Source organism: Erythrobacter sp. SN021 (assembly GCF_021864455.1).
The window spans coordinates 285,777-341,442 of the sequence record NZ_JAKKUW010000001.1 but is presented as its reverse complement, the minus strand read 5'-3'; the positions used below and the strand labels follow the sequence as shown (position 1 = coordinate 341,442).

Sequence of the window (55,666 nt, the reverse complement as noted above, 5' to 3'; positions counted from 1 at the left end):
ACGTCTGCTGACGGTAATTACCGGAGCCGCGCTCCTCGCCGCTGCGGTGTTCAGCGCCCACCTTTTCGACCGCGCAACCGGTGACGTAGCAGGACGCGCCTTTGGCGATCTCTATCGCGCCGATGCTTTCGGCAGCTTCGCCAAGGTTCTGATCTATCTTGCGACCGCGGCTGTTCTCGTCGTGACACCGCGTTTCTTCGCGCAAGTCGGCGGGTATCGCGGCGAATACCCTGTGCTGATGCTTTTCAACGCGGTCGGCATGGGCATGATGGTGTCGGCCAGCGATCTGATGACGCTCTATATCGGCCTCGAAATGTCGAGCCTGTCGAGCTACATCCTCGCAAGCTTCCTGCGCCAGGATGACCGCTCCGCCGAAGCAGGGCTCAAATACTTCGTTCTCGGCGCGCTGGCTTCGGGCATCATCCTTTACGGCGTGAGCCTGATTTACGGCTTTACCGGCACGACCAATTACGAAGGAATCCGCGCCGCTTTCGACACCGATTTTTCGACCGGTGCGCTATTCGGCGTGGTTTTCGTGCTGGCGGGGCTGGCTTTCAAGGTGAGTGCCGTGCCGTTCCACATGTGGACGCCGGACGTGTACGAAGGCGCTCCGACACCCGTCACCGCTTTCTTCGCCAGTGCCCCGAAAGTCGCGGCAATGGGGATGTTGCTGCGAATGGCGATGGATCCCTTCGCGGGTGAAGTCGATAGCTGGCGGCAAATCGTGATCTTCGCCGCGCTGGCCTCGATCGTGGTCGGTGCGCTGGGCGCGATCGGCCAGCAGAACCTGAAACGCCTGCTTGCCTATTCGTCGATCAACAATGTCGGCTTTATCCTGATCGGTCTGGCAGCGGCCACTCCGGCGGGCGTGGCCGGTGCGTTGACTTATCTCACCATCTATGTGGCGATGGTGGTCGGCAGCTTCACGGCCCTGCTCATGCTGCGCGATCCGACGGGCAACAATCTGGAAACCTTCGCAGACATTTCCGGCCTGTCGACCAGGCGTCCCGCACTTGCCTGGTCACTGCTGGCCCTGATGTTCAGCCTTGCCGGCATTCCGCCGCTATTCGGCTTTTGGGGCAAGTTCGTGGTGTTCCAGGCCGCGGTGCAAGCCGATCTCGTCGCGCTGGCCGCCATCGGTATCGCAGCCAGCGTGATTGGCGCCTTCTACTACCTCAAGTTCATCAAGGTGATGTTCTTCGACGAGCCGGTGCGCGAAGTCGAAGCGAGCAGCCCGATGGGACACTGGGCGGTGTTGGCCATCTGTGTCGCGATCATTTCGCCGCTCGGCTACCTGCTGACCATCCCGCTGGGTGAGTGGACGGCGCAGGCGGCGGCGTCCTTCGTCGCCGCGATGTGATCCGCTTCGTTACCGAGACCGGTTCCACCAATTCCGATCTCGCCGCGCAATTACGCGCGGGCGAAACGGTGGCCGAGGGACAGTGGCTGGTTGCCGACCGGCAGCTATCGGGGCGAGGGCGGCAGGGCCGTACCTGGTTCGATGGCGGGGGCAACTTCATGGGCTCCACCGCGGTTCATATCGCCCCGCGCGATCCCAATCCCGCAACCCTTGCGCTGGTGGCGGGCGTCGCGGCCTACGAGGCGGTCTCGAAGGTACTCGCCGACCCCAGCCAGTTGCGCCTTAAATGGCCTAACGATCTCATGCTCGGCAAGGCGAAGCTTGCCGGCATCCTGCTCGAACGGGAAGGCGATGCGATCATTGTCGGCATGGGAGTGAACCTGGCGGCGGCACCCGAATTGCCCGATCGCAAGACAATCGCGCTGTCTGCGCTGGGACCGGTGCCCGACCGCGACCTTTTCGCCCATTCGCTGGCCCGGGAATTCGATCGCGAGCTGGAGCGCTGGCGGACCTATGGGCTCGACCCGCTCGTGCGCCGCTGGGTTGCGGTCGCACATCCTGCCGGAACATCGCTGGTCGTCCAGCCACCGGGCGAAGACCGGATAGAAGGAAGCTTCGCCGGTCTGACGGCCGATGGCGCGCTCTCGTTGCGCTTGGCCGATGGCTCCACCCGTGCCATCCATGCGGGCGATGTAATGCTCGCGAATGAGGAGAGTTGAGCCATGTTGCTGGCAGCCGATGTGGGGAATACCAATGTCGTCTTCGCGCTGATCGACGGGCGCGAAATCAAGGCGCGCTGGCGCATCGCCACCGACCCGCGCAGGACCGGCGACGAATACGCGGTATGGCTGTTGCAGCTCGCCGAATTCCAGGGCTTCGACAAGGGCGATATCACCCAAATGATAATCGGTTCGGTTGTGCCGCGGGCGATCCACAACCTTACCGTCCTGTCGGAAAAGTACCTCGGCATAACGCCGCTGATCGCGGGACAAGGTAGCGCCCAGTGGGGTTTCGAACTCGATATCGAACAGCCCAGTTCGCTGGGCGCCGACCGGGCGCTCAACACACTTGCGGCCCATGCGAAATACGATGGCGACCTGGTCGTGGTCGATTTCGGAACAGCGACCACTTTCGACGCGGTCGACTTCACCGGAGCATATAAGGGCGGGATCATCGCACCGGGTATCAACCTCTCGCTCGATGCGCTGGTCGGCAATACCGCCAAGCTGCCGCGCATAGCGATCGAGCGACCCGACAATGACAGCGTGATCGGCCGCAATACCGAAGACCAGATGCTGATTGGCGTATTCTGGGGTTATGTGGGACTTATCGAAGGATTGATTTCCCGAATGAAGCACGAAATTGGCCGACCGGCAAAGGTGGTGGCGACCGGCGGATTGGCGATTCTGTTCGATGAAAACACCGCGCTTTTCGACGTGGTCGATACCGATCTAACGCTTGAAGGGCTTGCCATTCTTGCGGAGCGCGCAGCTTGAAGAAGGACTTCACTCCCGAAGACGAAGTGCTCTTCCTCGCGCTCGGAGGCTCGGGCGAGATCGGCATGAACGTCAACCTCTACGGATGCCAGGGTCGGTGGCTGATGGTCGATCTCGGCATGACGTTTTCGGGCGATCAATATCCTGGCGTCGATCTCGTCTTCGCCGATCTCGAATTCATCGAAGACCGCGCCGACAAGCTCGATGCGATCGTGCTGACCCACGCGCATGAAGACCATATCGGTGCGGTGCCCTATTTCGCGGCCGATCTCGATGTGCCGATCTATGCGACACCGTTCACTGCCGAGCTTGTCCGGCGGAAACTGCAGGAAGCCGGGCTGGTCGACCAGGTCGAGGTGCATGTCATTTCCGACGATCATGGCAGCTTTGCCATCGGTCCGTTCGAGATTACCTATATCCCGCTCGCCCACTCGATCGCGGAGGGCAATGCGCTGCTGATCGATACGCCGCATGGGCGCATCTTTCATACGGGCGACTGGAAGCTCGATGAAGACCCGATTATCGGCGAGCCGACCACCGAAGAAGAGCTGACCGAAATCGGCGATGAGGGCGTGCTTGCGCTGGTCTGTGACAGCACCAATGTCTTCAATCCCGCACCCAGCGGCTCGGAAGGGGCGGTGCACAAGGGGCTGCTCGAAGAGGTGCAGCGCCACGCTGGCAAGCGTGTGCTGGTCACAACCTTCGCCAGCAATGTCGCGCGTTTGCAGACATTGGGCGATGTCGCGCGCGAAACCGGACGGCGGATATGTGTCGCCGGGCGGTCGCTCGATCGGATCATCGAAGTTTCGCAGGATAATGGCTATCTGCTGGACTTCCCCGAGCCGCTCGACTTCGACACCGCGATGGGCCTGCCGCGCGGCGAATTGCTGATCCTGGCCACGGGCGGGCAGGGCGAGCCGCGCGCGGCGCTTGCCCGGATTGCCGACGAGAACCACCCGCTCGAACTCGTAAGCGGCGATGTCGTTCTGTTCTCGAGCCGCCAGATCCCCGGCAACGAGATTTCGATCGGGGCGGTGCAGAACAAGCTGGCCGCGCGCGGAATCACCATGGTCACCGATCGCCAGAGCATGATCCACGTATCCGGCCATCCGGGACGCCCCGAACTGGAAGCGCTCTATGGGTGGCTGCGACCGGACCTCCTCGTTCCCGTTCACGGGGAAATGCGCCATATGCAGGAGCAGGGCAGGCTGGGTAAGGCCAATGGCATTCCCGATCAGGTCGTGCAGCAGAACGGCGATATCGTCCGCCTCGCGCCGGGCGCACCGGGCAAGGTGGCCGAAGTGCGGGCAGGCAGGCTCGTCCTCGATGGCGACATCATCGTTCCCGCCGATGGCGAGGCGATCGCCATGCGCCGCCGGATCATGCGCGAAGGCGTGGTCATCGTTGCGCTGGACGGCGATCTCAATCCGCGTCTCGACAGCATCGGCCTGCCGCTGGACGAGGATTACGGGGATTTTCTCGCGGAAGCGGCGGACGATATTCGTGCCGCGATAGCGAAGCTGCGCGGGCGCGACCGGCGCGACGAGGCGAGCATCCACGAGGCCGCGCGCCTCGCCGCCCGCCGCGCGGCCCAGCGCTGGTCGGGCAAACGCCCGCAGGTTCGCGTCATTCTGCCCAATCTGTAGGAGCCTGACCCATGGAATGGACCAGCATTCTCGCGATCTATTTCCTGTTCTTCGTCTTCAGCGCCTTCGTGCTGCTTCCTTTCGGCGTGCGCACGCATGACGAGGCGGGTATCGAGATGATCCCCGGCCAGGCCGACAGCGCACCGGTGGAATTCCGGGGCGGACGGCTGTTGTTGCGCGCGGCCTTGCTCGCCGCTCTCGTCACGGCGGTCTATGTGGCCAACTACATCAATGGCTGGATAACCGTCGAGGATCTGATCCTGTGGGGGCCGGATGCGGGGTGATTATTGCCGCAGGCGTTCGAGCGCCTGCGCCAGTACGACATAGAGCTTACCCATATCGCTGCTGAGCAGGGTTACGCTCACTGCATTGCCATCGCGTGTCGACAGCATGGTGCGCAGCATGGATTCGAAATCATGGATGTAGCGGCTCACATGCTCGCGAAAATCCTGATCGGTATCGTAGAGTTCCGCGATTTCGCGCGCTTCGGTATTGTCGACCAGACGCACTGCGCGGCGAGTGAATATGCCGCGATCCCCCCGCAAATAGCTGGCCCAGGCGGTGTCGGTAACTTCGGTCGAAAGCACCTTCGCGATGTCGATTGCGTTGGAATTCAGGCTTTCCGTGATCAGCGCGACACGGCGCGAGAAGTCGTTATCGACGTCTTCGCTCGCGCGTTCGCGTGCGTGCGCGATGCGGCTTTCGAGATTGCCGGTAAGCTCGTTGACCTTGGCGAGCTGATCGCGGAGCTGGCGCATGGATTCGCGGCCCGCCTCGGCCGAGCGCGCAGTGGCTTCGCCCAAGGCGCCAATCGCCTCTTCGGTATGTTCGCGCAATGCCCTGTCGATTGCTTCCGCGCTCTGTTCCCCGACCTTATCCGCGATGCGGGCAATGCGTGTCGCCTGTTCGTTTTCGATCGCTGAAAGGGCGGTGCGGGCACTTTCTTCCAACTGTGCGATCGCAGCGCGCAATTCGCCGTGTACCCGCTCGGATAGCGTGGCGCTCTCGTCGCCCAATGCAGCGACAGCGGAGCGCAAGCGTTCGATACTGTCGATCTGAGCCACGGCGGTTTCGCCGAAGCCGGCCTGGAATTCGTCGACCGCGCCCATCGCTTCGCGGCTGCGCAGCTCCGCGGTATCCATGCTCGCGGTCAGCGCTTCGCCTGCCGTTTTCGCCTGGTCGAGCAGATTCTTCACCTCCTCGGCGCGCTCTTCGATATTCGCCAGACGATCCTCGCTCGCCGCCATTGCCACGGGAAGTTCGTCCCGACTGTGCTTGGCGCTCGCCTGTATCAGCTCGAGCAGGCGCACGCTGGCGTCGGTCAGGGCGGAGACTGCCTCATCGGTTCCCGAAAGCGCTTCCCGGCTTTCCGCCAGCTTGGCGTCGAGCGTGGCAATCCCGGATGAGAGTTCCTCGCGGGCTTCGCGCCCTTGCTCGCTTACGGTGGAGAACGTCTCTCCGAGTGCGGCAATGCGGTCGGCAAGTTCTTCGCCTTCGGCGGCCATCAGCGACAATTGTTCCGCCTGGGCGGCTCGGCGTTCGGCGATCACTTCATCGAGCTCGGCCAGGCGCTGGCTCATGTTGCTGCGCGCCTGGTCCTCTGCCTGCGATAGCTCGGCCTGACGCCGGGAGGTTTCCTCGGTGAACAGGCGGTTGCGCTCGGCAATGCGCGCGTCGACCGTCTCTGCCTCGGCGAACAGATCCTTCAGCTTGGCATTGGCCGCGGCAATCGCCGAATCGTCGATCCGCGTAATCTCGGCGATGGCGTCGCGCAGTCGCTCCTGCATCGCTTCGACTTGCGCATTCCAAGCTGTCAAAGCGTGCGCTTCTCCATCGCGGATCGAGCCCGCCGTTTGGGCGGTTTCGTCTTTTAGACTGACGAGGCGCTCGCGCAGGCTTTCCATGGCCGCATCCCGTTCGCGGGCGGCGTCGGCATCGGTTTCGGCCAACTCGCTGCGGAGCCGCTCGAACCGCGAACGGATCGAGGCGAGGGCCTCGACCTCGCGGCTGTCCAGCTCCCCGCGGAATGCTTCGCTGTTCGCGCGCAATTCGGCGAAACGCTGTTCTGCGATCGTGCCGAGCTGTTCGGCGCGGTCCGATAATTCTTCAAGGGCGGCGTCGACGCGTTTCCGCAACGAGCCCACCTGTCGTTCGCTTGCCATCCCGAATTCGTTGAGCCGCTCGAACCCGGCGATCAGCTCGTCCAGTTGGCGCTGCGCCTCGCGGCCTGCCCCACCGATCTGGTTCGAGACGTCCTTGGCCGAAGTCGAGATGACGGGCAAATTGTCACGCAGCCGATCCATATTCTCCAAGGCGGTGACACTTACGCGCGCAATGGCTTCGACCTGCTCTCCATTGTCGCTGATCAGCGATTGCAGGCGATCGGCATGCTCGGACAGGCGATCTGTCGCCATGCGGCCCAGGTAATCGAGTTCGTTCGTCTGCGTGGCCAGGAATTCGCGCGCCAGGCTGAGTTCGCGATTGACCGTGACGAGCCGGGTTTCCAGTTCCGCCGATTTGGCCGACAGGTCCTGAGCAACATCGGAAAAGCGTTTCGATTCGCGCGTCGAATTGCGCATGGCCAGAAGCCATAGCGACACAATGAGCAGCACCGGTACAGCCCATTGGGTGACGATTTCCGTCCATCGGGACGGGGTGGGGCCGACCAGTATTTCCGACTGGTGAGCCCAGCCGTAAAATGCCGTCCAACCGAGCGTCGCCGCTATGGCGAGAGTGGGAACAACCCACGCGCGCGCTCTGCCAGGGTCCTCGTCCGCCCACCAATCCTCGTCGCCAACCTCGTCATTCTCGAGCGAGGTTTCCTCGGTAACGCCCTCGGACCTAACGGCTTCCGGGGAACTTTCTTCGGTCGTCTCGTCGACGGCCTGGATTAGCGGACGCTTTGTCATGATTACGAAATCTATCACCAAAGCGACCGGGCTTAAACCACAATTAACCGCGTCGAGGGCATGGGGTATCGATGGCCTACCATTCTGCCGAATTCGACGCCGCTCTGGCAACGGCGGCGGGCGACGATCCTTCGCTGCAGGGCGAGCTGCGCGCGGCTTTCGCAGGCAGCGTGGTTCGGCAGTTGGATTTGCTGCGCCGTGCCCGCTGCGATGCCAATTGGGAAGTCGCTGCGGACAAGCTGCACGCTATCGCCGCAAGCTTTCATACCGTGGAGCTGATGAATTTGGCCGACGAGGCGCGTTTGGCGGCTCCCGGGGAGCCTACTGTTCTGCGCCGCATCGATGCTTTTGCCGAGGCTCTCGCCTGAGGGTAAATTGGCCGCGCGACTTGGCTTGTGGTGGAAGACCGCCCTAGAAGACGGGTTCGTCCGAAACGTCGCAACCGGAGTGAAGCGTGCGCGTCGCCCTGCTGTCCGTGCTCGATGGCCAATCAGAACCGCGCAAGACACGAGCGCCCTTCCGCATGCTCGCCGGTGCGCGCCTCGTGGAGCGGCAGCTCGATATCGCGCTGGCTGCGGGATGCGAGGTCATAGCCTGTCTGGCCGACACGGTGGGGCGCGAAGTGATCGAGCTGCAACACCGGGCCGAAGCAGGGGGGGCGCGCTTCATCGCACTGCGCGAACCGCGTAAGCTGTCCGGAATGGTCGCGGCAAGCGACGAATTGCTGGTCCTGGCGCCAGGCGTTTTGCCCCATGAGGATGCGGTCCTGCGGCATCTGGCCAAGCCGGGCGTGCTCGTTTTCCCCGCGGATCCCGCAGTCGATCGAGGGTACGAGAGGATCGATGCGCATTTCGCGTGGGCGGGAGCTCTGCTGGTTCGAGGCAATGCCGTCGAGCATCTGGCGCAGCTACCCGACGATGTGGACACTCCTTCCGCGCTTCTGCGGATCGCCTTGCAATCGGGTGTGCGCACGCATCCACTTGAAATGCGCCTGCTCGACGAGAATGTCTGGCTGCGCGATCCCTCTCCCGAAGAGCTGGCGGAACGAGAGCGGAGCTGGGTGGCCGGTCACGCCGATGTCGCGCCATTCACGGCACCCGGCCTTGCCATCGCGGAGCGTATGGGCGCCCGCCTCGCGCGCGATACGCCGGGAGAGCGCCTGCCGCGCTTTCTGGCGCTGGGCACCGTCGCTGCAAGCCTGCTCGCTTTGTCTCTAGGCCTGGCAGGGTGGGTATCTTCGGCCTTCGCCCTGGCCGCATTGGCGGTAACGTTGTTCGCGATGGAGGGAGTCGTTCGGCGAGTCACCACTGCCGGACAGGTCCGTCCGCGCGTTCCGATGATCGTGCAAATTCTTACTGTCCTGATCGATCCCCTGCTCGTCCTGCTCATCGCTCTCGCTTCCCCCGAAGACACCCAATGGCTGCGTCTCTTCGTGCCCGCGATTCTGGTCGGTCTGTTGCATCTCGGGGAACGGGTGAGTGCACTGCGCTGGCGACGTAGCTACGCCGATCGGGTACTGCTGGTTTCGATATTGCTTCCCGCAGTCCTGCTCGGCATCGTTCAGCCCGTCGTCGGGGCTTTGGCGCTCGCGATTTTGATATCGATTTTCGTGACTTCTGACCCCAGGAACTAACGCTCGCTTAACCATGCCGCTGCTAGTTTCACACTATGCCGATGCCTGATGCAGCATCCCCCGGGGTCGCCGACGACCAGGAGCCCCTGCGCGATGCGCTCGTGCGGGGCAACACCGCGCTTGCGCGGATCGGGCCGATACTCACGCACCTGATCGCCACTCCGGATCACTCGCTGTTCAGCGACGAGATCATCGCTCGAGTCCGCGGCATGTGTCATAGCCTTGCCTGGCAGGCTCTGCGTGCCCAGGCCGAGGCGGCCGGGCAAGTGGGTAGCGAGACCTTCGCCGAACGCCATGGCGAAGACCTCGCCGAGCATTTTTTCAGTAGTCCGTCCTTGCTCGCGCATTGCCATGCGCTTGCGCTCGAATGGCAACTCACGGAAAAACTGGAGGTGCAATACGGGATCGATCCGGTTCTCTCGCCACTGGTTCAGGAACTGATCGCCGCGCCCGATAGCGGGCTCGCCAGCGCTGCCATGGCCTTGCTGACCGCGCAGGCGCGCTTCGCCCAGGCGCAGCGCCGGATGGAACTGCCTCTGGCGGAATTGCCCGGCGACCTGTTCCATGATCTGCTGATGGGGTGGCGCGCCTATGGTGGACAGTTACGCTCCGACGCCATGATTCGAGCGGAGGCGAAGCTGCGCAATGCCTTCGACGAGGGGGCGGGCCGGTTGGCGCTGCTGGCGCGGGTCGTGGCGGGTATGGGCAATACCGCGTTGAGGGCACTGGATATCGATCAGGCGGGCACCGCGTTGTATCTGACTGCGCTCGCCATGCGATCGGGGCAGTCGCGGACCGCAGCCGTCCTGGCCACCAATCACCAGCAGACAGCCCGCCTGGCACTGGGATTGCGGGCAGCAGGCCTCGATAGCGCCGACGTCGAGCGCCAGGTGTTGCGCCTTGTGCCCAAAGCGTTCCCCCCTCGGGAAATCGCCGGTATCGCCGCCGAGGAGGCACGTCGCCTGCTCGCCGAATCAGCACTTCCGGGAACGGCATGACCATGGCGAGCGTAGGAACCCGATACGTCGCCCATGCCAGGGCCGATACCGATGGAAATTTGGTACAGGCCGATGACGTTCTCGCCCAGCTTCACCAGGCTTGCGGCGGGAAAATCGGCTCGCGGATTGCGATCCCCGAACTGCTCGCCTTGGTCGAAAAGGCTTTGCGTTTCGGGCTTAAGCTGGCTCGGCAATTCGAAGCCACCGACGGCGAAAACCGGGTTACCGCCTGGGTGGAGATCGCCCCTGTCGCGGATGACGCGGGAGAGGTGGCAGGCTGTACGATCGATGTCGTGAGCTGGCATAGCGAGGAATTGCCGCCCGAAAACGAAATCGAGGCGGCGCGGCGCCGGGTGGAGATCAATCGGCATCTCGCGGATTGCACCGCGCGGCTCGATTCGAACCAGCGGCTTTTGTCTATCGAGACCCAGGCTCCCGACCTTGCCGATTTCGCCGAACATGCGCTGGCCGCGGCAGGAAAACCGTGGACCGACCTGGTCCGCCTGCCGGGCAATACGCATCAGCAGCCGCTCCACTGGCGTCTGCTCGACGGTGCCACGTGCGAGATCGACGGATCGAACCGGAAGTGGACGGCCCATCTCGAACCATTGGGTCAGCCGCAACCGGGCAGCGCCGGTTTCGTTCTTTATCTGACCGCAGAGCGCCCGCTTGCGGAGAGTAGTGGCGATGGAGAACCAGACGGGGAAGACGCGCCATCCTTCGGGAGGGATCTCACGCCCGTTCTGCGGCAGCCGATCAATCGTATCATCGCCAATGCCGAAACGATCCGCACCAAGCTCGCCGGGCCTCTCGCCGATGAATACAGTTCCTACGCCGCCGATATCGCGACCGCAGCGCAGCACCTGCTTGCCCTGATAGACGACCTGTCGGATTTGGAGGTTGTGGAATCGGAGGATTTCACGACCGCGCCCGACCGTATCGAACTGGCCGACGTTGCCCGCCGGGCTTGTGGCATATTGGGCGTTCGCGCTCGCGAGAAAGGAATCACACTGGTCGCACCGCCCGAGGGCGAAAGCCAGTTGGCGATCGCCGAATTCCGGCGTGTGCTGCAGATTCTGCTCAACCTTGTCGGCAATGCGATCCGGTATTCTCCCGACGAGAGTCAGGTATGGATTCGGCTTGACCGGATCGGCAATCGCGCGCTGATAACCGTCGCCGATCAAGGACATGGCCTCGAACCCGAACAGCAGGAGCGCGTTTTCGAGAAATTCGAACGCCTCGGGCGCAGCGGGGATGGAGGATCGGGTCTCGGCCTCTACATCTCCCGGCGAATTGCGCGCGCGATGGATGGCGATCTGACCGTGGAAAGTGCACCGGGACAAGGCGCGCGCTTTACGCTTTCCGTTCCTGCTGCAGAGGACTTGCGCAAGGAGCCGCGCGACGGCCCGACCATACCGAAGCCGCGCGACAATGGCTAAGCGATCGGTCTCGATCGCGGATGAAAAAAGGGGCGCCGGATGGCGCCCCTTACTGTCCCCAAAATACTTTGTCAGCGCTGACCGATGGGCACGTAGTCGCGCTCGGTCGGACCGGTGTAAAGCTGGCGCGGACGGCCGATCACCTGAGCGGGATCGGAGATCATTTCGTTCCACTGAGCCACCCAGCCAACCGTGCGGGCGAGGGCGAAGAGCGCGGTGAACATGGTGGTCGGGAATCCGATCGAGTTGAGGATGATCCCGGAATAGAAGTCCACATTGGGGAAGAGCTTCTTTTCCCTGAAGTAATCGTCGTTGAGCGCAAGCTCCTCGAGCTGAAGCGCGGTTTCGAAGACCGGATCGTTCACGTTGAGCGCTTCGAACACTTCGCGCAGCGTCTGCTGCATCACCGTCGCGCGCGGATCGTAGTTCTTGTAGACCCGGTGGCCGAAGCCCATCAGGCGGAACGGATCGTTCTTGTCCTTCGCGCGCTCGATATAGTGCGGAATGCGATCGGGCGAACCGATCTCCTGCAGCATGTTGAGCGCAGCTTCGTTGGCACCGCCATGCGCCGGTCCCCACAGGCAGGCAATGCCGGCCGCTATGCAGGCGAAGGGATTCGCGCCCGACGAACCGGCTAGGCGCACGGTCGAGGTGGAGGCGTTCTGCTCGTGATCGGCGTGGAGGATGAAGATCCGGTCCATCGCGCGTTCGATCGCGGGGTGGATTTCATATTCTTCCGCCGGAACGCCGAAGGTCATGCGCAGGAAATTGCCGGTATAGCTGAGGTCGTTCTTCGGCTGCAGGAACGGCTGACCGACCGCATATTTATACGCCATCGCCGCAATCGTCGGCATCTTGGCGATCAGGCGGTGGCTGGCGATCTTGCGCTGTTCAGGGTCCGAAATGTCGGTGCTGTCGTGGTAGAAGGCCGACAGCGCGCCGACCACGCCGCACATGATCGCCATCGGGTGCGCATCGCGGCGGAAACCCTGATAGAACTGGCGGAGCTGGTCGTGCACCATGGTATGGCGCGTGATGGTGTAATCGAAATCGTCGAGTTCCTGCTGCTTCGGCAATTCACCGTTCAGCAGCAGATAGGCGACTTCCATAAAGCTGGAGTTTTCGGCGAGCTGGCCGATCGGGTAACCGCGATGGAGCAGGACACCTTCTTCGCCGTCGATGTAGGTCAGCGCACTCTCGCAGCTCGCGGTCGACTTGTACCCTGGATCGTAGGTGAATTTGCCGGTCGTGCCATAAAGCTTGCGAATGTCGACGACATCCGGCCCGACGCTGCCCTCCAGCACGGGAAATTCCTGGGTCTTGTCGCCCAGATCGAGAGTTGCCTGCTTGTCGGCCACGCGTTTCTCCTACTCGTTTTTCTCGGTGCCTGTCGGCGAGACCTGCGCATCGATACGCAGGAGCGACTCTTCCTTGCCCAACAGGACCAGCACATCGAAAATGCCGGGCGACGTGGTTGTGCCCGTCAACGCTGCGCGCATGGGCTGCGCGAGCTTGCCGAGACCCAGTTCGAGCTGCTCGGCATAGGATTTCGTAGTGGCTTCCAGCGCCTCGATTGTCCAGTCATTTTGCACATGCAGCATTTTTGACAATCCGGCGAGGCGATGACGAGCGTCGTCGTCGAGAAGCTTGGCTGCCTTTTCGGTCATTTCGAGCGGACGGTTCGCAAAAAGAAATGCTGCGCCATCAGCAAGTTCTACGATGGACTTCGCGCGGGTTTTGAGAACCGGCATCGCTTCTGTCAGCAGCGCGACATCCGCTTTCGGCCCGATTCTGGCGGCAACGATTTCCGCCAAGCGCGCATCGTCGGCCTCGCGGATATAGTGGCCATTGAGGTGCTGCAGCTTCTTGATGTCGAAGCGCGCCGGCCCTTTACCGACGCCATCAAGGTCGAACAACTCGATGGCTTCCGCCTTGGTGATCTCCTCGCGGTCGCCATGACCCCAGCCAAGACGCAGCAGGTAATTGAAAAGGGCTTCGGGCAGAACGCCTTCTTCGTCGCGATAGGCCTCTACGCCCACCGCGCCGTGGCGCTTGGACATCTTAGCCCCGTCCGAACCGTGGATCAGCGGGACGTGTGCATAGACCGGGTCGGGCCAACCGCCCTCGATCGTGTCCATCGCACGGATGATCGGCAATTGTCGAAAGGCGTTGTTGAGGTGGTCATCACCGCGGATGATATGCGTTACGCCCATGTCGTGATCGTCGACAACAACTGCGAGCATGTAGGTCGGCGTGCCGTCGGCGCGGAGCAGGACGTAATCGTCGATCTCGGCGTTGTTTACCGTGACTTCGCCCTGAACTGCGTCTTGAATCGTCGCCGCCCCTTCGGTCGGCACCTTCAGGCGGATCACAAAGGGCGCGCCGTCGGGCGCTTCGCTCTCGTCGCGGTCGCGCCAGCGTCGGTCGTAACGCATCGGCTGCTTGTTCGCGCGCTGCTCTGCACGCATGTCCTCGAGTTCCTCGGGGGTCGCGAAGCACTTATAGGCATGCCCCGCTTCGAGCAGCTTGTGTGCGACTTCGGCATGGCGTTCGGCGCGGTCGGACTGAAACACCGGTGCCTCGTCGAAATCGAGGCCCAGCCAGTCGAGGCCGTCGATGATTTTCTCGATCGCATCGGGGGTGCTGCGCTTGCGATCGGTATCCTCGATCCTCAACAGCGCGCGGCCACCGTGATGCCGCGCGTAAAGCCAGTTGAACAGTGCCGTTCGCGCGCCGCCGATATGGAGATAGCCGGTAGGCGAGGGAGCAAAGCGGGTGACGACCTGCCGGGTCTTGCTGTCACTATCGCTTGCCATTGTCTCACGCTTCCTTTCAAACACTTGCATGGCGACGCAGGGGACGCCTTCGATACCGATGGGGGAAGCGGGCGAAGAAGCCCGCCAGATAGTGCCGCGCCATTGGCGCATGCGCGGTCTCTTGTCCAGTTTCGCACAGCGCATCGAGACCTTTCTCGAAACTGCTCGCTTCGATCGCGGGCCGTGGCTCGTCGTGGCTTTTGCCGGTGGAATAGGTCTCTGGTTCCAGTTGGGAACACGGTGGCAGTGGCTGGCAGCGATCGGACTGGCGCTGGGAACCGCTTTCGGCGCAATCGCTCTATGGCGCGGCGAGCAGAAACGCGGTTTCACTCTGGTCGGAATCGTCTCGATCTGCATTGCCTTGGCCGCCGGAATCGCATTGGTCTGGGCGCGCTCGGCGATGGTGGGAGCGGAACCCATCCCGCAGCCGCGCTTCGAACAGATCGACGGGCGGATTCTCGAGCGCGAGGAACAGCCTGCGGAAGATCGCGTGAGGCTCATCCTTGCCGCTCGCGATTCCCAGACCGGCCGGGCGGTGGCATACCGGATCAACATACCGTGGACGCAGGACCGGGCGGCGCTGCGCGAGGGGGCGAGAGTGCGCCTGTCGGCCCGTTTAATGCCCCCGTCTCCGCCGATCGTCCCGGGTGCTTACAACTTCGCGAGACGAGCCTGGTTCGAGGGACTTTCGGCGACCGGATCGGCAGTCGGCGAAATCGAGCTGATCGAGCCATCTCGGGATTCGGCGGCATCCCTCGCATCGATCCAGAGAGGCCTTTCGGGGCATGTCCGCGATAGGCTCGAGGACACCACGGCCGGCGCGATTGCGGCGACGCTGGCCAGCGGAGATCGGGGCGCCATTCCCCAGGCGGACGAAGAGGCTATGCGCGATGCCGGGCTGACGCATCTGCTTTCGATCAGCGGGTTGCATGTCAGCGCGATCATTGCGGCAACCTATCTGCTGGCTCTCAAACTGCTCGCCCTTTGGCCCTGGCTGACCTTGCGCGTGCGGCTGCCGCTGCTGGCAGCCGGTACGGCTGCCCTTGCTGGCATCGGTTACACGCTGTTGACCGGTGCCGAGGTTCCGACGGTTCGGAGCTGTATCGGGGCATTGCTCGTCCTGGTTGCGCTGGCGCTCGGGCGAGAACCGCTTTCGATGCGGATGGTGGCGGTGGCGGCAGGCGCCGTTCTTGCACTATGGCCCGAATCGCTGGTGGGACCGAGCTTTCAGATGAGCTTCGCCGCGGTTATCGCCATCGTTACCCTCCACAACGTTCCGGCAATCCGGCACTTCCTTGCACCGCGTGAAGAAAGCTGGTTGCGCCGCCTCGCTCGGCGCGCATCGGTGCTATTCCTGACCGGCCTCGTGATCGAGCTTGCGCTCATGCCGATAGTCCTGTTCCACTTCCACCGGGCGGGGGTCTATGGCGCGGCAGCCAACCTGATCGCGATCCCTCTGGTGACATTCGTTTCCATGCCCCTCGTGGCATTGGCTCTCTTGCTGGATATTGTCGGGGCGGGCGCCCCCGCATGGTGGCTGGTCGGACATTCGCTCGATCTCCTGCTCGCCATTGCCCATTTCTTCTCGGAGCAGCCCGGCGCGGTGAAACTGGCTCCGCGTATCGGGTTAAGCACTTTGACCCTATATCTCGCCGGCGCGTTGTGGTTGGCACTATGGCAAGGCAGGGCTCGCCTGTGGGGACTGGCGCCGGTTGCTGTGGCCGCCTTCCTTATGATTTCGGCATCCGCGCCCGATATTCTCGTCACGCGCGATGGGCGGGATATCGGCGTGGCGAACGAGGCCGAACACGTGCTGGTCCTGCGCGATGGCAAGACGAACTACGCACGACAGAATCTGCTTGAGCTTTCCGGAAGTGACCTGGAGCCGATACCGCTGGTCCAGTGGCCTCACGCCCGATGCAGTGCGGAATTCTGCACGCTGACCGTAAAGCGAGGGCCCCCTAAGCAAGAACCTCGCAACTGGACGATCCTCGTCGCGCGCAACCGGGACCTCGTCGCGGAGCGCGCACTGGCCGCGGCTTGCCAGAGAGCGGATATCGTTATCGCCGAACGCTATTTGCCACGGAGCTGCCGCCCACGATGGCTGAAGATAGACCGCCTCTTACTCCAGAGGGAAGGAGGGACGGCGATTTATCTTTCTTCCCGGGAGGTCGCGACGGTCGCGCAGGACCAGGGTGAACATGGCTGGTGGCGGGCTTCCGTCCGCTAGTCGCCAATGCGTTCATCAGTGGTAGCGCCGCAAGAGCCCCGCCAGCTTGCCCTGCACCTGGACCCGATGCGGTTCGTACATCTGCGCCTCATAAGCGCTATTGGCCGGATCGAGCCGGACACGACCTGCATCGCGGCGCAGATATTTGAGCGTGGCCTCCTCATTATCGACCAGCGCGACTACGATCTCTCCGTCACGCGCATTGTCGGTGCGTTTGATCAGCGCGAAATCGCCGTCGAAAATACCGGCCTCGACCATCGAATCGCCCGAGACTTCCAGCGCATAATGTTCGCCAGGGCCGAGCAGCGCGGCAGGCACCGGCATGCTCGACTGGCCTTCGATCGCTTCGATCGGAGCGCCGGCGGCGATGCGGCCGTGCAGGGGAACGTCGATGATATCGTTGGCCGGCTCGGGCGCGACTGCCTTCGCGGTCAGCGCCGTGGCGACCGCATCGTTCGCGGGAGCAGGCTTGGGAGAACCCATGACCGCGTCTTCCGGCAGTTTGACAACCTCGAGCGCCCGCGCCCGATTGGGCAGCCGACGAATGAAACCGCGTTCTTCCAGCGCGGAGATAAGCCGGTGGACGCCCGACTTGCTCTTGAGGTCCAATGCCTCTTTCATTTCCTCGAAGCTGGGGGAAATACCAGTGTCCTCCAGCTTTTGCTGGATGAAGCGGATCAATTCGTGCTGCTTGGCGGTCAGCATGGTGCGAACTCCCGTGTCGCCTGTTCACAAACGCGTGAACGAATGCGGAACAAGTAAGCAACCCCTTTCCACAAGTCAAGCAATAGCCCCGGTTTGGAGCAAGTTGCGCTGGAACAGGTGTTCCCGCTTTGCTCCTCTCCCGCCGTTTCAGCCGCCAAGCAGGGTGCGGGTTGCCGCTTCGACATCGGGCTGCCGCATCAGGCTTTCTCCGACAAGGAAGCTGCGCACGCCAGAACGAGCGAGGCGGGCGCAATCGGAATGGGTCGAGATCCCGCTCTCGCCGACCAACAGGGCGCCGTCCGGGGCGTGGGCGGCGAGCGTTTCGGTTGTCGCAAGATCGGTATCGAAGGTCTTGAGGTCGCGGTTGTTCACACCGATCAAGCGCGATTTCAGCCGGGCGGCGCGTTCCATTTCGACGCTATCGTGGACTTCGACCAGGACATCCATTCCGTAATCGAATGCCGCTGCTTCGATTTCATGCATGGCACTATCGTCGAGCGCAGCGACGATAATCAAAATCGCATCGGCACCGATCGCGCGTGCTTCGACGACTTGCCACGTATCGACCAAGAAGTCCTTGCGCAGGACCGGAAGGGGGCAGGCTGTGCGCGCTTCGACGAGATAATCCTCGTGACCCTGAAAGTAGGGGGCGTCGGTCAGCACCGACAGGCAGGCAGCTCCGCCCGCAGCATAGGCGCGCGCGTGCTCGGCGGGCCGAAAATCCTTTCGGATTAGGCCTTTGGAGGGTGATGCTTTCTTGATTTCGGCAATCAGGCCGAACCCGCTCTGCTGCGCGCGTGCCAGGGCCGAGCGGAAGCCACGGGGTGCCGATTGTCCAAGCGCCGCCGCGTCCAGATCGGCGCGCGAACGGGCTCGCTTGCGCGCGGCGACTTCCTCGCGCTTGGTTGCGCAAATCTCTTCGAGCTTGTTCATGTCAGATGGCCATCGCGATCCATTTTTCGAGCAGCGTCTTGGCCTTGCCCGAATCCAGCGCTTCGGCGGCGATTTCCGCGCCTTCGGTCCAGTCGTCGGTGCGCCCGGCGACGATGAGCGTCGCGGCGGCATTGAACAACACCGCGTCGCGATAGGGGCCGGGGGTCCCCGACAGAAGAGCTTCCAACGCCCGTGCGTTATGCTCCGGTTCGCCCCCGCGGATCGCTTCGACGGGTGAATGAGGCAGGTTGGCCTGCACCGCGACGACGCGGCGCATCTCGAAATCATTGCCCGTCACGTCGGCCAGTTCGTTTCCGCCCGCCAGGCTCAGTTCGTCGAGGCCTTCGTCACCCGAGGCAATGAAGGTCCGCTCGGTCCCCAGCTTGGCCTTGGCGGCGGCATAGATAGGGACATAGGCGGGACGGGCGATGCCGATCAGTTGCCGCCGTACCCCGGCGGGGTTCGACAAGGGACCCATCAAATTGAAAATGGTCCGCACACCGAGCTTCTGGCGAATGGGTTGAATGCGCCCCATCGCAGGGTGGTGGTTTTTGGCGAAGAGGAAACAAATTCCGAGTTCCGCCAAGGTCTTCTCGGCGCTTTTCCCCGCAGCTTCCATGTCGAGGCCAAGCACTTCGAGTGTATCCGCCGCGCCCGATTTGCTGCTCGCCGCGCGATTGCCGTGCTTTGCCACCGGGACACCGCATGCCGCGACGACCAGGCTCACCGCTGTCGAGACGTTGAGCGTGTGATGCCCATCGCCCCCGGTACCGCAGCAATCGACGGTCCCTTCGGGAGCTTCGACCGGAATCAGCCGGGTCCGGAGCGCACGGGCAGCCCCAGCGATTTCCTCGGACGTTTCACTGCGCGCCGACATGTCCACGAGAAAACGGGCGACGTCCTCGTCGGACGTCTCGCCATCGAGAATCCAGCCGAAGACCTCTTCCGCCTCCTTCTCGCCAAGGTGCTGCTTTGCATCGGGAAGTCGTTTCATGCCGGGGCCTTGGCGGCGATACCGCAGATTTCGAGGAAGTTGGCAAGCAGTGCGTGGCCGTGTTCGGTGGCAATGCTTTCGGGGTGGAACTGAACGCCGTGAATCGGCAGTTCGCAATGGCGGAAGCCCATCACGCTGCTGCCGTCGAGACCCGGTGTTTCGCTGGTGGCGTTGATCTCCAGGCAGTCGGGAATGTCCTCGACCACGAGCGAGTGATAGCGCGTCGCGGTAAAGGGCGAGGGTAGGCCGACAAAGACTCCGCTCGCATCATGCGTCACCGGCGATGTCTTTCCATGCATCAGCCCACCGCGCACCACGCGCCCGCCGAAATGCTGGCCGATTGCCTGATGACCAAGGCACACGCCGAGCAGAGGTTTGCCCGCATCGGCGCAGGCCGTCACGAGGTCGAGGCTGATCCCCGCTTCGTTCGGTGTGCAGGGTCCGGGCGAGATCAGATAACCCGCATGGTCTGCCGCCAGTGCCTCGCGCGCCGAAATGGCGTCATTGCGCACCACCTCGACATCCGCGCCCATTTCCGTGAGGTAATGGACGAGGTTGAAGGTGAAGCTATCGTAATTGTCGATTACGAGAATGGAGAGGCTGTCGGTCATGCATGCCGTCAATGAAGCTCTGGCGCCAGGCTTTCAAGCAAGGAAAGCTGCGAGACGCGAAACGTCAGCGTGATGTCACGCCCGCTTCCCGGCCAGCCGGTCGGTGGCCCGGACCAGGCCGTCGACGATACCGGGTTCGCTCGCACTATGTCCGGCATCGTCGACCATCCAAAGCTCCGCCTCGGGCCAGGCTTTCTTCAGCGCCCAGGCCGCGCTTGGCGGGGTGCAGATGTCATGGCGGCCCTGCACGATGATACCGGGAATGCCGGTGAGCCGATCGACATTGTCGAGCAATTCGTTTTCTTCGAGAAAGAAGCCCTCGAGAAAGAACTTCGCGCAGATGCGCGCGAATGGAACCGCCTTGGCTGGATCGCCGAAGCTTTCCAGCAGGGATTCGTTCGGTAACAGCGTGGCGACATGGCCCTCCCACAGCGACCATTCGTGCGCCGCGGCAAGCCGCGTCGCTTCGTCCTCGCTCGTCAGGCGGTTGTAATAGGCGCGCACCAGGTCGCCGCGCTCCTGCTCGGGAACGAGGCCGATGAACTGGTCCCACTGTTCGGCCATGATCTCGCTCGCCCCGTAGCCGTAGAGCCAGGTCTTTTCCCGCTCCCGCGCGAGAAAAACGCCTCGTAGAACCAGTTCGCTCACCCGGTTCGGATATTTCTGGGCGTAGGCAAGCGCCAGTGTCGATCCCCAACTGCCACCAAAGACCTGCCATTTGCTGTGGCCACACATCTCGCGAAGTCGCTCGATATCGTCGACGATCCGCCAGGTGTCGTTGTTTTCGATTTCGGCGAAAGGCAGCGATTTTCCGCAGCCGCGCTGGTCGAACAGCAGCACATCGTAGAGATCCGGATCCCACTGTCTGCGATGATCGGGCGCCATGCCGCCACCTGGACCTCCGTGGAGGAATACCGCAGGCTTCGCGCCCTTGGTGCCGACCCGTTCCCAATAGAGCGAGTGACCTTCGCCGACATCGAGCATGCCGGACTCGAACGGTTCGATCGCGGGATAGAGCGTGCGGCGGGGTTCGGTCATTCGGAAGCCTTTTTCTTGATGACGGCAATCGGGCCGATGGGGGCGCCTGTGTCGAGCCTGTCGGTAGCCGGGTTCCAGAGCAGCGACACATTGCCGTCGAGAAACAGCGCATTCTTTACGTCCAGCTCGTCCTTGTAGAACCGGGCGAGCTTGCCGAAAGAGATCGGAGCATTCGATATCACGAAATGCGCGCGGCCATTGTCGTCGACGCCGACTGCGTTGCGGATCAGGCGCGAAGGCCCGTCATGCGTTATTGTGGGATGGATTTTGCCATCCACCACCAGCATCGGACCAGATTGCGTGCCGAATTCCGGGCGTTCGGTAACATTCGCGAGAAAGCTGTCGGTGCTGCGAACCACCCACTTGCCATCGCTGCCGTAGAACACGCCATTGGGCTTCATGTGGAAATTGCCTTCGCCATCGGCGGTGTTGAGCGCCTGCAGGCGCTCGGAATCCTCGACGAAGTAGCCGATCGGCTCGCCCTCATCGTCATACATCCCCGCATTCATTGCGAAAGCGATAGTGTCGGGATCCTGCGCGCGAGCGAAATCGGTCAGGCTGCGATATGGTGCTTCGCCCCTTGGTCCGAGGTCCATCGCGATCCGATGCCGGGAAGGCACTGCAAGACAATGGGTTAGCGGTGTGTCCTCGAAAATGATCGAGCGGCAGGCGCTCTCGACCTGGCTGGCAAGCGTAGCCGTGGCGCTTGGCTCTGGAGTGGGAGTGGCGGCGGCAGGCTCCTGCCCGTCGATGCGCGCGCGAGCGACAGGTTCGCCTTCCGGCTGAGCCTCGCAGGCCGTTAGCACCAGCAGGGCCAGGGCAGCGATGGGATATCTCATTGGCCGAACCCGGGTTCTCTCGCGAGACGAACGGCTTCTTTGGCCGCAGCGAGCAGGGCACCCGCTTTCGCTTCGCATTCACTCTGTTCATAGGCTGGATCGCTGTCGGCGACTATCCCCGCACCGGCCTGAACGTGCATCGTCCCGTCTTTCACGACAGCCGTGCGCAGGACGATGCAACTATCGACCGATCCATCGGGAGCGAAATATCCAACCCCGCCGGCATAGGGGCCGCGCGTCGCGGGCTCGAGTTCGGCGATGATCTCGCACGCGCGTACCTTGGGCGCACCGCTGACGGTACCGGCGGGAAAACCGGCGAACAAAGCGTCGATCGCATCCTTCGAGGGATCGAGCCTCCCGGTGACATTGCTGACGATATGCATGACGTGGCTGTACCGCTCGACAGTGAAACTCTCGGTGACGGTCACGCTGCCCGACTTGGCCACACGACCGACATCGTTGCGGCCCAGATCGAGCAGCATCAAGTGCTCCGCCCGCTCTTTCGGGTCGGACAGCAGGGATTGTTCGGCGAGCCGATCTTCGGTCTGCGTCGCACCGCGCGGCCGCGTACCGGCAATCGGACGGATCGTGACCTCGCCCTCGCGCACGCGGACGAGGATTTCCGGGCTCGAACCGACGATCGCGAAGCCGGGCATATCGAGGAAATACAGGAAGGGCGACGGGTTGACCCGGCGCAGCGCCCGGTAAAGGGCCATGGGCGGTAGCGCGAAGGGCGACGTGAAGCGCTGGGACAGCACGACCTGGAATATATCCCCGGCCTCGATATAGGCCTTGGCCCGCAAGACCATGGACTCGTATTCGTCCGCCGGCACGGCCGAGATGAGCTCGGGTTCCGGATGGTGTTGCACGGCGCCGCTTTCCACCACGGCCGGGCTAGCCAGCTTTCGCAGAACTTCGTCGATCCGCTCCGCTGCCTTTTCGATCGAGCCTTCGCGCCACACCGGCGCGATGCAGAACAGCGCATCGCTGAGGCGGTCGAAAACCAGCAAAACGGTCGGCCGGACGAAAAGCATATCCGGCAGCGCCAGTTCGCTTTCTGCCGGACGAGGCAGCTTCTCTACCAGCCCGATAGTTTCGTAGCCGAAATAACCGACCAGACAGGCCAGGGCAGGGGGCAGTTCGCCGGGCACATCGCATCGGCAGGTTTCAACCAGCGTGCGCAGACTCGCGAGGGTGCCGCTCTCGCATGGTTTGAAAGCGTCCCGCCGGTGCTGCCAATCGCCGTTGATTTCCGCATCGTCGCCCGTCGCGCGGAAGACCAGATCGGGATCGAGGCCGATAAGGCTGTAGCGCCCGCGAATCTCTCCCCCCTCGACCGATTCGAGCAGAAAGTCGCCCCGGCCTTCTTCGAACAGCTTGAGGGCGGCGCCTACGGGCGTCTCCGTGTCCGAGACGACTTCGCGCCAGATAAGCGCAGACCTGCCTTGCGCCAAGGCCTCGCGCGCCTGGCCGACACCTTTCAGACCGTTGTCCAACCGCGCCTCAGTTCCCGGCAAGCTGTTTGCGCACCGCCTCGATGGCCGACGCGTTGCGCGAAACACCAAGTTCCTGCTGCATGGCCTGGCCGAACTGTTCGACATATTCCTCGCCGATCAGCGGACCCATCTGACGCTTCGCTTGGCCGATCAGCGGGTCGTCTTCCGCGATATCGTCCATCTCGATGTCGTTCAGCCGCACGATGAAGAAACCCATATTGCCTCCGGCGTCGAGCTTTTTCGTGGTGTTCTTCGCCATGCTAAACAGCAGCGCGAGCGGCGGGGGAATACGCTGGTCGCGTTGGCGGGCCAGTTCCTCGCGGGTCATATTGACGGACTGTGCGGGCGGCACGCGGCGCTCTTCGGCCGCGAGAGCCTCGGCCATCGAATCGCCTTTACCGAGCCTGGCGATGACCCGGTCCGCGGCGGCCCGCGCGGCCTTCATACCCTGTGCGGCACGCCACCGGGCCTCGACCGCTTCCTCGATCTCGGCAAACGGAGCCGCAGCAGCGGGAGTGATGTTGCTGGCCTCATAGACCAGGTAGGTCCGACCACTTTCGACCGGCGCGATCTCGGGTTCTTCCTCGTCCATCTGAAAGGCGGTGGCCAGAGCAGGTCGCAACACTTCGGGAATCGACTGGCGCGGATTATCCGCGAGCCGGCCGTCGGCCAAGACAGGACCGACCGAGGCAAGGTCGAGATCAAGCTCTTCGGCGACTTCGGTAAGCGTGGCACCGTCTCCCAGTTGCTCTTCGATTTCGCTGGCGAGGTTGGCAAGCCCGCTGACACGTTTTTCCTCGCGCACGTCCTTGGCGATTTCCTCGCGAACCTGAGCCAGGCTGCGGGCGGGTTTGGTTTCGACATCATCGACTCGCGCGACATGCCAGCCAAGCGCGCTACGTGCAGGCCTACTCATTTCGCCTTGGGCGGCTGAGAAATAGGCTGCCGCTACCGCTGGCGATGCCTGCGAGGCCAGTCCCTCACGCTCGACATCCACGACAGGCGAGGCACGCAAACCCGCCTCACGCGCGACCTGTTCGAACGACGCACCGGCGGCCACGCGGTCGCGGATCGAATTCGCCGCTGCTTCGGTGGGGACGATCAACTGGGTGAAATCACGGGTTTCGCTGGCCGCGTACTGTTCGGCGTCGCGCTCGTAGCGCGCGGCGATTTCGGCATCGGTCGGTTCGATCCGGTCGCCAAGCGCTGCCGAATCGAATGTAGCATAACGGATGTTTCTGCGTTCGGGGCGCACGAAATCGGCACGATTGGCATCGTAATATGCTCGTAGGACCTTCGTCTCGGGATCATCCGAGGGCGCGTAAGTGGCCGCTGGCAAAAGCGCTATCGAGCCCTGGCGTCGTTCCTTGAAAAGCTGCGCGTATCGATAGGCCAGCTTGTCCGGTACGCTGGCGCCGAACCCTACGGGAATCAGCATTTGCTGCGATAGCAAACCGATACCCAGATCTTCGCGTAGCTGCGCGTCGGTCACACGCTGGAGCGCCAGTGCCTGACGATAGGTATCCTCGCTGAAGTTCCCATCGGGACCGCGAAAAGCCGGGATCATACGGATTTCGCTGTTCACGAGATTGTCGCCCGCACGAATGCCATGTTCATCGGCATAGGCTTTTATGGCGGCGCGTTGAATCAGGGCATCCAGCGCGGCGGTCAAGCCGCCGTCCCGCAGGAACTGCTGCATCGTGGCAGTGGGCTGTTCCTGCCGAACCTGTTCCAACCCGTTATTGGCGGCGCGAACCAGGTCGGATGTGGAGATTTTTTCATCTCCCACCACCGCGACACGATCGCCACCGGCAATTCCACCGAAAGTTCCAGTGCTCGATACGTCGGCGCTGGCGAAGGCCAGGGCGATCAATCCCAGAAAAGCGAGAGAGATCGCCAGACCGAGTTTGGTTTTGAAAAAGTTGCGGAAAAACTGGAACATGATGTGCGCGCGATCCGGTTGACTTGCTGCTGTCGATCAGGCGGTGCCTGAGTTGGTTGAGGCGCTTTATCCCCCCTGCGACCTCGCGGCAACAGGTTGGAAAGGGTTTTGACGTGTGAAGAAACCTACTCTAGCGGAGCGCGAACAAGGCCCCATATAGCGGGCCATTCATTCAGACAATTCGCAGGACATACCCATGGCCGAACGGCCCTACATCGTCGGAAACTGGAAAATGAACGGCACGCGCGCAATGCTCTCCGAGGCGCGCGCGATCGACCGGGCTGCGCAGCGGTATATGAAGGTCGAAGTGGCTGTCGCACCGCCTTACACACTGATTCATGCGGTGCACCGCGAAGCCGAGCAGATCGGCGTTGGCGCACAGGATTGCCATCCGGGCGCGGAAGGCGCGCACACCGGGGATATCAGCGCCTCGATGATCGCCGATGCCGGCGCCAAATTCGTAATTCTCGGCCATAGCGAGCGGCGCCAGGATCACGGCGAGACCGGAGAGCTGATTAATGCCAAGATCGAATCGGCCCTCGAAGCCGGATTGCGGGTGATCCTGTGTTGCGGTGAAACGCTCGAGACTCGCGACGCGGGGAAAGCCGAAAGCTACGTGCTGAACCAGATCGAATCTGCGCTGCCCCTGTTCGAAGATCCGGGTGAGCGCCTTACGATCGCCTATGAGCCCATCTGGGCCATCGGTACCGGGCGGACGGCCACAACCGACGATATCGCTTCGATGCATGGTGCGATCCGCGAGTTGCTCGTCAAAACCTATGGAGAGGAAGCTTCCGCGCAGGTCCGCATTCTGTATGGCGGGTCGGTCAAACCAGACAATGCGCGCGAAATCCTCGCCACGCCCGAAGTCGGCGGCGCACTCGTCGGCGGGGCGAGCCTGTCGGCCGAAAGTTTCCTGGGTATCGTTGTCGGCGCCTCGGAATCGGAAGAGGCCTGATCCCCGCAAGCTTGCCGTTTGCCACGCGTGCGCCTAGATGCGCGGTAGCCCAGCAATACCAGTTCCAAGAGTACTCGCATGTTTCTCTTCCTCACCGTCGTTCAGGCGATCGTCGCAGCCGCGCTAGTCGGTGTCATTCTGATGCAGCGTTCCGAAGGCGGCGGCCTGGGTATCGGCGGCAGCCCCTCGGGCATGCTCAGTGCGCGCGGTGCTGCGGATTTCCTCACCCGTTCAACCAAATGGCTGGCGATCCTGTTCGTGGTGCTCTCGATCGCCCTGGCTGCCGTGGCAGTCGATACGACCGGAGGGGACGCCATCGAATCCACGCTTGATCGCACTGTGGCTCCGGCTGCACCGGCCGATCCACTGGGTGCGGCGACCACCGGCGAGGAAGCGCCAGCAGGCGATGATCCGCTGGCCGACGTCACCCAATAGATCTCTTTACATCGCAGGCTTGTGGATTGTGCCGCGTTAGCGGCGCGATGGTCATGTCTTTGCGCTTGCCCCGACTCAACTCTTCAGCTTAAGGCTCGACCCCCATGGCGCGGTATATCTTCATAACCGGCGGCGTGGTCTCCTCGCTTGGCAAAGGTCTCATGGCGGCATCGCTTGCTGCCCTCCTCCAGGCGCGTGGCTACAAGGTCCGTATTCGGAAATTCGACCCCTATCTCAACGTCGATCCGGGGACGATGTCTCCTTATCAGCACGGCGAGGTATACGTGACCGACGACGGGGCCGAGACCGATCTCGACCTCGGCCACTATGAACGCTTCACGGGTGTTTCGGCGCATCAGGGCGACAACATCACCTCGGGCCGCATCTATCAGGACATCATCGCCAAGGAGCGCCGCGGCGATTACCTCGGCGCGACGGTGCAGGTGGTTCCGCATGTGACCGACGAGATCAAGGCCTTCGCGCTGGCCGGGCAGGACGACCACGATTTCATTCTATGCGAAATCGGCGGCACGGTCGGCGATATCGAAGGTCTGCCCTTCATGGAAGCGATCCGTCAGCTTCGCAACGATCTGGAGCCATGGCAGACGCTGAGCGTGCATGTTACGCTGGTTCCCTACATCGCGGCGGCGGGTGAGCTGAAGACCAAACCGACCCAGCACTCGGTACGCGAACTCGCAAGCCTCGGCATCAAGCCCGACGTGCTGCTATGCCGCGCCGAACATCCCATTCCCGATGGCGAGCGCCAGAAGATCGCCAACTTCTGCAATGTTCGCAAGGAAGCGGTGATCCCGGCGCTCGATGCGCCGTCGATTTATTCGGTGCCATTGCAGTATCACGGCGAAGGCCTCGATACCGAGGTGCTGCGAGCCTTCGGAATCACCGACGCCCCCGATCCGGATCTTTCGCGCTGGTACGATGTGGTCGATCGCCATTCGAACCCCGAAGGTGAGGTGACCATCGGGGTGGTGGGCAAGTATGTCGGCCTTCAGGATGCCTATAAATCGTTGAACGAGGCTCTGGTGCATGGGGGCATGGCCCACCGCGTCAAGGTCAATCTGAAGTGGATCGACGCCGAGGTCTTCGAAGGTGAAGACGCCGAGATCGCCGCCAAGCTCGAGCCGATGCACGGCATTCTGGTACCGGGAGGTTTCGGCGAGAGGGGGAGCGAGGGCAAGATTGCCGCAGTGCGTTTCGCCCGCGAACGCAAGGTACCATTTCTCGGCATCTGCCTCGGTATGCAGATGGCTTGTATCGAAGCCGCGCGCACGGCAGGTTTCGACAAGGCTTCCTCCACCGAGTTCGGTGAGACCGAAGAGCCGGTCGTTGGCATCATTACCGAATGGATGACTGCGGAAGGGTTGCAGACCCGCGAAGCGGGAGGGGACCTTGGCGGCACAATGCGTCTGGGTGCTTATGATGCGGTCCTGACGGCGAATAGCCATGTGGCGAACATCTACGGAGGGGCGACGACGATCTCGGAGCGTCATCGTCATCGATATGAGGTCAATGGCGCCTATGTCGAACCGCTTGAAAAGCAGGGGCTGATCTTTTCCGGAATGTCGCCCGACGGGCTTCTCCCCGAAATCGTGGAACGACCCGACCACCCATGGTTCGTCGGGGTGCAGTTTCACCCCGAACTGAAATCCAAGCCGTTCGACCCGCATCCGCTTTTTGCCGGATTCGTTGGCGCGGCGCTGGAACAAGCTCGTTTGGTGTAGCACACCGCCAAATTGCGTAGCTGCCTAAGTGGCTGGAATCGCGGAGTTGCGATCTTCAGGCACTTGTAACGAGGCGACAAAATTCCCGTGCCTGGAATCCGCGGGTTTATCTTTTGATATAGATAATGCAGAATACACTTGTTTCCGCAGTCTTATGCGGAATTTTTGAGACATGCGCTTCGCTTGCAAGCGGTGGGGCTTGCCTCGATGACGGCTGTCTTCTGCGACCCGGACGGTCGATTTCGAGGTTAGGCGGCGTTAAACGTCGCGGGGGCGGAACCCAGTTCCGCCCCCTATCGGTTTCAATAGAGTTGTGAGTGTCGGGTTCAGGCAGCCTTGCTGCCGTCTTCCCCGTCATCCTTCACCACTTCGAGCGGTTGCTGGCCGCCGATCGCGATCTTCTTGGGCCTCATCGCTTCGGGTACCTCGCGCACGAGATCGATGACGAGCAAGCCGTCGGCGAGATCGGCATTCGCCACACGGACGTAATCGGCCAGTTCGAAGCGGCGCTCGAAGCCGCGATTGGCGATGCCGACATGCAGCATTTCGCCGTCCGCAAGTTCGTCGCGCTTCTTACCGGTCACTACCAGCAGGTTCTGCTGTGCAACGATATCGAGATCACCCTTGCGAAAGCCCGCGACGGCGAGCGTTATGCGATATTCGTCATCGCCGCGCCGCTCGATATTGAAGGGGGGGTAGTTGTCGCCACCGGCATTGCGTGCCTGGCGTTCCATCAGGTCGAAAACACGATCGAATCCGACGGTGGAGCGACGAAAAGGGGTAAGGTCCATACGGTTCATCGAAACAAATCCTCTTATGAGCGATTCTATGGTGGCGGGGTCCGCATTCGGCACCCCGTCGCCGCCACACCCATAGTGGCGACGCATTCGAGATAGGCGCGCCATTTGGGCTTTCAAGAGCTGCCAGTGCGCACTAGATTTGTCTTTGAGATGTAAGGGACATTCAATGAACCAACCCCAAGTGGACATTTATACCAAGTTCGGCTGCGGATACTGTTTCCGTGCCAAGCGCCTGCTCGACCAGAAGGGGGTGGATTACCGCGAATTCGACATCACAATGGGCGGCCCCAAGCGCGAGGAAATGCTCCAGCGGGCACCCAATGCAATGACCGTTCCTCAGATTTTCATCGGCGACACGCATGTCGGTGGGTCGGACGAACTCGCCGCGCTCGAACGCGAGGGCAAGCTTGACGCGTTGTTGACTGCCTGAATGTCCAGGGTTGCCGTCCTTCAGATGACCTCGGGGATCGATCCAGAGGCCAATGCGCATGTGCTTGCCGGTGCCGTAGATCGAGCTGCGGGGGAGGGGGCGGCGATGCTGTTTACTCCCGAAATGTCCGGATTGCTCGATCGTGATCGGAAACGCGCTGCAGGCGCGATCTCGATCGAACAGGAGACACCCGCCCTCGCCATGGTCCGGGACGCGGCCAGCAGGGCTGGAATCTGGGTCTCTCTGGGATCACTGGCCGTGGCGACCGATGAACGGCGCTGGGCTAATCGCGCATTCGTGATCGGTCCCCATGGGGAAATCGTGGCCCGCTACGATAAGATTCATATGTTCGATGTCGACCTTGCTAGCGGCGAAAGCTGGCGTGAATCGAATGCCTACAAGCCGGGTGACGAGGTCGTGACCGTGGCCGACACACCCGTCGGAAAGCTGGGTCTATCGATTTGCTACGACATCCGGTTTCCGGCGTTGTTCGAGGCGCTCGGGCGCGCGCGCTGCGACTGCATTGCCATTCCTGCTGCTTTCACGGTTCCGACCGGCAGTGCCCACTGGCACGTACTCCAGCGTGCGCGGGCGATCGAGGCGAGCGCGTTTGTCGTTGCGGCGGCGCAGGTGGGCGAGCATGAGGATGGACGCCAAACCTACGGCCACAGTCTCGTCGTCGATCCCTGGGGTGAGGTGCTGCTCGATATCGGTGGGGAACAAGCCGGCTTGGAGTTCGCCGATATTGACCTTACCCGTATCGCTGCCGTGCGAGAGCAGGTACCAAGCCTTGCCAATCGCCGCGAAATCGCCAAATAGGCCGACACGATGATCGTATTCGACCTTTCTTGTAGTGAGGGCCATCGGTTCGAAGGCTGGTTCGGCTCTTCCGACGATTATGCCGATCAGAAAGCCAAGGGGCTGTTGGCCTGCCCGGCATGTGGAAGTGTTGAAGTCGCCAAAGCGCCGATGGCGCCTTCCGTACCCGCGAAGGGTAGCATGCGCGAGCTAAGTGGCGGCGATGTCACCCAATTGGCGACAGGTGAAATGCCGACGGAGGTCAAAAAGGCGTTGGCGACTCTCGCCAAGGCCCAAGCCAAGGCGCTCGAAAACAGCACCTGGGTGGGCGACCAGTTTGCCGAAAAAGCGCGCGAGATGCATTATGGCGAAGCCGACGAGGGGCCAATTCACGGACGCGCAACCCGCGACGAGGCGGAAGACATGCTTGCCGAGGGAATAGCCGTCGCTCCGCTGATTATGCCCGTTGCGCCGCCCGACGAACTCAACTGATTGCCACCTCGGTCCGAGCCGCTATACGAGGCTCCGGAGCGCCCGTAGCTCAGTCGGATAGAGCATCAGATTCCTAATCTGGGGGCCACAGGTTCGAATCCTGTCGGGCGCACCAAATTTACCTCGGATCGCTGGCAATCGTACGCAAATCTTCATCGCGTGGAGCGAGGCCTGGCAAGGATCCCGACGGCGTCACCGACCAAAGCGACGTGCGGTCGCGGCGAGCGCGGTAAGTGTCACCGAGCACAGGCCGAGTAGGATGCAGGTCCCGGCCCAGCCATAGGCGTCATAAGCGGCAGTTCCGGCGTAGCTCCCGAGCCCGCCGCCGATGAACATAATCACGACATAAACGGTTGTCAGCCGCGTCCGGATCGCAGGGTCCAGCGCGAGGAATGTCATACGACCAGTCACGTCCACTCCCGGCCCGACGAGGTTCGTGATGATAAGAGGTACAAGCAGGCCCCATAACGAACCACCGAGTGGCCACAGAAGGAGGATCCCCATGAATTGGATCATCGCGAATATGGTGCGGGCCTTGCGTGGACCGACATGATCCGCCCATCGCCCCAGTCGCGGCGTCGAGATGATGCTGACCGCCGCCAGACCTGCCAGATACCCTACCGTATCGGTGCCATATCCCATTTGCGGAGAGGTTAGGTAGAGCGCCAGTCCCAACCACACCGCAATGAACTGGGCGAAATTGAGGGCCTGGATCGCGCCCGACAGCAACACTTCCTTGTGTTTTCCGACAAGCGGGAAGACCGATAACAGCAGGTCTCGATAGGACTGGCGCCCCTCGGCGGAGCGTTCCCCGCCTTCCATCAACCGCGGCAAGGCGATGGTGACCGCCAGCATGAGCGTTGTCGCTATCCAGTACACGGCGCGCCAGCCGTACCGCTCGGAAACGACGCCCGCGCCGACACGGGCCACCAGAATACCAAGGATGATACCTGCTGCCAGCTTGGCGGTAACCTGCCCGAGCCGCTCCGGTGCCACGCGTTTGGAAGCGTAGGCGGGCAGGAGGTACGGGGCGATAGTGAAATAGCCCAGCAAGGTAGAGCCCAGCACGAAGAGAGAAAATCCTTCGGCCAGGGTCATGATGGCCAGTGACAGGGTCTGACCGGTCGCGAAGGCGATCGTCAGACGGCGGTTCGATATCCGGTCGCCCAGCGGGAGCAGCATGAAAATTCCGACTGCCAGCGCGAGCTGGTTGAGCGCGGGCACGAGCCCTATCCGCGCGTGGCTCACACCGAAATGATCGGCGACATCGCCGATGATCGGATGGATGTAATAGGCGTTGGCGGTCACCACCGCTGCCGCAATGGCAAGCGAGGTTTCCTGCGCGCCGGTCAGTCGCGCGGGCTGGTTCAAACCAGATGGCCCGCCTTGCGTGCCGTGTCGATCACGCCCTGCGCCAGCCCCTCGGGCTGGTCCTCCTGGCAGAAATGTCCGCAATTCGGCAGCGTTCGGTGGGGCTGGCCTTTCGCGCCGACAATGCGCTCGACCAGAAATTTTTCGCTGCCTTTGGTCACCGGATCGTCTTCGCCGAACAGGGTCAGGAAGGGCTTGTCGTAGGCTGCGAGCGAAGGCCAGGCCTGCTTGTTGTCGTCAACGCCGGGCATGCCATCCTCGACCGGTACGAGCGCGGGGAAGGCGCGCGCGCCGGCCTTGGAAGGTTCGTCGGGGAAGGGGGCGTCGTAGGCGGCGATCTCGGCTTCGCTGCGCGGAGTGGCCGTGGCTCGGTCAAGCAGAGGGCCGATACGGAAATCGGGCGAGCTCCTTGCAAACTCGCGCCAGGCGAGAAAGGCTTGGCTGGGTGTGCCGCCGGCGGGCAGGAAGGTATTGCTGGCGACGACGCAGGCAAACAGGTCGGGGTCGTGTGCGACCATGCGCAGGCCGAGCAATCCGCCCCAGTCCTGGCAGAACAGCGCCGCCGGTCGCGGTTCGATCGCCGTGCGCCACTGTTTCAACCACGCGACATGGCGGGCGTACGTGTAAAGCCCGATATCGTCGGGCTTGTCGCTCTTTCCGAAGCCGATCAGATCGGGGGCGAGCACGCGGAAACCGGCGTCGACAAGGATCGGGATCATCTTGCGATAGAGGAAAGACCAGCTCGGCTCGCCGTGAAACAACAAGACCGGCGGAGCATCTTTCGCCCCTTCGTCGACATAGTGCTGCCGGGCGGTCAGCCCGTCGCCAAGATCGACCTCGAACCAGTTTTCCGCGAAAGGGTAGTCTGGAATGCCCGCAAAACGTTCCGCCGGCGTGCGCAGTATCTGCATCGGTCTCTCCTCCCAGGAGACCGCGCAACCCGGTCTCGATTCGAAACCTTAAGGCGTCTTGCAATCGGTGTCACCCAATTGGCCGAGAGGGACGGCCTCTTTGAAAGTGTGAGTGACATAGGGGAAGGGGATCTCGATCCCGGCATTGTCCAGCGCAGCCTTGATCGCGCGCACGACCTTGTCCTTGCTTTCCCAGCCGTCGCGAGGCGTCGAGCCCGCCCACCAGCGGACGAGAAAATCGACCGAACTCGAATTGAATTCCTGCGCGAAAATGTCGACGCCCTTGCTCGCCAGTACGTCGTCGAGACCCTCGACCGCGCGGCGAATGACATCGGCGGCATGGTCGAGCTGGGTGTCGTAGGAGACCCCAACGACGACTTCGTGCCGCCGCTGTTCCTTATCGGTGAAGATCTCGACTGGGTTCTTGAACAGGATCGAATTGGGGACGACCGACAGTTCGCCCGAAAGCTTGCGCACATGCGTTTCGCGCAGCGTGATGTGTTCGACCTTGCCGGTAATCCCTTCGCATTCGATCACATCGCCGATGCGCATTTTCTCGCGCACCATGATGAGCACGCCGGCCAGAAAGTTCTCGAAGATGTCCTGGAACGCGAAGCCGATCGCCACCGCACCGATACCCAGGCCTGCCAGCAAGCTGGCAGGCGTCATGCCCGGCATGACCACGATCAGCGCAATCATCAGCCCGACGATCCAGATCGCGAGGCGTACGATCGTGTCGATCAATTGTTTGAGGCTCGGACGGATTTCGGTGCCAGCGGTCAACCGGTCGGCAATCCGGACGGCGAACTTGGCTATGATCCAGGTCAGCAGGAGAATGAACAGCGCGATGACGAGCCCGGGCACCGCGCGAACGAAGCCCTCGGCCATATCGACCAACTGGTCCTGCAATGTGGAAAAGGTATTGACCGTCTGGTCGTAGGTTTCGCCGGCCGGCGTGGTTTGCGTGGTTTGCGTGGCTTGCATGGAATTCCTCGGTTGTCCCGCACTCAACGGGACAACCGGAGGTGTGTTCCATGCCGGTTAACCCTTGGCTTTTTGGGTGTGTTCCTTGCGCGCGATCTCGTGCAACCAGTCGGCATGGCGCGGCGCTTTCTTGGTTTCGCTCCATTCGTCGAGCATCAGCGGCGCGACACGCTTCAGTTCGGCATATTGCTCGTCGGTCCCGATGTCGGCGGCCAGTTCCACGCGGTGGCCGTTCGGATCGAAAAAGTAGATCGACTTGAAAATGCCGTGATGGGTTGGGCCGAGCACATCGATGCCGAGGCCTTCGATATGTTCCTTGGCGGAGAGCAGCTCTTCCTCGCTATTCACGCGAAATGCGAGATGCTGAACCCAGGCGGGTGTATTCTCGTCGCGGCCCATGTCCTTCTGGTTGGGCAGTTCGAAGAAGGCGAGGATGTTGCCGTTCCCAGCGTCGAGGAAGACGTGCATGTAGGGATCATAGGCGCCGGTCGAGGGCACATGATCCTCGGCAAAGGCAGTGGTATAATCCATGCCCAGTACCTTGCCGTACCATTCGACGGTCTCTTTCGCGTCCTTGCAGCGATAAGCGGCGTGATGCACGCCGCCTAGCTTTACGGGGTGGTCTGCGACGTCGCTCATTCGGCAGGCTCCGCTTCGACCGTCTCGGCATCTTCGACCTGGAGAACGCCGCGACGCACCTGATCGCGCTCCATGCTTTCGAACAGGGCCTTGAAGTTTCCTTCGCCGAAGCCTTCGTCACCCTTGCGCTGAATGAATTCGAAGAACACCGGGCCAACCTGCGCTTCCGCGAAAATCTGCAACAGCAGACGCGGCTTGCCACCTTCGGTTGTGCCGTCGAGCAGGATGCCGCGCATCTTGAGCTCGTTTTCGTCCTCGCCATGGCCCGGAAGGCGTTCGGACAGCATTTCGTAATAGGTTTCCGGCGGAGCGGTCATGAAGGGGACACCGAGCTGCTTCAGATTGTCCCAGCATCCGACAAGGTCGTCGCAGATCAGCGCGATGTGCTGGATGCCCTCGCCGTTGAATTCGCGCAGGAACTCCTCGATCTGGCCCTTGCCGCCTTCGCCTTCTTCGTTGAGGGGGATACGAATCTTGCCATCCGGCGCGGTGAGCGCCTTCGAGGTCAGGCCGGTATATTCGCCCTTGATGTCGAAGAAGCGGATTTCGCGGAAGTTGAAGAGCGTCTCGTAATAGTCCGCCCAATATTTCATGCGGCCATTGTAGACGTTGTGCGTCAGGTGATCGATTACGTTGAAACCGGCGCCGACCGGCCATTTCTCCACGCCGTCGAGATACTCGAAATCGATATCGTAGATCGATAGGCCGTCGCCGTCCTGATCCGCATAGCGGTCGATCAGATAGACGATGGCGCCGCCGATCCCGCGGATAGCGGGAATGCGCAGTTCCATGGGGCCGGTCTCGACCGCAACCGGCTCGGCTCCGCGTTCGAGCAGCTCGGCATAGGCGCTTTTCGCATCGCGCACGCGGAAGCCCATGCCACAGGCCGACGGGCCGTGCTCGCGCGCGAAGAACCATGCTGCGCTTTTCGGTTCGTAGTTCAGAATCAGATTGATCTGGCCCTGACGCCACAGATGCACGTCTTTCGAACGGTGTGTGGCAACGTGGGTGAAGCCCATGGCTTCGAAAACAGGCTCGATGACACCCTTCTCAGGAGCGCAGAATTCGACGAATTCGAAGCCGTCGAGGCCGATGGGGTTTTCGAAGAGATCGGGCATTTCAGTCCTCTGGTCACGTGATTTGGTTTCAGGAGAAACTAGTTACACCTGCAACCGTATCGTGTCAAGAAAACGAACGAGGCAAGGCCATGCAGTGTTCCGCTGCTGCGGCGAAGCGGTTCCGGAGGAGAGAATTGCCTTGCGTGAAGGGGTTAACTGTGATTCTCTATCCCTATGCGGCGAACAAATTCCATGGCGGCGATTCAGCGGGCGAAGGCAATGCAGCATGCTGCACTGGCGGCGCTGCTCGTCATGGGAGGTCTGGCGATTGCTGGCCCTTCCGGCTTGCTCGCCTGGAGTGAGAATTTGCGCTTGTTGGACCAGCGCGAAGCACAGCTCGCTCAGCTTGAGGCAGAGCGTGAGGCGCTGGAAAATCGCGTCGCCTTGCTGCACCCCGATCATGCCGATCCGGATATGGTGGGCGAATTGCTGCGTAGCCAGCTCAATGTGGTCCATCCCGACGAAGTGGTGATCAAGCTCGAGGATTGACGGGGCGAAACCTTCGCTTTCCGTAAGGGTTTTTCGTATGCACCCGCGCTCTGCCGTTGCGCGAGGCCTGTGCCTGTGCCTATAGGCGCAACCGATATTCCTCCCCGGAAGTACAAGGACAAAAGTCTTGGCCAAAGCCCCTCGGAGCAAGAAAAAGCCCGCTCAGTCACCTGCTGAGGATACCGACTTCGTTCTCCATTCGCTGCAAGACGCACTGGAGAAGAAAAAGCGCTATGACGCGAGCCAGGAGCAGATGCTCCACTTTTACGAGCAGATGCTGCTCATCAGACGGTTCGAGGAACGAGCCGGGCAGCTCTACGGGCTTGGTCTGATCGGCGGGTTCTGCCACCTCTACATTGGCCAGGAAGCCGTTGCCATTGGGCTCCAGTCGGCGCTCGACGGGGACAAGGACAGCGTCATCACCGGCTATCGCGACCATGGCCATATGCTTGCCTACGGCATCGATCCCAAGGTCATCATGGCCGAACTCACGGGACGCGAGGCGGGGATATCCAAGGGCAAGGGCGGGTCCATGCACATGTTCTCGACCGAACATAAGTTCTACGGCGGGCACGGCATCGTCGGCGCGCAGGTTGCGCTCGGCGGCGGGCTCGCACTTGCGCACCAGTATAACAACGATGGCGGACTCTGCCTTGCCTATTTCGGCGATGGCGCGGCGAATCAGGGCCAGGTTTACGAGACCTTCAACATGGCGAGCCTGTGGAAGTTGCCGATCGTGTTCGTGGTCGAAAACAATCAGTACGCCATGGGCACGAGCACGGCACGATCGAGCGCCGAAACCGAATTCTATCGCCGTGGCACCGCCTTCCGCATCCCGGGCATGGATGTGAACGGAATGGATGTTCTCGAAGTGCGTCAGGCGGCCGAAATCGCCTTCAAGCATGTGCGCGAGGGCAAGGGGCCTGTGCTCATGGAGTGCAACACCTATCGCTATCGCGGCCATTCCATGTCCGACCCGGCCAAATATCGCACCCGCGAGGAAGTGCAGGATGTACGCGAACACAAGGACCCGATCGAAGGACTGAAGAAGGTGCTCCTCGAAAACGGTTCGACCGAGGACGAGCTCAAGGCAATCGACAAGGACATCCGCAAGACCGTGACCGAAGCCGCAGACTTCGCCGAGAACTCGCCCGAACCGGATCCGAGCGAACTCTACACCGATGTTCTGGTGGAGGAGTATTGAGCCATGGCTATCGAATTGAAGATGCCCGCGCTGTCGCCCACCATGGAAGAGGGCACGCTTACCAAGTGGCTCAAGGCCGAAGGTGACGAGATCGTTGCCGGTGACATCATCGCCGAGATCGAAACCGACAAGGCGACGATGGAGTTCGAGGCGGTAGATGAAGGTACGCTCGGCAAGATCATGGTCGAGGAGGGCACCGAAGGGGTGAAGGTAGGCACGGTCATCGCCATGCTTGCGGGCGAGGGCGAGGATGTTTCCGATATCGAGGCACCTGCGGAAGCTGCTCCCGTCGAGGACGTTCCGGGTGAGGGTAAGGATGTCGGGCGCGAGCCGAGCGAAGCCGAAATCGCCAAGCCCGCGCGCAAGGTCGATGTGAAAGACCCCGAGGTCCCCGAAGGCACGTCCTTCGTTTCCACGACCGTGCGCGAGGCTCTGCGTGACGGCATGGCCGAAGAAATGCGCCAGGACGAACGCGTCTTCGTGATGGGCGAGGAAGTCGCGGAATATCAGGGCGCCTATAAGGTGACCCAGGGCTTGCTCGACGAGTTCGGCCCCAAGCGCGTGATCGACACGCCGATCACCGAATACGGTTTTGCCGGTATCGGAACGGGTGCGGCCATGGGCGGCCTGCGGCCGATCGTCGAATTCATGACCTTCAACTTCGCCATGCAGGCGATCGATCACATCATCAATTCGGCGGCCAAGACCAATTACATGTCGGGCGGCCAGATGCGCTGCCCGGTGGTTTTCCGCGGCCCTAACGGCGCGGCGAGCCGCGTCGGCGCGCAGCACAGCCAGAACTACGGCCCGTGGTACGCCAGCGTCCCCGGCCTGATCGTCATCGCGCCCTATGACGCAGCCGATGCCAAGGGCCTAATGAAGGCCGCGATCCGCTGTGAGGACCCGGTGGTCTTCCTCGAGAACGAGCTGGTCTATGGCCGCAGCTTCGACGTTCCCGATGTCGACGACTATGTCCTGCCGATTGGCAAGGCGCGGATCATGCGCGAAGGTTCGGACGTCACCATCGTCGCCTATTCCATCGCTGTGGGCCTCGCGCTCGAAGCCGCCGAGGAACTGGCCGGCGAAGGGATCGATGCCGAAGTCATCGACCTGCGCACGCTACGCCCGCTCGACAAGGAGGCGATCCTCACCTCGCTTGCCAAGACCAATCGCCTTGTGATTGCGGAAGAAGGCTGGCCGACCTGCTCGATCGCGGCAGAGGTGATGGCCATTTGCATGGAGGACGGTTTCGACCATCTCGATGCGCCGGTTCTTCGGGTGTGCGACGAGGATGTGCCGTTGCCCTATGCCGCCAATCTGGAAAAGCTCGCGCTGATCGACACGCCGCGCATCGTGAAGGCGGCGAAGAAGGTCTGCTATCGCGACTGACCCACAGGACAGTAGCGATGGCGCAACGGGCTTGCTGGACGAATGTCCAGAGGTCTCGCGCGTTGCCATTGCGAGCGTTCGCGACAAGCCCGAAATGTGGCTGGCAGCCTTCGCGCTGGACGGGCGGATCGGTCGCATGGTGCTAGGTGCCAGGGAGCCATTGCTGGGCCAGATGCGGCTCGCCTGGTGGCGCGATCAGTTCGGCCGGTCCGCTGCGGAGCGACCGCGTGGTAACATCCTCCTCGACCTGATCGGCCGGACCTGGGAGGGGGCCGAAACCTCGCTTCTGGCGCTCGTCGATGGGTGGGAAGCCCTGCTCGCACCGCGACCGCTCGAGGCGTCTGCAATGGCTCGCTTCGTAGAGGGGCGGGAGAAGCTGGGTATCGGACTGGCGGAAGGTGCCGATGAAGCTTCGGCCAAGTCCGAGGCTGCGCGCGCGTGCAAGCTGTGGGCTCTGGCCGACCTCGCTGTTCGCGCACAGGACGATGGCGAAAGGGCACAGACGCTCGATCACGGACAGCGGCTCGCCGAACCAGCTCTGAGATTGCCGAGTTCCCTGCGACCACTCGCCGTTGTCGGAGGCCTTGCCCGACGTTCGCTACGTTCCGGGGGGCGTGAAATGCTGGGCGATCGGCTCAGCCCTTTGGTAGCCTTGCGGTTGGGCCTGTTCGGACGTTAGTCTAAGTTCCGGCGGGATTAGGGGGATAGGCCGATGAACCGGATATTGCTGGGAGGGTTGGTGGCGCTCGCACTGGTCGGGCTTGGCGCCTTCTGGTGGCAGGGCAGGGCGCAGATCGAGCGCGGCGCGCCGCCGCCGGCACCGATCGAGACCAGCGATCCATTGCCCGAGATACCGGCCTCGGATCCGGGCGATTTAGTCGGCCCGGCGCCGCCAACGGCTACCGAGCTCACCAGGGAACAGCGCCGTTTCTTTCGCTATGATCGCAACCGTGATTGGCGGATTACGCGAACCGAGATGCTCTCGACCCGTTCCGACGGGTTTCGGAAGCTCGACAAGGACGGCAACAACCTCCTCGATTTCGAGGAATGGGCCGTGGCGACGGTCGAGAAATTCGAGAGCGCGGATGCCGATGGCGACAATCAGCTAACGCCGGGTGAATTCGCCACCACCGCGCCCAAGCCGAAAAAGACGCGTCGCTGCGCTTGCTAGGCCGGAACGGCTTCCATCCCCGCCAGCCATTCGCCGAAATCTTCCTTGGCGCGGTTGGTATAGGCTTCCTTGCGAACCTTTTTGCCAACATCGTGCAGCGGCGGAAAGAGGCCGAAATTGACATTCATGGGCTGGAAGGTGGCGGCCTCGGCATCCCCGGTGATATGCGACAACAATGCGCCGAAGGCGGTGGTGCGCGGTGGCGGCGTCCAATCGCGCCCGGCCAGCTCCGCGGCTGCCATCAGGCCCGCCATCAGCCCCACGGCGGAGCTTTCGACATAGCCTTCGCAGCCCGTGATCTGCCCGGCGAAGCGGATATGTTCGCTACCGCGCAGGCGCAATTGCCGGTCGAGAACCAGTGGGGAGTTGATGAAGGTGTTGCGATGCAGCCCGCCAAGCCGCGCGAATTCGGCATTCTCCAGCCCGGGGATGGTGCGAAACAGCTCCACCTGCGCGCCGTATTTCAGCTTGGTCTGGAAGCCGACCATGTTCCACAATGTGCCGAGCTTGTTATCCTGCCGTAGCTGGACCACGGCATAGGGCCAGCGCCCCCGCGGATGCTCCTCGGTCGTATCGTAGGGATTGTCGAGGCCGACACCCTTCATCGGTCCGTAGCGCAGCGTCTCCACCCCGCGTGCGGCCATCACCTCGATCGGCATGCAGCCGTCGAAATAGGGTGTGTCCGCCTCCCATTGCTTGAATTCGGTCTTCTCGCCGTCGATCAGGCCCTGATGGAAGGCGAGGTATTGCTCCTTCGTCATCGGGCAATTGATGTAATCGCCCTCTTCATTGCTGGCTTCGGTACGCTTGTTCCAGCGCGACTGGATCCAGCACTTGCTCATATCGATGCTGTCGCGATGGACGATCGGCGCGATCGCATCGAAGAATGCAAGCCGGTCCTGCCCGGTCGCGCGCACGATGCTGTCGGCCAGTGCCTGCGCGGTCAGCGGCCCGGTCGCTACGATGGCGAGACCATCCTGGGGCAGTGCATCGACTCGTTCACGCACCACGGTGACGTTCGGATGTTCCTGTAGCGTCCGCTGGACTTCGGCGGAAAAAACATCGCGGTCGACCGCCATCGCGGACCCAGCAGGAACGCGCGCAACTTCGCCCGCGCGCATGATGAGACTGTCGAGCCGACGCATCTCGTGATGCAGCAGGCCGACTGCGTTCTTGGTATCATCGTCCGAACGGAAACTGTTCGAACAGACGAGTTCGGCCAGCCTGTCGGTCTGGTGGGCTGGCGTCATCTCCCCGCTGCCGCGCATTTCGGACAGACGCACCTTGCAGCCCACCCGGGCGAGCTGCCATGCGGCCTCGCTGCCGGCCAGGCCGCCGCCGATAATGTGGATATCATGGGTCATCGCGCGGCCCCTAATCCTTGCAAGGCCCCCTCGACAAGGCCTAGCGAGGCTGAATGCCTCATCCCGCTCTTGCCAAACATCGTCCTTGGCTCCTCGCCAGCCTCGTTGCCGGAGTCAGCTATTTCTTCGTGTCCGATGATCCGATCGGCGGGGCCTGGCTCATGCTGTGGAAGGGCGCCGGTGTCGCTTTTCTGGCGATTTACGCGGCGTTTCGGGGCAAGGGCGTCGATGGTCTCCTGATCGCGGCCGTTCTCATGTTCGGCGCCATGGGCGACGTTGCTCTCGAACTCAGCTTCCTGGGCGGAGGCAGCCTGTTCGCCGTGGGGCATGTAATTGCCATCGCCCTCTACGTGCGCAATCGGCGCGAACATGCCAGCGGCAGTCAGGTGATGACGGCCGCCGCGCTTCTTCTCCTGACCCCGGTGATTGCCGGTTTGATTACCTATCCGGTGGATAACTGGCATGTCGCGACAGCCTATTCCGGGGTGGTCGGCGCAATGGCCGCAGCGGCATGGCTGAGCCGATTCCCGCGCTATCGGGTCGGGGCCGGCGCGGTTATGTTCGTGGTCAGCGATTTGCTGATTTTCGCCGGAGAGGCGGGAGCGCTACCGAGATCGGTGACCGAGTGGCTCATCTGGCCGCTTTATTATGGTGGGCAGTTCCTGATCGCCACCGGCGTGGTGCAGACCCTGCGCAAGGACCCGCCCCCCACGGGGGCTTAGCCGCTCCAGGCCGCAATCGTGGTCCGGTGCAGTTCGCGCCGATATCCCTCATAACCGCCGGTCGCCTTGTGGAGGACCGAGCGATTGTCCCACATGACCAGCATGTCGTGTTCCCATCGGTGGCGATAGACGAACGCGTCGCGTGCCTGCCATTGCGCAAGGTCGGATAGCAGCGCGATCGCTTCGGCCTGCCCCATGCCTTCTATCCCGACGATATAGCCAAGCGTGGAATAGAGGCACTCCACCCCGGTTTCGGGATGGCGCTGCACCAAGGGATGGAGTTGCGTCGCGCGGGCGCTCTCATCCGGTTCGATCGCCATGGAACGCCCTTCGTCGCGTTCTCCATAGGTACCTTCAGGCGCGTAGGCCAGCTTGGCACTATGGATGGCGGTCAGGCTGCGCAGGTAGTCCTTGCGCTGGTCGGGCAGGGCAGCGAATGCGGCGGCCTGGTCGGCGAACAGCGTATCGCCGCCCTTGGGCGGAATATCGACCGCCAGAAGGCAGGTTCCGGCGGGCGGATGTTCGAGGAAGCTCCAGTCACTGTGCCAATTCTCGGCGAATAGCGGCGTCTGTTCGTCGGCCTCGCGCAGGATGGCGGCGATGTGCTCGCGCCCTTCAATCGGCGTGAAGAAAGGGTCATCGCCGAAGCCCCCCATTGCAAGCGTGAACGCCTCGAGCGCGTCATCGCTCATCGACTGTCCGGGGAAGGCCAGCACTTTGTGTTCGAGCCAGAGCGAGCGGATTTCAGCTATCAACCGATCCGTTACCGGATGCGACAGGTCGAGCCCGGTGACATACGCGCCGCACGCCTTGCCACTGGGCTCGACCGTCAGGCTCATCCGCCCGGTTCCCCGTCGATATTCTTGTCCGAATGCTTGGTGGTGTAGGGCTCGGTCTTGTCGAAACCGCCACGATCCGCGATCTCATCCGCCACGGCTTCCTCGGCTTCGTTTTCCGGTTCCTCGTTTTCGTCGATCCTCGCCGCTTTGACGATTTGTTCGCCCTTCGCCACATTGAAGATGCGCACGCCCGAAGACCCGCGGCCCGAAATCGAGAAGCCTTCATGGCTCTCGAACCCGCCGTCTATCAGATGGCGGAAAGTGAGCGGCAGACGGATCAGTTTGGCCTGGTCGGTCACCAGCATCAACTGCATGCCATGACGGACCGGGAAACTGGCCACGACATGGCCATTCCGGTTTGGATTGCTCGAGGGTTCGCCGATATTGGTCAGGCCCTGGCCACCACGCCCGGTCGTACGATATTCGTAGGCGGAGGAAATCTTGCCATAACCGTTGGCGGTCAGCGTGAGAATGAACTCCTCTGCCTCGGCCATTTCGGTGATCTTATCCCGGTCGAGCGTCGGGGCGTTCTCGTTGTTCTTCCAGTCGGCCGCACGCAGATAGGCATCGCGAACCTCGGTATCGCGTTCGCCTGCGTCGAGCACGGCCATCGAGACGACCTTTTCCCCATCCTTCAGTTTCATGCCGCGCACCCCGATGCCGGTGCGGCTTTTCGTCTCGCGCGCGTCGCTGGCAGCGAAGCGGATCGCCTTGCCCGCATCGGAAGCGAGAAAGATCTCCTGATCCTCGGTCAGCAAACGCACGCCGATAAGGCGGTCGCCGCTGCCCTCGACGAAGCCCATCGCATATTTGCCGTTGCTGGGTACGTTGGTGAAGGCATCCATCGAGTTTCGACGCACCATGCCTTGTTCGGTCGCGAAGACGATATTGAGCTTCGCCCATTCGGCTTCGTTCTCGGGGAGGGGGAGGACGTTGGTCACGCGTTCGTCGTCGCCCAGCGGCAGCAGGTTGACCATGGGGCGGCCCTTGGTCTGTGGGCCTCCTTCGGGCAGTTTCCAGACCTTCAGGCGATAAACGCGACCTGTATTGGTGAAGAACAGCACCGGGTTGTGCGTCGAGGTAACGAACATTTCGACCACGGCATCTTCATCCTTGGTCGCCATCCCGCTGCGGCCCTTGCCGCCGCGGTTCTGTGCGCGGAAAGCGTCCAGCGGGGTGCGTTTGATGTAACCGCCATGGGTCACCGTCACGACCATTTCCTCGCGCTCGATCAGGTCCTCATCCTCGATCCCGTCCCAGGCCGGTGCGATTTCGGTGATGCGCGGGGTCGCGTAGGTGTTGCGGATTTCAACGAGTTCTTCGCGCATCACGCCGTAGAGCTTTGCGCGATCCGCCAGGATGGAGAGATATTCCTCGATGGCGAAACTGAGTTCCTTGAGCTCATCGCCGATCTCATCCCGACCCAGCGCCGTCAGGCGGTGGAGACGCAGGTCCAGAATGGCCTTCACCTGACGTTCGGACAGCCGATAGGTGCCGCCGGTCTGCTCGTCATTCGGTTCGATCGCTTCGACCAGCGCTATATATTGCGCGATATCGCCGATCGGCCATTCCTTGGCGAGCAGCTTGGCGCGGGCATCGGCGGGGTTGGACGATCCGCGGATCATCGCCACTACCTCGTCGAGGTTCGAGACGGCGACTACTAGGCCGAGCAAGATGTGCGCCCGTTCGCGCGCCTTGTTAAGCTCGAACTTGGTACGCCGAATGATGACTTCCTCGCGGAAGCCGATAAAAGCCTGCACGAAGTCGCGAAGGGTAAGAACCTCCGGTCGACCGCCGCGGATGGCGAGCATATTGGCCGGAAAACTCGCCTGCGCGGGCGTGTAACGCCAAATCTGGTTGAGCACGACTTCGGGCGAGGCATCGCGTTTGAGATCGACGACGACCCGCACGCCTTCGCGACTCGATTCGTCGCGAATGTCCGAGACTCCCTCGATCCGCTTCTCCTTGGCCGCTTCGGCGATCTTCTCGACCAAGCCGCTTTTGCCGACCTGATAGGGGATCGCCGACAGCACGATCGCCTGCCGATTACCCTTGGTTTCGACCTCATGGCGCGCCCGCATCAAGATCGAACCGCGTCCCGTGGTATACGCTGCGCGCGCGCCCGACTTGCCGAGTATCAGGGGAGCCGTCGGGAAGTCTGGTCCCGGAATGATTTCGAACAGCTCTTCCGAGGTGATGGCCGGGTTTTCGATGAAAGCAAGGCAGCCATCGATCACTTCGCCGAGATTGTGTGGCGGGATATTGGTCGCCATGCCGACCGCGATCCCACCGGCGCCGTTGACCAGCAAATTGGGGAAGCGGGCTGGAAGGACGGTCGGTTCCTTCCGCGATCCGTCGTAATTGTCGGTGAAGTCGACAGTATCCTTGTCGAGATCGTCGAGCAGGGCATTTGCAACACGGGCAAGCCGCGCCTCGGTGTAACGCATGCTGGCGGGCGGATCGGGGTCCATCGAACCGAAGTTCCCTTGGCCATCGACCAGCGGCACGCGCAGCGACCAGTCCTGCGTCATGCGGGCAAGTGCATCGTAAATCGCGGAATCGCCGTGCGGGTGATAATTACCCATCACGTCACCGACGATCTTCGCGCTTTTGCGATAGGGGCGCCCCGCGACGAAACCACCTTCCTGGCTGGCGAAGAGAATGCGGCGGTGGACCGGCTTCAGACCGTCGCGCACGTCGGGCAAAGCGCGGCTGACGATCACGCTCATCGCGTAATCGAGATAGCTCGTCTTCATCTCATCGACGATGTCGATGCGTGCGTAATCATCTCCGCCGGGGGCGGGGGTATCCAGGATGTCGGTTTCGTTGGACAAAACGTGAAATTCCGTATTGCGAACTGCTTATGTTCTGGTGCGCCCAACCTTAGGCCAAACGGCCAAGCAGCGCCACACAATGCGGGAACCATCGTCCGGTTTCGGGTGCTTTTTCCACATATGGGTAAGCTTGTGCCAGCAATGACCATGAACGAGGAACAGAACGCGCATTCAATCCGTATTCAGGCCAGATAAGGTAGAAATATTTGCAATGAGAACGCACAGGCGGCATGTGCCGCTCTGCTCAATGGGATCCATCGACCGTGCGTTCGAACCCCTGTCCACTCTTGGGAGTTTTCACATGATTTTCACTCGTCTCGGCCGCAAGAATAGCGCGGCTTCGACCTTCGCTCTTGCCATCGCGCTTGCGACCGGTGGGGCTTTTGCCGTGACTGCGCTCGAAGCCCCGGCCTTCGCGCAAAAGCAGAAGAAGGAAAAGAAGGCCAAACCGCAATATTCGAAAGGCTTTATCGAAACCTACAAACCGCTCGAAACGATCGCTGCGGCGGAGCCGGTCGATTATCCGGCGATCAAGGCGGGTATTCCCGGCCTCGTGGCGGCCGTGGAAACCGATGACGATCGGTATGCGGCGGGCAGCTTCATCTATTCCAACGGTGCCAAGAACCAGGATCAGGCAGCATCCCTCCAGGGTATGGAAATGATGCTGAAGAGCGGCAAGGTTCCCGAGGACAAGATTGGCCAGTTCAATTTCGTGGCCGGACAGGTGGCGTATGCGGCCAAGGATTATGCGAAGGCGCGCCCCTATTTCCAGGCTGCGGCCGACGCCGGCTATACCGAAAACGATCCGATGATTTTCGTGGCCGAAAGCTATTTCGCCGAAGACCAGCCGCAACAGGGCCTCACTTATCTCAGCGATCTTATCAATGCGAAAATCGCAGCGGGCGAGACCGTTGACGAGGGCTGGCTGCGGCGCGGGCTTGCGCAGGCCTACAACAATCAGCTCAACTCCGAGGTGAGGAAGTATTCCACCTGGTATGTCACCCAGCACCCCAGCGACGAGAGTTGGCGCGACGCCGTGGCGATCCTGCTTAACACGGGAGGCTATCAGAACCCCGAAATTCTCGACCTGCTTCGGCTTGGTCAGCGTGCCGGCGTGCTGAACGATGCTAAGCTCTATCTCGAATACATGGATGCCGCGGATTATCGCCGCCTTCCGGCGGAAGTCGTTTCGCTCATCGACGAGGGGTACGCGAAGGGTGTTCTCGACAAGACCGATCCCTATGTCGTCGACACACGCCGTCAGGCCGCGGAACGCGCTGCCAAGGACCGTGCCGACCTGGCGGGTCTGAAGGCTGATGCGGACAAGGCTGGCGCCTCGATCGCCACAGTTCTTGCTGCTGGCGATACGCTTCTCGCCCTGGGCGAACCGGCGGACGCCGAGACCTATTATGCGAAGGCGGTGAACATGCCGGGCGCAAACGCGCCGATGGTCCTTACACGCTTGGGTATCGCGCAGTTCGATCAGGGTAAATTGGCCGAGGCGAAGGCGACCTTCGACAAAGTCGAGGGCGCGCGCGAGGCGATCGCGAACCTTTGGGCGATCTACGCTACCCAGCAGGCAAGCGGCGCCGCGATGTAAAGGCGGTGCTCACCCATCACGAAAAAGGGCGCGATCTTCGGTTCGCGCCCTTTTTTCGTCAGCGCAGCCGTTTTACGAAACTCTGGCCGTTGGCACGGCGCTCGACCGAAAAGTTGGGGATAGCCTCGATAAGGTCGGTGAGCCGAGCGAAACCGTAATTGCGCGTGTCGAAACTCGACCGGTTGCCTGCCCGTTGGCCGACTTCCGCCAGCTTCGCGAAACCGTTTTCGTCACGCTTGCTTGCGGCATAGGCATCGAACAACAAGTCGAGCAAGTCCTGGTCGAGAACGTTGGAATCGCTGCTCGGCCCGCTTTTACCATTCTGTTCTTTTTCAGCCCTTATCAGGGCGTTCACGTCGATGAAGCGCGTGCAGGCCTGACGGAAGGCCTCAGGGGTCTTGGCGCCGCCGAAGCCGTAGACGGGGAGGCCATCCTGCCGGATGCGCATGGCGAGTGGCATGAAATCGCTATCCGAGCTCATGATCCCGAAGCCGTGGACACGTCCGCGATAAAGCAGGTCCATCGCGTCGATGGTCATCTTCATGTCGGTGGCGTTCTTGCCCTTGGTCATGTCGAACTGCTGCTGCGGTTCTATGCCATAGCGGTGCATCAGGTCGATCCACCCCTTGAGGCTGGTCTTGCGCCAGTTCCCGTAGGCGCGGCGGATGTTGACCTGGCCGAGTTCCGCCAGGACGGTGAGGACCGGATCGATGCCGGCCGGGCTCGCATTGTCGGAATCGATGAGGAGGGCGATGTTGCGCTGTTCGAAGTCTGCCATGGCATCGCTAGATGTCTTGCCCAGGCCCGCCGTTCAAGGACTTATTCCTCGGGCTCGAATTCGCCCGTCTCTTCGTTGCGGACATAGAGCACGCCCTCGGAAATGGCGAAGAACGCACCGCGCAGCTTGAGGTCTCCGCTCGCAACTTTCTCGCGTACGCATGGGAAGGTGCGCAGGTTTTGAAGGCTGACGCCGACCGCAGCCATTTCCATCGCTCGTTCCGCTTCGCGGCTCTCGGTCCCATAGCGTCGGGCAATCGGATCGCGCGCCTCGTCGAGCAGATGAACCCAATTGGCGATGAAGCCGCCTTCCCCCAACCGGTTGCCATACAGGTCCTGCGTCAGCGCGGCCCTGCAACCGCCACACATGCCATGGCCCATCACGACGATCTGACGAACCTGAAGAAACTGCACGGCGAACTCGAGCGCGGCCGAAACGCCATGCTGCCCGGGCGACGTTTCGAAGGGGGGAACCAGTGCCGCGACATTGCGCACCACGAAGATTTCCCCCGGATCGACATCGAAGATCTGGGCCGGGTCCACCCGGCTGTCGGAACAGCCGATGATCATCAGTTTCGGATGTTGTCCTTCGCTGACCAGAGTGTCGTAGCGCGCTTTCTGGCGCGGGTATCCCTGCTTGCGGAAGCGCTTGTACCCTTCGAGCAGTTCGGCGAATTCGGGCATCAGAACCGCTCTCCGCGTATGACCTGAATATCCCACATCGTCAGCAAGAGGCCGTGGCTGGTCAGGATCGGTGCGAGATCCTCGGCTAGCGCCATGGCCTTGTCTTGCGGGGCAATGGTGAGCACGAATACCTTGTCGGTCCCCATCACACGTTCCTCGCGCCAGCGGCCGTCGCGGCCTTTGCCCGACTGCACCGGTGTGATCGTCCATCCGGTGATCCCGGCGCGATCGATGGCGTCGGTAACGCGGCGTACCAGCGCCACGTCGGTAAGGATTTCGATCCGCTTGCGGGTTACGGTTTCGATCATGGCGCGAGGCCTCCCTGTCCGGCGATCATCGACGCGAAGGCACTGATCAGGCCGATATTGATCAATACGTTGAAGGGGAAGGTGATGCTGAGCGACATGGTCAGGTAGATACCTGGATCGGCTTCGGGCAGGGCAAGCCGCATGGCTGCCGGGACCGCGATGTAGCTGGCGCTGGCGCAGAGCACGCCAAGCGCGGCGGCCGAACCGACGTCGAGCCCGACGACGGTGCCAAGGATCGTGCCCGCCGCACCGTTTACCAGCGGCAGGAAAATCGCGATCGAGGCGAGGCGCCAAGTAACGGCCCGCGAATCCATCATGCGCCGCGCCGCGATCAATCCCATGTCGAGCAGGAAGATGCACAGCACGCCCTTGAACCCTGCTTCGAAAAAGGGACTGACATCGGCAAATCCGTCGGTCCCACCGATCAGGCCGATGGCGAAAGCTCCCAGCAGCAGCACGACCGAAGAATTGAAGAACACTTCGTGCAGCATCTCGCGCATGCTCTGGCCATTGTCGTCGCCAAAGCCGCGTGCAAGGAGCAGACCGGCAAGGATAGCGGGGCTTTCCATTGTGGCCATCACCGCGACCATGTAGCCAGCGGACGGCTTGCCCTGAAATTCGAGAATCTCGACTGCGGTTACGAAGGTGACGACGCTGATCGAGCCGTAGTGAGCGGCCACGGCACCGGCGTTGATCCGGTCCAGTCGCCCGAAACCGCGGATCAGCCAGAAGGCGAAGACCGGCAGGATGAACCCTGCGGCGATACCCGCGATGAGCGCGACGGCAACCGTCAGGCTGAATCCCGATTCGGAAACCGCGACACCGCCCTTGAGGCCGATTGCCGCCATCAAATAGAGCGACATCCCCTTGGCAATTGCTTCCGGAATGGCGAGATCAGACCGTGCAAAAGCTGCCAGCAGGCCAAGAACGAAGAACAGCACCACCGGAGAGGTGAATGTCTGGAGTGTCGTAGCGTCCATGTCCGTCGCGGTAGCTCTGGCTTCGACGCGCGGCAAGCGGCATTCAGTGCGAGTTCACAGTGCGCGCACCAGTCCTCGACAGGATCGGGGAGAGGATATGAAAAGAAAAATCGCTATTGCTGCGGCCAGCCTCTTGGCGCTGAGTGCGTGCGGTCCAAACTATTTCGTCAAAGGCCACGCCCTCAAACCCGCGCAGCAGGTGGATATTGTCACTGCGCCCGCAGGAGCCCTCGTCAGCAACAATTTCGGCAATTCCTGTCGAACGCCGTGCAAGCTGCCTTTGCTCACCGCCCGCGGAGGAGAACTGCTGATCGAGAAGGACGGCTACTACGCCGAACTGTATTACATCGGCTCGGAAGTTTCCGGAACGAAGGTCGCCCTGCAAGCGAGCGATATAGCGCTCGAGGCCATCGATCCCGAACCAGTGACGATCGGGCTGACGGCAATCGCCCATATGATCAGCGGGAAGGGGGCCATAATGGACCTTGATCGGCGTGAGATACGAAGCGAACTCATTCCCTTGCCCGAGGGCGAGGAGGAAACACTCGCCACATCCGATCCTCTCACGGGAGAGCGCATTCCCATCGATCTATCGGAGCCCGCTTCCTAATACGAATGCCATGGTTGCGGCCCGGACTGCGAGGGCTTAGATGGGCCGCGACATGAACGACCTCTCCTCTCCGCCGAAGCCCGAGGGCGATCGCCCGCAGATGCAGCGCAAGCCCGATTGGATTCGGGTGAAGGCGCCTGTCAGCCAAGGCTATCAGGAAACGCGTAAGCTGATGCGCGACCTGAACCTGCACACCGTGTGCGAAGAAGCGGCGTGCCCGAATATCGGCGAGTGCTGGACCAAGAAGCACGCCACGGTGATGATCCTCGGCGATACCTGCACCCGCGCTTGCCGGTTCTGCAATATCAAGACTGGCATGCCGATGCCGGTCGACCCGCTGGAACCGGAACACACTGCCGCCGCAGCCGCCGCGATGGGGCTCGAACATATTGTCATCACCAGCGTCGACCGCGACGATCTCCCGGATCGGGGTGCGGGCCAGTTCGTGAAGGTCATCACCGCGCTGCGCCGCGAGACGCCCGATACGACGATCGAAATCCTCACCCCCGACTTCAAAGGGCGGATGAAGCAGTCGATCGCCGAGATCTGCGAAGCGGGTCCCGACGTCTTCAACCACAATCTCGAGACCGTGCCGCGGCTCTACCCGACCATCCGCCCAGGCGCGCGCTACTATGCCTCGCTGCGCCTGCTCGAAGAGGTCAAGGCGCACAATCCGCTGATCTTCACCAAGTCGGGTATCATGCTGGGCCTCGGCGAGGCCCGGCTCGAAGTGCACCAGGTAATGGACGACATGCGCAGCGCGGATATCGATTTCATCACCATGGGCCAATATCTCCAGCCGACACCCAAACATGCGAAGGTGGAGGAATTCGTCACGCCCAAGCAATTCGCCGCTTATGGCGCGATTGCCCGAGCCAAGGGTTTCCTCCAGGTAGCCTCGAGCCCGCTGACACGCTCGAGCTATCATGCCGGTGACGATTTTGCGCAAATGCGCGCGGCGCGCGAAGCGAAACTCGCCAAACAGGGTGCCTGATGCCCGGTATCCGCGAAAAACGTCGTCTTCCATATAGTCAGGAACAGATGTTCGATCTGGTTGCCGATGTCGGAAACTATGCCAAGTTTCTGCCTTGGGTCGTCGCGACGCGGGTGCGGAGCGACAGCGAAACCGAGATGGTCGCTGACATGCTAATTGGCTTCAAGGCGATCCGGGAGAAGTTCACCTCGCGGGTCCTGAAGCACCGGCCCGATCATATCGAGGTGATCTACGTCGATGGCCCGTTGAAGGATCTCGACAATAACTGGACATTCACCGCCACGGATGATGGGGGGTGCGAAGTCGATTTCTGCGTCGAATTCACTTTCCGTAATGCCGTCTTCGAAGCGCTGGCCGGGCAGTATTTCGACCGCGCGTTTCGCAAGATGGTGCAGGCTTTCGAAGATCGCGCGGACGAACTCTATGGCCGCGAAAACGCGGTGGCCAATCTCTAGGGCAGGAGCAATTCCAGAGCGCATATCGTTGCTTCGCGGCGTATTTCCGCGCGCGAAATGGGTTCGAAGCGCTTGAGTTCGCCTTCTGGTTCGCCTTCCTCACCGCGAACCACACGGGCAAACACCACGGTCCCCACGGGTTTCAGATCGGTGCCTCCGGCAGGGCCCGCGACCCCGCTGATCGCGACCGCGATATCGGCGTCGCTTCGTTCCAGTGCGCCCTTCGCCATGGCCCAAGCACAAGCGATCGATACGGCACCGAAAGTCTCTATGATCTCGAGCGAGACATCGAGGCATTCCCTCTTCGATTCGTTCGAATAGGTCACGAAACCGCGGTCGAGCACGGCGGAAGACCCGGGCACCTCGGTCAGAGCGGCGGCTACCAGACCGCCGGTGCAGCTTTCCGCCACTGTCACCTTGCGGCCTATTGCGCTGTTCGCTTCGATCACGCGCTTCGCGAGTTCTTCGATCTCGGGCGGGAGGAGACCGTCGCTCATTGCGTTTCCGTCTCGCAGATCGCGGGTTCCTTGACGCCGGTAACGTCGAGGATGAAGGTCAGCAGGCCGCCGAGGTTTTCGGGCGGTAACGGCGCGAGCAGTTCCATCGCCCGTTCGAGCTTCGAACAGTCCTTCGGTTTGATCTCCTCGCCGATCTTTTGGGCAAGAAACGCGTCGACGAGCGGGCGGAGCGCATCGGCGGGAAGTTCGCCCAAGGCATCGGCCCGTTCATCGGTCCCGTCACTGGCGGCCAGAGCGAGGAACACGCGCAGCGTGCCCGGCCAATGTTCACTCTGCATCGCGCTGTAGGGAGCAACGAAGTCCTCGCCTTGCGTCGCAAAGAAACCGTCTGCGGCAAGATGCGGGGTGCATGACACGCGAAAACCGTCGGCCACGACCGGGATCGCATAAATCCCGGCATCGGTCACATCGTCGGGGGCGAGGCAAGCCTGCGCCAGCGCGGACTGTGCCTGGACGAGCGCGATGGCGGTCATGAATGTCGTGACTATCCTGCTGTTCCGTCTCATGCCCATTCGCCTACTCCCTGATGACCGAAACGATTGCCTGCGCGGCAATGCCTTCGCCGCGTCCGGCGAAGCCGAGCCGTTCGGTCGTGGTGGCCTTTACCGATATCGCTCCGATGTCAATGTCGAGCAGATTGGCGATCCGTTCGCGCATCGCCTCGCGATACGGCCCGATTTTGGGCGCTTCGCAGATAATCGTCAGGTCGATATTGCCGACGCGATAGCCGGAGTCGCCGACCAGCTTACCGGCATGAATGAGGAAGCGATCGCTGCTGGCTCCCTTCCATTGCGGATCGCTCGGCGGAAAGTGGCTGCCGATATCGCCCTTGGCGACGGCGCCGAGCAAGGCATCCACAATGGCATGTAGCGCGACATCGGCATCGCTGTGCCCGGCGAGCCCCTTGTCATGCTCGATGCGAATACCGCCGAGCCACAACTCCTCCCCTTCGGCGAGGCGATGGACATCGAACCCCATTCCGGTACGAATGGCTGGTGCAACCTTCATGAAGTCCTCCGCGAATGTCAGTTTCGCCAGGCGTTCGTCGCCCTGCACATGGGCAACATCGCCCCCTGCCGCGCGCAGCACCTGAGCATCGTCCCCCGCATCGGTTTCGCCATCCCAGGCGCGATGGGCTTCGAGAATATGCCGATATCGGAAGGCCTGCGGTGTCTGAACACGGCGAAGCTGTTCGCGCTGCGCGCTTCCAGCCATCATACCGTCCGTGTCGATCGACAGGCTATCCACGACCGGGAGGACCGGGATAGCACCCTCCGTGTTCTCCAATGCGGACAGCAGACGATCGATGACCTCGACGGGCAGGTGCGGTCTCGCCGCATCGTGAATCAGAATCCGGTCGGCCTCGCCAACTTCCTCGAGCGCGCGGGCGACCGAAAGCTGCCGTGTTTCGCCGCCGACGACCAGCGTAAAACCCGTCAGCCCGGCGAGCGCATGTCGCGCTGCGCGTTCGCCATTGGGGGGAATCGCGATAACCAACGGATCCGCGCCGGCCGAGATCAGCGTTTCAACCGAATGCCGCAATACCGGTTTGCCCTTCCAGATCGCGAATTGCTTGGGCAGCTCTTGCCCCGCGCGCAGACCCTTGCCGGCGGCAACGACGATCGCCGCGAATTGGGGGAGGGGGCCTGTGTCCTGCATATCGATGCTGCGCGCTAGCCGCTTGCCGTTTTGGTCGCAACGCACTATGTGGCTGCCCAATATTTAGGCATTGAATTTCCGATGAGCACACACCCTTTTCCAGCGGCGCCGCCGAAGCCGATCCTTGTCGGAGACGTGTCGATCGATACCCCGGTCGTTCTCGCGCCGATGACGGGGGTTACCGACCTCCCGTTCCGCAAGCTGGTCCGCCGCTATGGTTCAGGCCTCAATGTGACCGAAATGATCGCCAGCGAAGCCGCGATCCGCGAAACGCGCCAAAGCATTCAGAAGGCCGCTTGGGATACGACGGAGGAGCCGGTTTCGATGCAGCTCGTGGGCTGCGATCCCGATAGCATGGCCGAAGCCGCGAAACTTCAGCAGGACAATGGCGCGGCCATTATCGATATCAACTTCGGCTGCCCGGTGCGCAAGGTGGTCGGCCAACTGGCAGGCTCGGCCCTGATGCGTGAGGTGCCCCTGGCGACCAGGCTCATGGAAGCGACCGTGAAGGCGGTCGACGTTCCGGTGACGGTGAAGATGCGCATGGGCTGGGATCATGCCGATCTCAACGCCCCCGAATTGGCACGCATTGCCGAGGATCTGGGCGTCAGAATGATCACCGTTCACGGTCGCACCCGTAACCAGATGTACAAGGGTAGCGCCGACTGGGCCTTCATCCGCAAGGTGAAGGATGCTGTGTCGATTCCCGTCATTGCGAATGGCGATATTTGCACCATTGCCGATGCCGCCAGGGCGCTGGACCAGTCGGGTGCCGACGGCATCATGATCGGTCGCGGTGCCTACGGCAAACCATGGCTGCTCGGCCAGGTCATGCATTGGTGGCGAACGGGCGAAGTTCTCGAGAGCCCCGGTTTCGACGAGCAGTATGCCGTACTTGTAGAACACTACAAGATGATGCTCGACCATTACGGCGAAGGTGTCGGCACCAAGATCGCGCGCAAGCACCTTGGCTGGTACACAAAGGGTTTGCACGGTTCGGCGGAATTCAGAAATTTCGTCAATTTCATCGACGATCCCGCCACGGTCCTCGACGAGATCGAGCGCTTTTACGAACCTTTCATGCATCGCCGCGCTGCGTGACCACAAGCACGGGCGTACCCGACGCGCGTGCCCAGATCGCCGCGCTGATCTTCGCCGTATTGCTGCTCGACGAGGATGATCTCATCGTGGAGGCCAACCATGCAGCGGAGGAGATGTTCGGTCGCAGCGCGCGCAAGCTGTGCGAGAAGCGCTTTTGGGATGTGATCGGCATTTCCGACCAGCGGTTGAGCGAGACGCTGCGCAGTGC

General features: G+C 62.0%; 55 protein-coding genes and 1 tRNA gene (2 of these 56 only partly in view). 29 read left to right on the top strand and 27 right to left on the bottom strand.

Annotated elements, in window-relative coordinates:
- The 5 genes in view from nuoN to L5849_RS01605 are tightly spaced (at most 11 nt apart) and all read left to right on the top strand, a layout consistent with a single transcriptional unit that may run on beyond the window.
- Window positions 1–1,360, top strand: the 3' portion of a protein-coding gene (gene nuoN / locus L5849_RS01625; RefSeq protein WP_236924072.1) for an NADH-quinone oxidoreductase subunit NuoN. It extends 104 nt beyond the left edge of the window; 1,360 of the gene's 1,464 nt are visible here — the last part of the coding sequence; its start codon lies beyond the left edge, outside the window; its stop codon occupies window positions 1,358–1,360.
- Window positions 1,357–2,079, top strand: a complete 723-nt coding sequence (locus L5849_RS01620) for a biotin--[acetyl-CoA-carboxylase] ligase (RefSeq protein ID WP_236924602.1) — start codon at window positions 1,357–1,359, stop codon at window positions 2,077–2,079. Before nuoN ends, L5849_RS01620 begins: the two co-directional genes overlap by 4 nt.
- Before the next feature lie 3 nt (window positions 2,080–2,082).
- On the top strand, window positions 2,083–2,856 hold the full coding sequence (locus L5849_RS01615; protein WP_115416836.1) for a type III pantothenate kinase: 774 nt from the start codon (window positions 2,083–2,085) through the stop codon (window positions 2,854–2,856).
- Window positions 2,853–4,502, top strand: coding sequence for a ribonuclease J (locus tag L5849_RS01610; RefSeq protein WP_236924071.1), 1,650 nt, complete (start codon window positions 2,853–2,855; stop codon window positions 4,500–4,502). Before L5849_RS01615 ends, L5849_RS01610 begins: the two co-directional genes overlap by 4 nt.
- Before the next feature lie 11 nt (window positions 4,503–4,513).
- Window positions 4,514–4,786, top strand: coding sequence for a DUF1467 family protein (locus L5849_RS01605; RefSeq protein ID WP_236924070.1), 273 nt, complete (start codon window positions 4,514–4,516; stop codon window positions 4,784–4,786).
- On the opposite strand, the gene L5849_RS01600 is transcribed toward L5849_RS01605, so the two are convergent.
- Window positions 4,787–7,411, bottom strand: a complete 2,625-nt coding sequence (locus L5849_RS01600) for an ATPase (RefSeq protein WP_236924069.1) — start codon at window positions 7,409–7,411, stop codon at window positions 4,787–4,789.
- 71 nt (window positions 7,412–7,482) lie between these two features.
- On the opposite strand from L5849_RS01600, the gene L5849_RS01595 reads away from it, so the two are divergent.
- The 4 genes from L5849_RS01595 to L5849_RS01580 all read left to right on the top strand — a co-directional run bounded on the left by L5849_RS01595 (window position 7,483) and on the right by L5849_RS01580 (window position 11,481).
- Window positions 7,483–7,779 (top strand): Hpt domain-containing protein, encoded by a 297-nt coding sequence (locus L5849_RS01595; protein WP_236924068.1) that lies wholly within the window; start codon window positions 7,483–7,485, stop codon window positions 7,777–7,779.
- Between the two features lie 86 nt (window positions 7,780–7,865).
- Window positions 7,866–9,044: a hypothetical protein gene (locus tag L5849_RS01590; protein ID WP_236924067.1), complete on the top strand. Its 1,179-nt coding sequence runs from the start codon at window positions 7,866–7,868 to the stop codon at window positions 9,042–9,044.
- 41 nt (window positions 9,045–9,085) lie between these two features.
- On the top strand, window positions 9,086–10,042 hold the full coding sequence (locus tag L5849_RS01585; RefSeq protein WP_236924065.1) for a hypothetical protein: 957 nt from the start codon (window positions 9,086–9,088) through the stop codon (window positions 10,040–10,042).
- A gap of 2 nt (window positions 10,043–10,044) precedes the next feature.
- Complete coding sequence (locus L5849_RS01580; protein ID WP_236924063.1) at window positions 10,045–11,481, top strand: sensor histidine kinase KdpD; 1,437 nt, start codon at window positions 10,045–10,047, stop codon at window positions 11,479–11,481.
- A gap of 71 nt (window positions 11,482–11,552) precedes the next feature.
- Here the strand turns inward: L5849_RS01580 and L5849_RS01575 are convergent, their stop codons facing one another.
- Together L5849_RS01575 and gltX are read right to left on the bottom strand one after the other, a co-directional pair.
- Window positions 11,553–12,839 carry a citrate synthase gene (locus L5849_RS01575; protein WP_236924061.1) on the bottom strand — a complete coding sequence of 429 codons (1,287 nt, stop codon included), beginning with the start codon at window positions 12,837–12,839 and terminating at the stop codon, window positions 11,553–11,555.
- A 9-nt stretch (window positions 12,840–12,848) separates the two neighbouring features.
- Entirely contained in the window at window positions 12,849–14,297 is a 1,449-nt protein-coding gene (gene gltX, locus L5849_RS01570) for a glutamate--tRNA ligase (protein ID WP_236924059.1), read from the bottom strand.
- A 28-nt stretch (window positions 14,298–14,325) separates the two neighbouring features.
- Here gltX and L5849_RS01565 point away from each other — a divergent pair, with 28 nt between their 5' ends.
- Entirely contained in the window at window positions 14,326–16,527 is a 2,202-nt protein-coding gene (locus L5849_RS01565) for a ComEC/Rec2 family competence protein (RefSeq protein ID WP_236924057.1), read from the top strand.
- A gap of 15 nt (window positions 16,528–16,542) precedes the next feature.
- Here L5849_RS01565 and lexA read toward each other — a convergent pair whose 3' ends face one another.
- From lexA to L5849_RS01525, 8 genes are all read right to left on the bottom strand, one after another.
- Window positions 16,543–17,232 carry a transcriptional repressor LexA gene (gene lexA / locus L5849_RS01560; RefSeq protein ID WP_236924055.1) on the bottom strand — a complete coding sequence of 230 codons (690 nt, stop codon included), beginning with the start codon at window positions 17,230–17,232 and terminating at the stop codon, window positions 16,543–16,545.
- A 147-nt stretch (window positions 17,233–17,379) separates the two neighbouring features.
- A complete protein-coding gene (gene trpC, locus L5849_RS01555) occupies window positions 17,380–18,165 on the bottom strand; it encodes an indole-3-glycerol phosphate synthase TrpC (RefSeq protein WP_236924054.1) in 786 nt (261 codons plus the stop codon).
- Between the two features lies 1 nt (window position 18,166).
- Window positions 18,167–19,159 carry an anthranilate phosphoribosyltransferase gene (gene trpD, locus L5849_RS01550; protein ID WP_236924053.1) on the bottom strand — a complete coding sequence of 331 codons (993 nt, stop codon included), beginning with the start codon at window positions 19,157–19,159 and terminating at the stop codon, window positions 18,167–18,169.
- Window positions 19,156–19,770: an aminodeoxychorismate/anthranilate synthase component II gene (locus L5849_RS01545; protein WP_236924052.1), complete on the bottom strand. Its 615-nt coding sequence runs from the start codon at window positions 19,768–19,770 to the stop codon at window positions 19,156–19,158. The genes trpD and L5849_RS01545 overlap by 4 nt, the downstream gene beginning before the upstream one ends.
- Before the next feature lie 75 nt (window positions 19,771–19,845).
- Window positions 19,846–20,808 (bottom strand): prolyl aminopeptidase, encoded by a 963-nt coding sequence (gene pip / locus L5849_RS01540; RefSeq protein WP_115416822.1) that lies wholly within the window; start codon window positions 20,806–20,808, stop codon window positions 19,846–19,848.
- Entirely contained in the window at window positions 20,805–21,647 is an 843-nt protein-coding gene (locus L5849_RS01535) for a phosphodiester glycosidase family protein (RefSeq protein ID WP_236924051.1), read from the bottom strand. The genes pip and L5849_RS01535 overlap by 4 nt, the downstream gene beginning before the upstream one ends.
- On the bottom strand, window positions 21,644–23,143 hold the full coding sequence (gene trpE, locus L5849_RS01530; protein WP_236924050.1) for an anthranilate synthase component I: 1,500 nt from the start codon (window positions 23,141–23,143) through the stop codon (window positions 21,644–21,646). The genes L5849_RS01535 and trpE overlap by 4 nt, the downstream gene beginning before the upstream one ends.
- Window positions 23,144–23,150: 7 nt before the next feature.
- Window positions 23,151–25,085: a SurA N-terminal domain-containing protein gene (locus L5849_RS01525; protein WP_236924049.1), complete on the bottom strand. Its 1,935-nt coding sequence runs from the start codon at window positions 25,083–25,085 to the stop codon at window positions 23,151–23,153.
- Between the two features lie 196 nt (window positions 25,086–25,281).
- Between L5849_RS01525 and tpiA the strand changes: the two genes are divergently transcribed.
- From tpiA to L5849_RS01510, 3 genes are all read left to right on the top strand, one after another.
- Window positions 25,282–26,043 carry a triose-phosphate isomerase gene (gene tpiA / locus L5849_RS01520; protein ID WP_236924048.1) on the top strand — a complete coding sequence of 254 codons (762 nt, stop codon included), beginning with the start codon at window positions 25,282–25,284 and terminating at the stop codon, window positions 26,041–26,043.
- A 78-nt stretch (window positions 26,044–26,121) separates the two neighbouring features.
- Window positions 26,122–26,478: a preprotein translocase subunit SecG gene (gene secG, locus L5849_RS01515; RefSeq protein WP_115416817.1), complete on the top strand. Its 357-nt coding sequence runs from the start codon at window positions 26,122–26,124 to the stop codon at window positions 26,476–26,478.
- Window positions 26,479–26,582: 104 nt separating this feature from the next.
- Entirely contained in the window at window positions 26,583–28,217 is a 1,635-nt protein-coding gene (locus L5849_RS01510) for a CTP synthase (RefSeq protein ID WP_236924047.1), read from the top strand.
- Window positions 28,218–28,543: 326 nt separating this feature from the next.
- On the opposite strand, the gene L5849_RS01505 is transcribed toward L5849_RS01510, so the two are convergent.
- Window positions 28,544–29,017 carry an Hsp20 family protein gene (locus L5849_RS01505; RefSeq protein ID WP_115417893.1) on the bottom strand — a complete coding sequence of 158 codons (474 nt, stop codon included), beginning with the start codon at window positions 29,015–29,017 and terminating at the stop codon, window positions 28,544–28,546.
- Window positions 29,018–29,183: 166 nt separating this feature from the next.
- Here L5849_RS01505 and grxC point away from each other — a divergent pair, with 166 nt between their 5' ends.
- The 4 genes from grxC (at window position 29,184) to L5849_RS01485 (ending at window position 30,852) form a co-directional block, all read left to right on the top strand.
- Window positions 29,184–29,447, top strand: a complete 264-nt coding sequence (grxC, locus tag L5849_RS01500; RefSeq protein ID WP_236924045.1) for a glutaredoxin 3 — start codon at window positions 29,184–29,186, stop codon at window positions 29,445–29,447.
- Entirely contained in the window at window positions 29,448–30,266 is an 819-nt protein-coding gene (locus tag L5849_RS01495; protein ID WP_236924044.1) for a carbon-nitrogen hydrolase family protein, read from the top strand. It begins immediately after the preceding gene.
- Window positions 30,267–30,275: 9 nt separating this feature from the next.
- Complete coding sequence (locus L5849_RS01490) at window positions 30,276–30,737, top strand: DUF1178 family protein (RefSeq protein ID WP_236924043.1); 462 nt, start codon at window positions 30,276–30,278, stop codon at window positions 30,735–30,737.
- A gap of 38 nt (window positions 30,738–30,775) precedes the next feature.
- Window positions 30,776–30,852: transfer RNA gene (locus tag L5849_RS01485), tRNA-Arg, on the top strand.
- A 77-nt stretch (window positions 30,853–30,929) separates the two neighbouring features.
- On the opposite strand, the gene L5849_RS01480 is transcribed toward L5849_RS01485, so the two are convergent.
- Genes L5849_RS01480 through hppD form a run of 5 tightly spaced genes read right to left on the bottom strand, consistent with a single transcriptional unit; the run spans window position 30,930 to window position 35,760 of the window.
- Complete coding sequence (locus L5849_RS01480) at window positions 30,930–32,108, bottom strand: MFS transporter (protein ID WP_236924042.1); 1,179 nt, start codon at window positions 32,106–32,108, stop codon at window positions 30,930–30,932.
- The gene (locus L5849_RS01475) at window positions 32,105–33,019 is read right to left on the bottom strand and encodes a haloalkane dehalogenase (protein WP_236924041.1); all 915 of its coding nucleotides are present in this window, start codon (window positions 33,017–33,019) and stop codon (window positions 32,105–32,107) included. The genes L5849_RS01480 and L5849_RS01475 overlap by 4 nt, the downstream gene beginning before the upstream one ends.
- 48 nt (window positions 33,020–33,067) lie before the next feature.
- Window positions 33,068–34,003, bottom strand: coding sequence for a mechanosensitive ion channel family protein (locus L5849_RS01470; RefSeq protein ID WP_236924040.1), 936 nt, complete (start codon window positions 34,001–34,003; stop codon window positions 33,068–33,070).
- A 57-nt stretch (window positions 34,004–34,060) separates the two neighbouring features.
- Complete coding sequence (locus L5849_RS01465) at window positions 34,061–34,642, bottom strand: VOC family protein (RefSeq protein WP_236924039.1); 582 nt, start codon at window positions 34,640–34,642, stop codon at window positions 34,061–34,063.
- Window positions 34,639–35,760 (bottom strand): 4-hydroxyphenylpyruvate dioxygenase, encoded by a 1,122-nt coding sequence (gene hppD, locus L5849_RS01460; protein WP_236924038.1) that lies wholly within the window; start codon window positions 35,758–35,760, stop codon window positions 34,639–34,641. The genes L5849_RS01465 and hppD overlap by 4 nt, the downstream gene beginning before the upstream one ends.
- 219 nt (window positions 35,761–35,979) lie before the next feature.
- Here hppD and L5849_RS01455 point away from each other — a divergent pair, with 219 nt between their 5' ends.
- From L5849_RS01455 to L5849_RS01435, 5 genes are all read left to right on the top strand, one after another.
- Entirely contained in the window at window positions 35,980–36,249 is a 270-nt protein-coding gene (locus L5849_RS01455) for a septum formation initiator family protein (RefSeq protein ID WP_115417892.1), read from the top strand.
- 127 nt (window positions 36,250–36,376) lie between these two features.
- Complete coding sequence (gene pdhA / locus L5849_RS01450) at window positions 36,377–37,453, top strand: pyruvate dehydrogenase (acetyl-transferring) E1 component subunit alpha (RefSeq protein WP_236924037.1); 1,077 nt, start codon at window positions 36,377–36,379, stop codon at window positions 37,451–37,453.
- Window positions 37,454–37,456: 3 nt separating this feature from the next.
- Window positions 37,457–38,842 (top strand): pyruvate dehydrogenase complex E1 component subunit beta, encoded by a 1,386-nt coding sequence (locus L5849_RS01445; protein ID WP_236924036.1) that lies wholly within the window; start codon window positions 37,457–37,459, stop codon window positions 38,840–38,842.
- Window positions 38,843–38,873: 31 nt separating this feature from the next.
- Window positions 38,874–39,521, top strand: a complete 648-nt coding sequence (locus L5849_RS01440) for a hypothetical protein (RefSeq protein WP_236924035.1) — start codon at window positions 38,874–38,876, stop codon at window positions 39,519–39,521.
- A gap of 33 nt (window positions 39,522–39,554) precedes the next feature.
- Complete coding sequence (locus tag L5849_RS01435) at window positions 39,555–40,013, top strand: EF-hand domain-containing protein (RefSeq protein ID WP_236924033.1); 459 nt, start codon at window positions 39,555–39,557, stop codon at window positions 40,011–40,013.
- Here the strand turns inward: L5849_RS01435 and trmFO are convergent.
- Entirely contained in the window at window positions 40,010–41,377 is a 1,368-nt protein-coding gene (gene trmFO / locus L5849_RS01430) for a methylenetetrahydrofolate--tRNA-(uracil(54)-C(5))-methyltransferase (FADH(2)-oxidizing) TrmFO (protein ID WP_236924032.1), read from the bottom strand. The genes L5849_RS01435 and trmFO overlap by 4 nt on opposite strands.
- A gap of 53 nt (window positions 41,378–41,430) precedes the next feature.
- Here trmFO and L5849_RS01425 point away from each other — a divergent pair, with 53 nt between their 5' ends.
- Window positions 41,431–42,099, top strand: a complete 669-nt coding sequence (locus L5849_RS01425) for a lysoplasmalogenase (RefSeq protein WP_236924031.1) — start codon at window positions 41,431–41,433, stop codon at window positions 42,097–42,099.
- Here L5849_RS01425 and L5849_RS01420 read toward each other — a convergent pair.
- The gene (locus L5849_RS01420; RefSeq protein ID WP_236924030.1) at window positions 42,096–42,938 is read right to left on the bottom strand and encodes a TauD/TfdA family dioxygenase; all 843 of its coding nucleotides are present in this window, start codon (window positions 42,936–42,938) and stop codon (window positions 42,096–42,098) included. The two genes, L5849_RS01425 and L5849_RS01420, sit on opposite strands and share 4 nt — an antisense overlap.
- Window positions 42,935–45,772, bottom strand: coding sequence for a DNA gyrase subunit A (gene gyrA, locus L5849_RS01415; RefSeq protein ID WP_236924029.1), 2,838 nt, complete (start codon window positions 45,770–45,772; stop codon window positions 42,935–42,937). The genes L5849_RS01420 and gyrA overlap by 4 nt, the downstream gene beginning before the upstream one ends.
- A 301-nt stretch (window positions 45,773–46,073) precedes the next feature.
- Between gyrA and L5849_RS01410 the strand changes: the two genes are divergently transcribed.
- Entirely contained in the window at window positions 46,074–47,372 is a 1,299-nt protein-coding gene (locus L5849_RS01410) for a hypothetical protein (protein WP_236924028.1), read from the top strand.
- 58 nt (window positions 47,373–47,430) lie between these two features.
- Here L5849_RS01410 and L5849_RS01405 read toward each other — a convergent pair whose 3' ends face one another.
- Genes L5849_RS01405 through L5849_RS01390 form a run of 4 tightly spaced genes read right to left on the bottom strand, consistent with a single transcriptional unit; the run spans window position 47,431 to window position 50,121 of the window.
- Complete coding sequence (locus L5849_RS01405) at window positions 47,431–48,150, bottom strand: NYN domain-containing protein (protein ID WP_115416799.1); 720 nt, start codon at window positions 48,148–48,150, stop codon at window positions 47,431–47,433.
- 41 nt (window positions 48,151–48,191) lie between these two features.
- Window positions 48,192–48,833 carry a carbonic anhydrase gene (locus L5849_RS01400; RefSeq protein ID WP_236924027.1) on the bottom strand — a complete coding sequence of 214 codons (642 nt, stop codon included), beginning with the start codon at window positions 48,831–48,833 and terminating at the stop codon, window positions 48,192–48,194.
- Window positions 48,833–49,141, bottom strand: coding sequence for a transcriptional regulator (locus tag L5849_RS01395; protein ID WP_115416798.1), 309 nt, complete (start codon window positions 49,139–49,141; stop codon window positions 48,833–48,835). Before L5849_RS01395 ends, L5849_RS01400 begins: the two co-directional genes overlap by 1 nt.
- Window positions 49,138–50,121: a sodium-dependent bicarbonate transport family permease gene (locus L5849_RS01390; RefSeq protein ID WP_115416797.1), complete on the bottom strand. Its 984-nt coding sequence runs from the start codon at window positions 50,119–50,121 to the stop codon at window positions 49,138–49,140. The genes L5849_RS01395 and L5849_RS01390 overlap by 4 nt, the downstream gene beginning before the upstream one ends.
- A 97-nt stretch (window positions 50,122–50,218) precedes the next feature.
- Here L5849_RS01390 and L5849_RS01385 point away from each other — a divergent pair, with 97 nt between their 5' ends.
- Genes L5849_RS01385 through L5849_RS01375 form a run of 3 tightly spaced genes read left to right on the top strand, consistent with a single transcriptional unit; the run spans window position 50,219 to window position 52,180 of the window.
- Window positions 50,219–50,731 carry a hypothetical protein gene (locus tag L5849_RS01385; protein WP_115416796.1) on the top strand — a complete coding sequence of 171 codons (513 nt, stop codon included), beginning with the start codon at window positions 50,219–50,221 and terminating at the stop codon, window positions 50,729–50,731.
- A gap of 52 nt (window positions 50,732–50,783) precedes the next feature.
- Window positions 50,784–51,725 carry a lipoyl synthase gene (gene lipA / locus L5849_RS01380; protein WP_115417891.1) on the top strand — a complete coding sequence of 314 codons (942 nt, stop codon included), beginning with the start codon at window positions 50,784–50,786 and terminating at the stop codon, window positions 51,723–51,725.
- Window positions 51,725–52,180, top strand: a complete 456-nt coding sequence (locus L5849_RS01375) for a type II toxin-antitoxin system RatA family toxin (protein ID WP_115416795.1) — start codon at window positions 51,725–51,727, stop codon at window positions 52,178–52,180. Before lipA ends, L5849_RS01375 begins: the two co-directional genes overlap by 1 nt.
- On the opposite strand, the gene L5849_RS01370 is transcribed toward L5849_RS01375, so the two are convergent.
- From L5849_RS01370 to L5849_RS01360, 3 genes are read right to left on the bottom strand one after another with little or no spacing between them, the layout of a single operon-like run.
- Window positions 52,177–52,677: a CinA family protein gene (locus L5849_RS01370; RefSeq protein ID WP_236924026.1), complete on the bottom strand. Its 501-nt coding sequence runs from the start codon at window positions 52,675–52,677 to the stop codon at window positions 52,177–52,179. The two genes, L5849_RS01375 and L5849_RS01370, sit on opposite strands and share 4 nt — an antisense overlap.
- On the bottom strand, window positions 52,674–53,204 hold the full coding sequence (locus L5849_RS01365; RefSeq protein WP_236924025.1) for a hypothetical protein: 531 nt from the start codon (window positions 53,202–53,204) through the stop codon (window positions 52,674–52,676). The genes L5849_RS01370 and L5849_RS01365 overlap by 4 nt, the downstream gene beginning before the upstream one ends.
- A gap of 10 nt (window positions 53,205–53,214) precedes the next feature.
- Entirely contained in the window at window positions 53,215–54,357 is a 1,143-nt protein-coding gene (locus tag L5849_RS01360) for a bifunctional 2-C-methyl-D-erythritol 4-phosphate cytidylyltransferase/2-C-methyl-D-erythritol 2,4-cyclodiphosphate synthase (RefSeq protein WP_115417890.1), read from the bottom strand.
- 81 nt (window positions 54,358–54,438) lie between these two features.
- Here L5849_RS01360 and dusB point away from each other — a divergent pair, with 81 nt between their 5' ends.
- The gene (dusB, locus tag L5849_RS01355) at window positions 54,439–55,458 is read left to right on the top strand and encodes a tRNA dihydrouridine synthase DusB (RefSeq protein ID WP_236924023.1); all 1,020 of its coding nucleotides are present in this window, start codon (window positions 54,439–54,441) and stop codon (window positions 55,456–55,458) included.
- On the top strand, window positions 55,455–55,666 hold the 5' end (the start) of the coding sequence (locus tag L5849_RS16075; protein WP_115416791.1) for a nitrogen regulation protein NR(II). 853 nt of this gene lie beyond the right edge of the window; 212 of the gene's 1,065 nt are visible here — the first part of the coding sequence; it begins with the start codon at window positions 55,455–55,457; its stop codon lies beyond the right edge, outside the window. Before dusB ends, L5849_RS16075 begins: the two co-directional genes overlap by 4 nt.

Excerpts from the sequence above, each read along its gene's own strand:
- L5849_RS01615 (WP_115416836.1), top strand. The coding sequence starts at position 2,083 with ATGTTGCTGGCAGCCGATGTGGGGAATACCAATGTCGTCTTCGCGCTG.
- L5849_RS01605 (WP_236924070.1), top strand. The coding sequence starts at position 4,514 with ATGGAATGGACCAGCATTCTCGCGATCTATTTCCTGTTCTTCGTCTTC.
- L5849_RS01600 (WP_236924069.1), bottom strand. The coding sequence starts at position 7,411 with ATGACAAAGCGTCCGCTAATCCAGGCCGTCGACGAGACGACCGAAGAA.
- L5849_RS01595 (WP_236924068.1), top strand. The coding sequence starts at position 7,483 with ATGGCCTACCATTCTGCCGAATTCGACGCCGCTCTGGCAACGGCGGCG.
- L5849_RS01585 (WP_236924065.1), top strand. The coding sequence starts at position 9,086 with ATGCCTGATGCAGCATCCCCCGGGGTCGCCGACGACCAGGAGCCCCTG.
- L5849_RS01580 (WP_236924063.1), top strand. The coding sequence starts at position 10,045 with ATGGCGAGCGTAGGAACCCGATACGTCGCCCATGCCAGGGCCGATACC.
- gltX (WP_236924059.1), bottom strand. The coding sequence starts at position 14,297 with ATGGCAAGCGATAGTGACAGCAAGACCCGGCAGGTCGTCACCCGCTTT.
- L5849_RS01565 (WP_236924057.1), top strand. The coding sequence starts at position 14,326 with ATGGCGACGCAGGGGACGCCTTCGATACCGATGGGGGAAGCGGGCGAA.
- lexA (WP_236924055.1), bottom strand. The coding sequence starts at position 17,232 with ATGCTGACCGCCAAGCAGCACGAATTGATCCGCTTCATCCAGCAAAAG.
- trpC (WP_236924054.1), bottom strand. The coding sequence starts at position 18,165 with ATGAACAAGCTCGAAGAGATTTGCGCAACCAAGCGCGAGGAAGTCGCC.
- trpD (WP_236924053.1), bottom strand. The coding sequence starts at position 19,159 with ATGAAACGACTTCCCGATGCAAAGCAGCACCTTGGCGAGAAGGAGGCG.
- L5849_RS01545 (WP_236924052.1), bottom strand. The coding sequence starts at position 19,770 with ATGACCGACAGCCTCTCCATTCTCGTAATCGACAATTACGATAGCTTC.
- pip (WP_115416822.1), bottom strand. The coding sequence starts at position 20,808 with ATGACCGAACCCCGCCGCACGCTCTATCCCGCGATCGAACCGTTCGAG.
- L5849_RS01535 (WP_236924051.1), bottom strand. The coding sequence starts at position 21,647 with ATGAGATATCCCATCGCTGCCCTGGCCCTGCTGGTGCTAACGGCCTGC.
- L5849_RS01525 (WP_236924049.1), bottom strand. The coding sequence starts at position 25,085 with ATGTTCCAGTTTTTCCGCAACTTTTTCAAAACCAAACTCGGTCTGGCG.
- tpiA (WP_236924048.1), top strand. The coding sequence starts at position 25,282 with ATGGCCGAACGGCCCTACATCGTCGGAAACTGGAAAATGAACGGCACG.
- secG (WP_115416817.1), top strand. The coding sequence starts at position 26,122 with ATGTTTCTCTTCCTCACCGTCGTTCAGGCGATCGTCGCAGCCGCGCTA.
- L5849_RS01510 (WP_236924047.1), top strand. The coding sequence starts at position 26,583 with ATGGCGCGGTATATCTTCATAACCGGCGGCGTGGTCTCCTCGCTTGGC.
- L5849_RS01505 (WP_115417893.1), bottom strand. The coding sequence starts at position 29,017 with ATGAACCGTATGGACCTTACCCCTTTTCGTCGCTCCACCGTCGGATTC.
- grxC (WP_236924045.1), top strand. The coding sequence starts at position 29,184 with ATGAACCAACCCCAAGTGGACATTTATACCAAGTTCGGCTGCGGATAC.
- L5849_RS01495 (WP_236924044.1), top strand. The coding sequence starts at position 29,448 with ATGTCCAGGGTTGCCGTCCTTCAGATGACCTCGGGGATCGATCCAGAG.
- L5849_RS01490 (WP_236924043.1), top strand. The coding sequence starts at position 30,276 with ATGATCGTATTCGACCTTTCTTGTAGTGAGGGCCATCGGTTCGAAGGC.
- L5849_RS01475 (WP_236924041.1), bottom strand. The coding sequence starts at position 33,019 with ATGCAGATACTGCGCACGCCGGCGGAACGTTTTGCGGGCATTCCAGAC.
- L5849_RS01470 (WP_236924040.1), bottom strand. The coding sequence starts at position 34,003 with ATGCAAGCCACGCAAACCACGCAAACCACGCCGGCCGGCGAAACCTAC.
- L5849_RS01465 (WP_236924039.1), bottom strand. The coding sequence starts at position 34,642 with ATGAGCGACGTCGCAGACCACCCCGTAAAGCTAGGCGGCGTGCATCAC.
- hppD (WP_236924038.1), bottom strand. The coding sequence starts at position 35,760 with ATGCCCGATCTCTTCGAAAACCCCATCGGCCTCGACGGCTTCGAATTC.
- L5849_RS01455 (WP_115417892.1), top strand. The coding sequence starts at position 35,980 with ATGCAGCATGCTGCACTGGCGGCGCTGCTCGTCATGGGAGGTCTGGCG.
- L5849_RS01445 (WP_236924036.1), top strand. The coding sequence starts at position 37,457 with ATGGCTATCGAATTGAAGATGCCCGCGCTGTCGCCCACCATGGAAGAG.
- L5849_RS01435 (WP_236924033.1), top strand. The coding sequence starts at position 39,555 with ATGAACCGGATATTGCTGGGAGGGTTGGTGGCGCTCGCACTGGTCGGG.
- trmFO (WP_236924032.1), bottom strand. The coding sequence starts at position 41,377 with ATGACCCATGATATCCACATTATCGGCGGCGGCCTGGCCGGCAGCGAG.
- L5849_RS01425 (WP_236924031.1), top strand. The coding sequence starts at position 41,431 with ATGCCTCATCCCGCTCTTGCCAAACATCGTCCTTGGCTCCTCGCCAGC.
- L5849_RS01420 (WP_236924030.1), bottom strand. The coding sequence starts at position 42,938 with ATGAGCCTGACGGTCGAGCCCAGTGGCAAGGCGTGCGGCGCGTATGTC.
- L5849_RS01410 (WP_236924028.1), top strand. The coding sequence starts at position 46,074 with ATGATTTTCACTCGTCTCGGCCGCAAGAATAGCGCGGCTTCGACCTTC.
- L5849_RS01405 (WP_115416799.1), bottom strand. The coding sequence starts at position 48,150 with ATGGCAGACTTCGAACAGCGCAACATCGCCCTCCTCATCGATTCCGAC.
- L5849_RS01400 (WP_236924027.1), bottom strand. The coding sequence starts at position 48,833 with ATGCCCGAATTCGCCGAACTGCTCGAAGGGTACAAGCGCTTCCGCAAG.
- L5849_RS01395 (WP_115416798.1), bottom strand. The coding sequence starts at position 49,141 with ATGATCGAAACCGTAACCCGCAAGCGGATCGAAATCCTTACCGACGTG.
- L5849_RS01390 (WP_115416797.1), bottom strand. The coding sequence starts at position 50,121 with ATGGACGCTACGACACTCCAGACATTCACCTCTCCGGTGGTGCTGTTC.
- L5849_RS01385 (WP_115416796.1), top strand. The coding sequence starts at position 50,219 with ATGAAAAGAAAAATCGCTATTGCTGCGGCCAGCCTCTTGGCGCTGAGT.
- lipA (WP_115417891.1), top strand. The coding sequence starts at position 50,784 with ATGAACGACCTCTCCTCTCCGCCGAAGCCCGAGGGCGATCGCCCGCAG.
- L5849_RS01375 (WP_115416795.1), top strand. The coding sequence starts at position 51,725 with ATGCCCGGTATCCGCGAAAAACGTCGTCTTCCATATAGTCAGGAACAG.
- L5849_RS01370 (WP_236924026.1), bottom strand. The coding sequence starts at position 52,677 with ATGAGCGACGGTCTCCTCCCGCCCGAGATCGAAGAACTCGCGAAGCGC.
- L5849_RS01365 (WP_236924025.1), bottom strand. The coding sequence starts at position 53,204 with ATGAGACGGAACAGCAGGATAGTCACGACATTCATGACCGCCATCGCG.
- L5849_RS01360 (WP_115417890.1), bottom strand. The coding sequence starts at position 54,357 with ATGCAGGACACAGGCCCCCTCCCCCAATTCGCGGCGATCGTCGTTGCC.
- dusB (WP_236924023.1), top strand. The coding sequence starts at position 54,439 with ATGAGCACACACCCTTTTCCAGCGGCGCCGCCGAAGCCGATCCTTGTC.